The 57671-nt window shown below is 42.8% G+C and carries 45 protein-coding genes, 2 pseudogenes, 1 CRISPR repeat array and 1 riboswitch (2 of these 49 running past the window's edge); of the genes and pseudogenes, 34 read left to right on the top strand and 13 right to left on the bottom strand.

Translation table 11 applies throughout. The annotated features are described in order from the left end of the window. The 9 genes and pseudogenes from AC6I1H_RS03995 to AC6I1H_RS03955 all read left to right on the top strand — a co-directional run. Window positions 1-172: pseudogene (locus AC6I1H_RS03995) on the top strand (aldo/keto reductase); it begins 814 nt to the left of the window's first position. A gap of 197 nt (window positions 173-369) precedes the next feature. Beyond that, entirely contained in the window at window positions 370-1671 is a 1302-nt protein-coding gene (locus AC6I1H_RS03990; RefSeq protein ID WP_497739715.1) for a type I restriction enzyme endonuclease domain-containing protein, read from the top strand. 77 nt (window positions 1672-1748) lie between these two features. Further along, window positions 1749-2318 carry a hypothetical protein gene (locus AC6I1H_RS03985; RefSeq protein ID WP_497739714.1) on the top strand — a complete coding sequence of 190 codons (570 nt, stop codon included), beginning with the start codon at window positions 1749-1751 and terminating at the stop codon, window positions 2316-2318. A 131-nt stretch (window positions 2319-2449) separates the two neighbouring features. Further along, window positions 2450-3871: a DUF6884 domain-containing protein gene (locus AC6I1H_RS03980; RefSeq protein WP_497739713.1), complete on the top strand. Its 1422-nt coding sequence runs from the start codon at window positions 2450-2452 to the stop codon at window positions 3869-3871. A gap of 150 nt (window positions 3872-4021) precedes the next feature. Next, window positions 4022-4201, top strand: coding sequence for a hypothetical protein (locus AC6I1H_RS03975; protein WP_497739712.1), 180 nt, complete (start codon window positions 4022-4024; stop codon window positions 4199-4201). 114 nt (window positions 4202-4315) lie between these two features. Further along, window positions 4316-4603: a hypothetical protein gene (locus AC6I1H_RS03970; protein WP_497739711.1), complete on the top strand. Its 288-nt coding sequence runs from the start codon at window positions 4316-4318 to the stop codon at window positions 4601-4603. A 386-nt stretch (window positions 4604-4989) separates the two neighbouring features. Continuing rightward, entirely contained in the window at window positions 4990-5265 is a 276-nt protein-coding gene (locus AC6I1H_RS03965; RefSeq protein ID WP_497739710.1) for a hypothetical protein, read from the top strand. Between the two features lie 113 nt (window positions 5266-5378). Further along, complete coding sequence (locus tag AC6I1H_RS03960) at window positions 5379-6563, top strand: PAS domain S-box protein (protein WP_497739709.1); 1185 nt, start codon at window positions 5379-5381, stop codon at window positions 6561-6563. Next, window positions 6539-7480 carry a diguanylate cyclase gene (locus AC6I1H_RS03955; RefSeq protein WP_497739708.1) on the top strand — a complete coding sequence of 314 codons (942 nt, stop codon included), beginning with the start codon at window positions 6539-6541 and terminating at the stop codon, window positions 7478-7480. The genes AC6I1H_RS03960 and AC6I1H_RS03955 overlap by 25 nt, the downstream gene beginning before the upstream one ends. Before the next feature lie 66 nt (window positions 7481-7546). On the opposite strand, the gene AC6I1H_RS03950 is transcribed toward AC6I1H_RS03955, so the two are convergent. Continuing rightward, window positions 7547-7756 carry a hypothetical protein gene (locus tag AC6I1H_RS03950; RefSeq protein ID WP_497739707.1) on the bottom strand — a complete coding sequence of 70 codons (210 nt, stop codon included), beginning with the start codon at window positions 7754-7756 and terminating at the stop codon, window positions 7547-7549. Window positions 7757-8189: 433 nt separating this feature from the next. Here AC6I1H_RS03950 and AC6I1H_RS03945 point away from each other — a divergent pair, with 433 nt between their 5' ends. Continuing rightward, complete coding sequence (locus AC6I1H_RS03945) at window positions 8190-8279, top strand: hypothetical protein (protein WP_497739706.1); 90 nt, start codon at window positions 8190-8192, stop codon at window positions 8277-8279. A 171-nt stretch (window positions 8280-8450) separates the two neighbouring features. Here AC6I1H_RS03945 and AC6I1H_RS03940 read toward each other — a convergent pair whose 3' ends face one another. The 3 genes from AC6I1H_RS03940 to AC6I1H_RS03930 form a co-directional block, all read right to left on the bottom strand. Beyond that, window positions 8451-8870 (bottom strand): PIN domain-containing protein, encoded by a 420-nt coding sequence (locus AC6I1H_RS03940; protein WP_497739705.1) that lies wholly within the window; start codon window positions 8868-8870, stop codon window positions 8451-8453. Further along, the gene (locus tag AC6I1H_RS03935; protein ID WP_497739704.1) at window positions 8854-9081 is read right to left on the bottom strand and encodes a type II toxin-antitoxin system Phd/YefM family antitoxin; all 228 of its coding nucleotides are present in this window, start codon (window positions 9079-9081) and stop codon (window positions 8854-8856) included. The genes AC6I1H_RS03940 and AC6I1H_RS03935 overlap by 17 nt, the downstream gene beginning before the upstream one ends. A 104-nt stretch (window positions 9082-9185) precedes the next feature. After that, a complete protein-coding gene (locus tag AC6I1H_RS03930) occupies window positions 9186-9377 on the bottom strand; it encodes a DUF6485 family protein (RefSeq protein ID WP_497739703.1) in 192 nt (63 codons plus the stop codon). Between the two features lie 198 nt (window positions 9378-9575). Here AC6I1H_RS03930 and AC6I1H_RS03925 point away from each other — a divergent pair, with 198 nt between their 5' ends. From AC6I1H_RS03925 to AC6I1H_RS03885, 9 genes are all read left to right on the top strand, one after another. Then, window positions 9576-12473, top strand: coding sequence for a sigma-54-dependent transcriptional regulator (locus tag AC6I1H_RS03925; protein ID WP_497739702.1), 2898 nt, complete (start codon window positions 9576-9578; stop codon window positions 12471-12473). A 92-nt stretch (window positions 12474-12565) separates the two neighbouring features. Further along, window positions 12566-13852: a neutral/alkaline non-lysosomal ceramidase N-terminal domain-containing protein gene (locus AC6I1H_RS03920; protein ID WP_497739701.1), complete on the top strand. Its 1287-nt coding sequence runs from the start codon at window positions 12566-12568 to the stop codon at window positions 13850-13852. Between the two features lie 21 nt (window positions 13853-13873). Further along, window positions 13874-14287: a PTS sugar transporter subunit IIA gene (locus tag AC6I1H_RS03915; protein WP_497739700.1), complete on the top strand. Its 414-nt coding sequence runs from the start codon at window positions 13874-13876 to the stop codon at window positions 14285-14287. A gap of 135 nt (window positions 14288-14422) precedes the next feature. Then, a complete protein-coding gene (locus tag AC6I1H_RS03910) occupies window positions 14423-15193 on the top strand; it encodes a PTS mannose/fructose/sorbose/N-acetylgalactosamine transporter subunit IIC (protein WP_497739699.1) in 771 nt (256 codons plus the stop codon). After that, window positions 15186-15986, top strand: a complete 801-nt coding sequence (locus AC6I1H_RS03905) for a PTS system mannose/fructose/sorbose family transporter subunit IID (protein WP_497739698.1) — start codon at window positions 15186-15188, stop codon at window positions 15984-15986. The genes AC6I1H_RS03910 and AC6I1H_RS03905 overlap by 8 nt, the downstream gene beginning before the upstream one ends. A 136-nt stretch (window positions 15987-16122) precedes the next feature. Next, entirely contained in the window at window positions 16123-16608 is a 486-nt protein-coding gene (locus AC6I1H_RS03900) for a PTS sugar transporter subunit IIB (protein ID WP_497739697.1), read from the top strand. Between the two features lie 18 nt (window positions 16609-16626). Continuing rightward, window positions 16627-17334, top strand: a complete 708-nt coding sequence (locus tag AC6I1H_RS03895; RefSeq protein WP_497739696.1) for an SIS domain-containing protein — start codon at window positions 16627-16629, stop codon at window positions 17332-17334. A gap of 24 nt (window positions 17335-17358) precedes the next feature. Further along, window positions 17359-18096 (top strand): sugar isomerase domain-containing protein, encoded by a 738-nt coding sequence (locus AC6I1H_RS03890; protein ID WP_497739695.1) that lies wholly within the window; start codon window positions 17359-17361, stop codon window positions 18094-18096. 64 nt (window positions 18097-18160) lie between these two features. After that, on the top strand, window positions 18161-19264 hold the full coding sequence (locus tag AC6I1H_RS03885; RefSeq protein ID WP_497739694.1) for a Gfo/Idh/MocA family protein: 1104 nt from the start codon (window positions 18161-18163) through the stop codon (window positions 19262-19264). Between the two features lie 51 nt (window positions 19265-19315). Here the strand turns inward: AC6I1H_RS03885 and AC6I1H_RS03880 are convergent, their stop codons facing one another. Beyond that, on the bottom strand, window positions 19316-20497 hold the full coding sequence (locus AC6I1H_RS03880; RefSeq protein WP_497739693.1) for an ATP-binding protein: 1182 nt from the start codon (window positions 20495-20497) through the stop codon (window positions 19316-19318). A gap of 373 nt (window positions 20498-20870) precedes the next feature. On the opposite strand from AC6I1H_RS03880, the gene AC6I1H_RS03875 reads away from it, so the two are divergent. The 5 genes from AC6I1H_RS03875 to AC6I1H_RS03855 all read left to right on the top strand — a co-directional run bounded on the left by AC6I1H_RS03875 (window position 20871) and on the right by AC6I1H_RS03855 (window position 26859). After that, window positions 20871-21431 (top strand): TetR/AcrR family transcriptional regulator, encoded by a 561-nt coding sequence (locus AC6I1H_RS03875; protein ID WP_497739692.1) that lies wholly within the window; start codon window positions 20871-20873, stop codon window positions 21429-21431. A gap of 100 nt (window positions 21432-21531) precedes the next feature. Beyond that, window positions 21532-22236 carry an ABC transporter ATP-binding protein gene (locus tag AC6I1H_RS03870; RefSeq protein WP_497739691.1) on the top strand — a complete coding sequence of 235 codons (705 nt, stop codon included), beginning with the start codon at window positions 21532-21534 and terminating at the stop codon, window positions 22234-22236. Next, the gene (locus AC6I1H_RS03865; RefSeq protein ID WP_497739690.1) at window positions 22230-24596 is read left to right on the top strand and encodes an ABC transporter permease; all 2367 of its coding nucleotides are present in this window, start codon (window positions 22230-22232) and stop codon (window positions 24594-24596) included. The genes AC6I1H_RS03870 and AC6I1H_RS03865 overlap by 7 nt, the downstream gene beginning before the upstream one ends. A 19-nt stretch (window positions 24597-24615) precedes the next feature. After that, window positions 24616-25917, top strand: a complete 1302-nt coding sequence (locus AC6I1H_RS03860; protein WP_497739689.1) for an efflux RND transporter periplasmic adaptor subunit — start codon at window positions 24616-24618, stop codon at window positions 25915-25917. Window positions 25918-25932: 15 nt separating this feature from the next. Beyond that, entirely contained in the window at window positions 25933-26859 is a 927-nt protein-coding gene (locus AC6I1H_RS03855) for a DMT family transporter (protein WP_497739688.1), read from the top strand. Between the two features lie 49 nt (window positions 26860-26908). Here the strand turns inward: AC6I1H_RS03855 and yfcE are convergent, their stop codons facing one another. After that, window positions 26909-27457: a phosphodiesterase gene (yfcE, locus tag AC6I1H_RS03850; RefSeq protein WP_497739687.1), complete on the bottom strand. Its 549-nt coding sequence runs from the start codon at window positions 27455-27457 to the stop codon at window positions 26909-26911. 271 nt (window positions 27458-27728) lie between these two features. Here yfcE and cas2 point away from each other — a divergent pair, with 271 nt between their 5' ends. Together cas2 and AC6I1H_RS03840 are read left to right on the top strand one after the other, a co-directional pair. Then, entirely contained in the window at window positions 27729-27992 is a 264-nt protein-coding gene (gene cas2, locus AC6I1H_RS03845) for a CRISPR-associated endonuclease Cas2 (RefSeq protein WP_497739686.1), read from the top strand. A 197-nt stretch (window positions 27993-28189) separates the two neighbouring features. Continuing rightward, window positions 28190-42147: direct repeats of the CRISPR family, unit length 30 nt; unit sequence GTTTTTAGCCTCCCTACGAGGAATTGAAAC. Window positions 42148-42236: 89 nt separating this feature from the next. After that, the gene (locus AC6I1H_RS03840; protein WP_497739685.1) at window positions 42237-42461 is read left to right on the top strand and encodes a hypothetical protein; all 225 of its coding nucleotides are present in this window, start codon (window positions 42237-42239) and stop codon (window positions 42459-42461) included. A 159-nt stretch (window positions 42462-42620) separates the two neighbouring features. Here AC6I1H_RS03840 and mntR read toward each other — a convergent pair whose 3' ends face one another. Continuing rightward, entirely contained in the window at window positions 42621-43124 is a 504-nt protein-coding gene (gene mntR / locus AC6I1H_RS03835) for a transcriptional regulator MntR (protein WP_497739684.1), read from the bottom strand. 143 nt (window positions 43125-43267) lie between these two features. Here mntR and AC6I1H_RS03830 point away from each other — a divergent pair, with 143 nt between their 5' ends. Together AC6I1H_RS03830 and feoB are read left to right on the top strand one after the other, a co-directional pair. Next, window positions 43268-43504 (top strand): FeoA family protein, encoded by a 237-nt coding sequence (locus tag AC6I1H_RS03830; RefSeq protein WP_497739683.1) that lies wholly within the window; start codon window positions 43268-43270, stop codon window positions 43502-43504. Between the two features lie 23 nt (window positions 43505-43527). After that, the gene (feoB, locus tag AC6I1H_RS03825; RefSeq protein WP_497739682.1) at window positions 43528-45690 is read left to right on the top strand and encodes a ferrous iron transport protein B; all 2163 of its coding nucleotides are present in this window, start codon (window positions 43528-43530) and stop codon (window positions 45688-45690) included. Window positions 45691-45732: 42 nt separating this feature from the next. Here the strand turns inward: feoB and AC6I1H_RS03820 are convergent, their stop codons facing one another. The 6 genes and pseudogenes from AC6I1H_RS03820 to AC6I1H_RS03795 all read right to left on the bottom strand — a co-directional run bounded on the left by AC6I1H_RS03820 (window position 45733) and on the right by AC6I1H_RS03795 (window position 50419). Further along, window positions 45733-46410 (bottom strand): alkaline phosphatase, encoded by a 678-nt coding sequence (locus tag AC6I1H_RS03820; RefSeq protein ID WP_497739681.1) that lies wholly within the window; start codon window positions 46408-46410, stop codon window positions 45733-45735. A gap of 7 nt (window positions 46411-46417) precedes the next feature. Then, complete coding sequence (locus AC6I1H_RS03815; protein ID WP_497739680.1) at window positions 46418-47455, bottom strand: ABC transporter ATP-binding protein; 1038 nt, start codon at window positions 47453-47455, stop codon at window positions 46418-46420. Beyond that, window positions 47442-48308 carry an ABC transporter permease gene (locus AC6I1H_RS03810; RefSeq protein WP_497739679.1) on the bottom strand — a complete coding sequence of 289 codons (867 nt, stop codon included), beginning with the start codon at window positions 48306-48308 and terminating at the stop codon, window positions 47442-47444. Before AC6I1H_RS03810 ends, AC6I1H_RS03815 begins: the two co-directional genes overlap by 14 nt. Further along, window positions 48305-49138, bottom strand: a complete 834-nt coding sequence (locus tag AC6I1H_RS03805) for an ABC transporter permease (RefSeq protein WP_497739678.1) — start codon at window positions 49136-49138, stop codon at window positions 48305-48307. Before AC6I1H_RS03805 ends, AC6I1H_RS03810 begins: the two co-directional genes overlap by 4 nt. An 11-nt stretch (window positions 49139-49149) precedes the next feature. After that, window positions 49150-50052, bottom strand: a pseudogene (locus AC6I1H_RS03800) (ABC transporter substrate-binding protein); the annotation flags it as partial. Further along, on the bottom strand, window positions 50009-50419 hold the full coding sequence (locus AC6I1H_RS03795; RefSeq protein WP_497740706.1) for an alkaline phosphatase family protein: 411 nt from the start codon (window positions 50417-50419) through the stop codon (window positions 50009-50011). The gene AC6I1H_RS03795 and the pseudogene AC6I1H_RS03800, both read right to left, overlap by 44 nt. A gap of 320 nt (window positions 50420-50739) precedes the next feature. Then, window positions 50740-50933: riboswitch (cobalamin riboswitch) on the top strand. Window positions 50934-51048: 115 nt separating this feature from the next. Here AC6I1H_RS03795 and AC6I1H_RS03790 point away from each other — a divergent pair. The 6 genes from AC6I1H_RS03790 to AC6I1H_RS03765 all read left to right on the top strand — a co-directional run. Continuing rightward, entirely contained in the window at window positions 51049-51219 is a 171-nt protein-coding gene (locus AC6I1H_RS03790) for a DUF2292 domain-containing protein (RefSeq protein WP_497739677.1), read from the top strand. Window positions 51220-51292: 73 nt separating this feature from the next. After that, window positions 51293-52654 carry a DUF4430 domain-containing protein gene (locus AC6I1H_RS03785; RefSeq protein ID WP_497739676.1) on the top strand — a complete coding sequence of 454 codons (1362 nt, stop codon included), beginning with the start codon at window positions 51293-51295 and terminating at the stop codon, window positions 52652-52654. Then, window positions 52644-54725 carry a DUF8725 domain-containing protein gene (locus tag AC6I1H_RS03780; RefSeq protein WP_497739675.1) on the top strand — a complete coding sequence of 694 codons (2082 nt, stop codon included), beginning with the start codon at window positions 52644-52646 and terminating at the stop codon, window positions 54723-54725. Before AC6I1H_RS03785 ends, AC6I1H_RS03780 begins: the two co-directional genes overlap by 11 nt. Next, window positions 54712-55446, top strand: coding sequence for a hypothetical protein (locus tag AC6I1H_RS03775; protein WP_497739674.1), 735 nt, complete (start codon window positions 54712-54714; stop codon window positions 55444-55446). Before AC6I1H_RS03780 ends, AC6I1H_RS03775 begins: the two co-directional genes overlap by 14 nt. 5 nt (window positions 55447-55451) lie before the next feature. Further along, entirely contained in the window at window positions 55452-57083 is a 1632-nt protein-coding gene (locus tag AC6I1H_RS03770; protein WP_497739673.1) for a hypothetical protein, read from the top strand. Next, window positions 57084-57671, top strand: the 5' portion of a protein-coding gene (locus AC6I1H_RS03765) for an AAA family ATPase (protein ID WP_497739672.1). Its footprint extends 384 nt past the window's final position; 588 of the gene's 972 nt are visible here — the first part of the coding sequence; it begins with the start codon at window positions 57084-57086; its stop codon lies off the right edge, out of view.

Raw genomic sequence — 57671 nt, 5'->3', positions numbered from 1 at the left:
TCCGATTCCAGGAACGCGCAAATTGGAACGTCTGGAAGAAAACCTTGGCGCAGCAGATATTGAGCTGACTCCTGAGGAACTAAGAGATTTGAACGACGCCCTCTCGAAAATTGAGATTTCGGGAGATCGATATCCTGCAGGTTCTGATTACGCAAATAGAACGGGCAAATAACGGGTAACAATTTCAAATGTTGCATAAAAGCCTTGCACAGCAAGGCTTTTATGTTCAGGGGAAGAATTGAACATGTTTCCGTGGGCGGGAGAGAAGACACCTAAATTATACATATATAAATGATTTATGCAGGATTTGGTAGAAAAAAGGAGAAATTATTAATTGTAATCAAGTCGAATCGATGAGAGGTGCATACAATGCCGTCAATCAACAATGAAATAGAGAAAAAACTCTGGAATGCCGCCGACCAACTGAGAGCCAACTCAAAGCTCAAAGCTTCCGAGTATTCGGTGCCCGTTCTCGGGCTTATCTTCCTCAGATTTGCCGACCAAAGATTCAGTGTGGCTGAAAAGGAGCTGGCTGAAAAAGCAAGGGCGGCAGGTTCCAGGCGTGCCATCGGCAAGGCCGATTATCAGGCCAGAGGGGTCATGTACCTGCCAGAACAGGCCAGGTATTCCTATCTCCTGAAGTTACCGGAAGGTGAGAGTATCGGCAAGGCCGTCAACGAGGCCATGAAAGCCATTGAAGCCGAAAACGAAGACCTGAAAGACGTTCTGCCCAAGAACTATACCCGGCTGGACAATGATACGCTGACTGCGGGGCTTGAACTTGTTGGTCTTTTGGATGATGCCGTGGAGCACCTGGTGGTCAATGATGAAACCAAACGGCGGTTTCAGTCCTTGGCGGGAAATATAGTTAAGCTCTATAAAGCTATTTTACCTGATCCTAAAGCCTCAGAATTTGCCAAACAGAAGAACCTTTTCACCTGTATTTCCGATAAAATCCGGGCGTTGACTCCGCCGGCTGACATATCCGGCATTATGGGTGAAATAGAGGAAGTTCTTGACCAGTCCATTGCCAGTGAAGGGTATATCATCTACGAAGCCCCTACCGGGTACAATACAAAAATAGATTTGAGTCAGATTGATTTTGAAGCCTTGCGCAAGTTCTTCGACAAGTCTAGGAAGCATACGGAAGTCGAAAAACTAAAAGGGTTGATCAATGCTAAACTGAACAAGCTTCTGCGTCTTAACAAGAGCAGGGTTGATTTTGCCGAGAGGTTTCAGAAGCTGATTGACGAGTACAACAGCGGCGCTCTTAATGTGGAATTGATGTTAGACAAGCTGCTGGCCTTCGCCAAGGAGCTCAATGAAGAAGAAAAGCGCAGCATGGCGGAACAGCTTACGGAGGAGGAACTGGCTCTGTTCGATATCCTTACCAAGCCTGAACCCAAATTAACCGCCAAAGAGAGGGCCCAGGTTAAGAAGGTTGTCAGGGAACTCTTAGATACTCTCAAAAGGGAGAAACTAGTTCTCGATTTGAGAAAGCGCCAGCAGACCAGGGCAGTAGTTCTGATAACGATACAGGATTTCCTTGACCGGGAACTGCCGAGAGCATACACCCCAGAAATATTCAACCGGAAGTGCGATATGGTGTACCAGCACATTTATGATTGCTATTATGGTGCAGGGCAGAGTATATACAGCCGGGCCGGGTAGAATAGTGAAAAATGCATGTATTGGACTTAGAAGTAGATAAGGAAAAGTTAAAGGGCTGCTTGTCGAGGTGAAGTATAATGTCTAGTTTATTGATAGATAGCGAAAAAAAGCTGTATGAGTGTTATTTAAATAGTTCAGATGAACTAATTAAGCATTACAAATTTTTGAGGGAAAAAGTTGATTTAAATTTAACAGAAAAAGAAATAAGTACAGCAATTTTATTGAGATTAAAAGCATATTATGATTCTCAAGTGAAAATAAAAGAATTTTTAGGTAAAAGATATATTGCAGCGGGAGCTGACTTTTTTGTTGAAACTATACTTTTTTATTTAAAGCTTATTCTGGAAAAGACTGCCCCTGATTTTCAGGTGTTTTCTGAAAAATCTATTAAACAGAGACGGGGTTCTTTAAGACCTGATATATCTATATGGAAAGGTAATGAAGTAAAAGCAATTATTGAGTGTAAAACGCAACTTGGATGGAATAGGGATAAATGGGAAGAAGATTTTAAAAAGAGGGAAGACCAACTTAGAAAAAGTTATCCGAATGCTAAGGCATATTTATTGGTTATGACATTAGCAAATTGGGCAGGATTTGGAATAAATTGTAACGTTGGTAAAAAGTATTTTGTTCTTTCTAAATGTTAATGAGAATATAAAAGATGTTATTGTAAATCCCTTTGAAGTACTTGCAAACGACTTGTTATGTCATTTAGGCGTAAAGACAGGACTCTGATATTTAACATAAACAAATGAGGAAAATAAAGGTGAGGATGTTTATGGCAAGGATTGCTTTGATTTCATGCACAAGCAATAAAAAAGCATATAAATGTCCGGCAAAAGAATTATATTCGGAAAGCCCGCGGTTTCGACTGGCATACGCTTTTGCAAAGCTTGTTGTAGATAAAATATTTATTCTTTCGGCAAAGTATGGTTTAGTGCATGAGGACATGATTATTGAACCTTATAACGAAACATTGAAAGAGAAAAGTACCCAAGAGCGGCGAGGATGGGGAGACATAGTACTAAATGAACTAAACAAGGTTTGCGATATGGAGCGCGATGAGTTTATTGTTTTGGCAGGCAAAGTTTACCATGAAAACCTACTACCCCATCTGAACCATTTCTGGCTTCCTCTTAAAGGTAAGAGGCAAGGTGAATGGATCCCGGAGTTGAAGAGGCTGATTAGTTTAGAAAAAGAAACAGAAAAAGTAGACGTTCTTCACATGATCTTTAATAGTCTGCCTCGATTGGATTGGACGATGATAGACCGGATTCCCTATCAAAATGGCATATATATTATGTTTGAAAAAGGTGAAAGCTACCATGGCATGGACAGGATAGTTCGCGTAGGTACCCACCGAGGTCAAGACCGTTTGAAGAAAAGGTTAAGAGACCATTTTGTGAAGGAAGACGCTGATGGCAGTATCTTTCGTAAAAACATTGGTCGTGCTTTTTTGAATATGACTTCGGATCCATATTTACAAGTGTGGGAAATTGATATGCACAATTCTGAAAATGAAAGAAACTATGGACACTTAATAAATGAAGAGCTTGAAACTGAACTTGAGGCAAAAATCAGTCAATATTTAAGGGACAACATCACTTTTGTTTGTTTTCCGGTTGATGAAGAAGCAGAACGGTTGAGATTGGAAGAAGGTATTATTACAACACTTAACAGACATCCGTTATTTGGCCCGAGTAACAATTGGCTGGGCCTGAATAGCCCTGTGCCGGAGATTGCGAGTAGCGGCCTTTGGAATAGACAGGGTTTGGAAGGGCGACCATTATCAGATGAGGAATTAGAGCGAGTTAAGTGGCTTGCCAGATTTGGAAACGATAGCTATAGAAACAATATGGGTTATAGGGCACAAGTACAAAGAGCGGTGAATCGTGTCAGAACGGCTGGAGAACCTCCTGATTCTGGGCGGAAAACGGCTGATGATGTAAGGCAGTACATAGAAAAATTGTTGCAGGAAGCAAAGATGAGAGGCGAAGATTATATTGATTTGGTTTCAGGGGATATTCATAAGCAGTTGGGTATGGAAAACAGGATGCCACAGGTATGCAGAATTATGTATGAGAAAATGATGCCAGGTGATGAAGTTTTACATACAACCCCGAGTGGTAAAAGTTCTACTATAAAAATCAGGTATAACTTAAGCAGAGGGGAGTGGTTATGTGAAACAAATAATGAATGATATCAATGATTTTTTATCTGGTAATAAAATGCCTGAATTTTATAATGCTTACAATTAGGGAAATGACAATAGTGGCATTATTTGCTTATAGTTCAGGCATTTTAAAACAAGGGTAGTTATTAAATTGTTAAATGCATTGAAGGTGGTTGTGTGGATTTTAGATTTATTACGGCAGATGAAAGAGAAACATTATATAATGAAGTATGGGCTGAGCCTGTAACTGTTGTCGCTAAAAGATATGGTATGTCCGACAACGGGCTCCGGAAACATTGTAAGAGGCTTGGTATTCCGTTGCCGCCCAGTGGCTATTGGGCGAGAGTTAAAGCCTGACAAAAGATTCCAAAGCCTGCTTTGCCAAAAGTAACCGGAGAACTTAAAAAGTACGTCCGCAATTATGCCATAAAGTACAGGACAGATCTTGAGCAGTTAACGGACGCTGAGTTGATGGCTGATGAAGAGCTTAGCTTACTAAGAGAAGAAACAAAAACGTTTATTAGGGAAACATGCTCGCGAATCCAAGTAAAAGACAAGCTTAGAAACCCACACCATTTAATTACCGAGCATAAGGAAGAAGTGATTTACAGAAAAAAGAGGGATAAGGCATTAAAAGAGGCCAGCTTCAGTTCAAGCTATTATGCAAGTGTAAAAAAGACAGCGGCGTTTAGAACAAATGAGAAAAGGAGAATTAGAAAAGGTAAGGCTGTTGGAACAGGCTGCTTCGGATTGGGATAAGGCAGAGAAAATTAGAAGGTTTGCTGACTGTATGGCTTAAAACTCGGTATGTGGAAACATATCAAGTGTTTTCTTTTAATAGCTTTTCACCGCTCGAAGCATTGTGAAGCAGTCGCAAGGATTGAGAGGGTGAAAGGCTAATGAATAGAGGGGTGCAGGCGATTGGCAAAGTAATTAACTTTGGATAACCCTTCATAAATTCTTTTTGGTTTATGTCATTGATATAAGGAAAAAGCCAATATTTTAAAATAAGTAAAATATTCTTTAAATATAAAGAGAAAAGTTAACCGGAAACAAAAAGTAGCATTAAATAGAGCCTTTGGCTCAACAGAATTTTTTAGCTGAACTCCAAAAAAAGAAATAGTGAATGAATGGAGGTATGTTGTATGGAATTTAAACCTATAGGCCATGAATATAAAATCATTCCGCAGGATGACGGAAGTTACCAGGTAGTTATGATAATTTCAGAGCATGATAACGAAGAAGAAGCTATTAAAGCAATGCTTGAAGTGATGGATAAGGAATCTGATGAAATCATGAAAAGGGAAGTAGAGGAACTAAAGAAACAGGGCATAAATGTGGTGGAGCAGATACGGGTAAAGTCGCTGGTGGAGGTGGTGTTTGTGTTGAAGGCGGGGATTGAGGTCAGGGAGATATTATAATTACAATGAATCAATTTGCATGAAAATATGGTATAATACTGGTGCGCTTAGTCGATTTTTGGCACACCGTTTTTTTATGAAAGTTTATTTTTGAGCTAAAAAGGGAGAGAAAGATGAAAACATCCCAAGAGCATATCAAAATAAATACAGGACTTTTTTTGAAATCCCGTATAGTATTTATCATTTGTGTAATTGCCATGCTTTGTGTTGGGTCGATTTACATTTACAACACATGGATACACTATTTGAAAGAGGCTAACGATCACGCAATCAGGCTGGCTGAATCTGTAGCAGCTTTTCTTTCAAGTGATCAGGTCAGCAAGCTGGAAGCCAACCCAAATGATATTGAAAAACCGGAATATAAGCAAATAAAAAATAGCCTTGTTAAGTTCAAAGACCGCAACAATGAAATTTCTTTTGCTTACCTATACACTCTAAAAGATGAAAAGATATACTTTATGGTCGATTCCGAAACACCCGATTCAGAAGGCTATTCCCCTCCGGGACAGGAATATACAGAAGCCACACAAATGGATAAGCAACCTTTTATAGATGGCAAATCTGTAATAACAAAACCAACGACCGACCGCTGGGGCACATGGGTGAGTGCACTTGTTCCCATAAAGGATCAACAGACGGGTAAGGTTATCGCTGTATTTGGTGTTGATTACCCCGCAAAACAGTGGTATGGAGAAGCGGTTAATCATGTAGTGCTAACTGCTCTTGTCGTTATGAGTATATTTCTTCTTATATTGGCTTTTTATAGGGCAGTAATGAGAAATAAGGTTCTCTCAACAATGAGCAAGAAACTGAAGGAAAGTGAAGAACTTTTCAGAACAGTATTTGAACAAGCACCAATCGGGATAGCAATTGTAAACAATTATAAATCAGTATCTATAAACCCGATGTTTGAGAGAATTTTAGGCAGATCGCAAGAAGAACTGGAATCCTTAAGCTGGACTGAGTACACACATCCGGATGATCTGCAAGAGGATCTCAATAATTTTGCGAAAGTTTATTCGGGTGCCATTGACGGCTATTCCATGATAAAAAGATATATTCGACCCGACAACTCAATTGTTTGGGTAAACATGAAAATTGCGCCTATAAACGCGGGAAAACAAACAGACAAGAATCATTTGTGTTTAGTTGAAGATGTCACTGAAGCAATCGAGAAGGAACAAACTTTACTAGAAAGTGAACGGAGCAAGGCCATGCTGCTTTCCAACGCAGGTTTTATGAGGCGGAAAAGGCAAGGCTCGATGCGAAGGGGGTGCTGCCCATTTCGATTATTATAGGAGATATCAACGGTCTGAAGCTAATAAACGACGCCTTTGGTCACGCTGAAGGGGACAGACTTATCACCGAAACAGCTAAAATTATAAGCAGCTGTTGCAGGGAAGGGGATGTTTTGGCAAGAATCGGGGGCGATGAATTCGGCATACTGTTGCCGAACACAGACAACGAGACGGCTTATGAAATATTAAAAAAGATAGAAAATGCATGTGAGAATGAAATTTCAACAAGCGAGATATACAGTATCAATTTGTCTCTTGGATATGGAACGAAAAAAAACAGGGATGAAAACATCAACCACGCTGAAAAGATAGCAGAAGACTATATGTACAAGCGTAAGCTTTTAAACCGTAAAAGTTACCATAGCTCTGTTCTAACATCGATCATGGCTACGCTGTATGAAAGAAGCCAAGAGACAAAGGAACATGCAGAGAGACTTGCTTTTTTGACCAAGAAGATAGCTGAAAAAATGAATCTTCCGCAAAAAATTATGGCTGAGTTGGAACTGTTTGCCATGCTGCATGATATTGGAAAAGTTGGAATTGATGACCGGATTCTAAATAAACCGGCCAAACTGACTGCTGAAGAATGGGTTGTCATGAAAAAGCATCCGGAAATCGGCTACAGGATTGCCATGTCGTCTCCGGAATTAGAATCGGTTGCAGAATACATCCTATGTCATCACGAACGATGGGATGGAAAAGGATATCCCCAGGGGCTCAAAGGAGAAGAGATTCCTCTGCTTTCACGTATTCTCGCAGTGGCTGATACGTACGATGCCATGACGGAGGACAGGCCATATAGAAGAGCCAGAACGAAAGAAGATGCGATAATGGAATTAAAGAAAAACGCCGGTACCCAGTTCGATCCCAATGTCGTGGATATATTCGTGAATCAGGTATTACCATATATTGATTAAAGTCGCTGGTTCTATGCATATAATTGAATAATGAATGAGTTAATAAATAAAGCAATGATAACCTTATTAGTCCTCCGTACCAAAAACATCTTCGTATGTGGAAAATCTAGCTTTACCGGCCGCAGCAAGGCGAGCTTCGTCAAGCAGGTGTTCAACGGCGGGGCGGACCTTGCGCCGCATTTCCTTAAACGTTTCGAGAAGCTCAGTCCCGGAAAGGCCTTGAGATATTAAATCAGCAAGGATTTGTTCATCAAACTCGCCTGTGTTCTCGCACACAGGGTGGATAACAATGGAATTATTTTGGAGGTAGCACTCAACTTCTTTTTCAATACCGAATAATGATATAAGCCGCAGAACGAAGGGGGATATGGCAAGCCTCTCGGCAACAGGAACAGCCTGAAACTTTCGGGATACCTTAAAATCAAGCTGAAAAGGCTTGGTTTAAGGGTGGTGTACAAGCTGGTAAGGGAAAAGGATGTTATGAAGATTATTGTTGTATCTGCAAGGGCAGATGACGAAGTTTACATAATGGCACAAAAAAGAACAGATAAATAGCAGAAAGTAAATGATGAAACGTCCGGAAAAGCCGGGCGTTTTTGCTTTGTGAAGCCATGACAGAGGCTTTCGGCACAAAAAACGCCAAGGGGGAGGCAGCGGAGCGGGAGAAGACTGGGACTGGGGCAGGCTCTTAAGCGCCGCTGTTGACCCTTTGGGATTAAAGCCTTGGGAATTCTGGGAACTGACGCCGCATGAGTCAACCTTATATGTTCTTTTTTTATCCCATCGTCCGACATTTTAAGATTGTTTACGCCGCAATCTTCCTGAAGCTTCATTAAGGCCTTTACAAAGGACATGGGACAGTCCCGAACCATAATGAAGCTCTGGATGATAAGCAATAAGAGCATATTCCATAGAGTGTGAGGAAAGACGGGTGCTGAGGAAAATAAAAGGCCGGCATTGGCAGCGGTGCTTATTCCAGGGAGAAGCGCTTCAGGAAATCCTCCGGCGTGATAGCTTCTACTGGAGAGCCGGCAAAATCCTTAACATTACGCGTGATAATGTAATCAGCTTTAACGCGTTTTGCGCAATGAGCGAGGAGAGCATCTTCAAAATCATTGATTGGCAAATCAAAGGCTTTGATACAATCTGCTTTCGTAACGTCAACAACTTCTAAAATGTCCATCAGATTTAGCAGGGCTTTTTTGACAGTCGCATGGTCTTGAAGATGCTTTTTTGACAGATAATAAATGTCTATTACAGTGTTTGCAGTCATAGAAGCGTAGAGCTTGCCCTTTGCGGCAAGCATTAAAACCGGAGCAGAATTCTGGACGAACGGTTCGCGTTTGCCGAGCACGTCCAAAATAACATTGGTATCAAGCATTACGTTCATGTTTCGACAGCCGCTCCTCTCTTGCTTCGCTTTCAGATATAGTGCCTGGCAGTATTCCAATAAGCGATTTTACAATATCGGTTTTATCTTCAGAAGCATCAGAAAGCTTTGCAATGCGCTTGCCGTTTTTTGTAATGATGATATCTTCTTTCGCAGCAAGCTTTAGATATTTGCCTATATTGGTCTTAAATTCGGTAGCGGTTATGATCATTTGAAAACCTCCTTTTTAAAAAGTTTGTGCTATATTCATTTATATTATACTACAAATCGAACAAAATATCCAAACAAAAATCGAACATTTTAAAGCATCTATATTTAAATGTTTCTTTTATAGTCTGTGTAAAAATATTCAATGGACCTGTCATATGTTTTTTCTCCTGCCTCAGAGAAAAAGCATCCCGGAATTTCACCGTTTTTTCTGTGATACGCTACACATTCACAGCATTTGCCATGATGGGAACAGGAAATATACGTGCAAGTGCATTTAATCTTATTATTGCAAGCCATGTTTAAGACCCCCATTATAAAGATTTAAAACTATTATAATAGAAAAAGTGATGTATTTCAATTTGAGCATTCAAAACAAGAGGATTTGCCGAAGAAATATAGAAATAATATATGTGGGAATAGATTTTGTCCTGGAGAGGAAAGAAGCAAAAATAGCCATTGAGATTGACGGGAATGGGAATACTGGAGAGTGGCAATATGACCAACAAGCAAAAAGTTGCCGCATTGCTGGCAAGCATTACAAAAGAAGTTGATATTATTGAAGGCGTAAACTTAAAAGATGCCACTGCAAAAAAGATATCTCAGCTTTCCGGCCTGCAGCGCAATGTGGCAAGCAAGTTTCTAAATGAACTGGTTAAAGAAAAAGGAGCAATAAAAGTTAATACAAGGCCGGTACTTTTCTTTGATAAAAATATTCTGGAGGAAAAATACGGAGTTAAATTAACGTACAATACTGTTTTTCCGGATTTATCGAAATTGCAGCATGCTTTAGATAAAACCAGCAATACAGATTGTCCAATCATGGAAGTGAATTCCCGGAAAGCTTGCAGCGATGTCTTTTCGCAAATGGTGGGCTATGACGGTAGCCTAAAATTTCAGATTGAGCAGTGCAAAGCCGCAATTCGATATCCTCCCAACGGTCTTCCCATTTTGATAACCGGGCCTACGGGGTCCGGGAAAAGTTTTCTGGCTCAACTGATGTATGATTATGCCAGAGAAAAGAATATTATAGAAAACGAATCTCCTTTTGTCATATTTAATTGCGCCGAATATGCTGACAATCCCGAACTTCTCTCGGCGAATCTTTTCGGTTACCAGAAAGGGGCCTTTACAGGAGCCGACCATGATCACAGGGGCATTATTGAAGAAGCTGATACCGGCTTTTTGTTTCTGGATGAGATCCACCGGCTAACTCCTGAAGGGCAGGAAAAGCTTTTTCTGTTTCTGGATAAAGGAATCTTTCGGCGGATGGGTGAAAACAAAGGCTGGCGGCAGGCCCGCGTGAGATTCATTTTTGCCACCACGGAAAAACCTCAAGACTTTTTGATATCAACCTTCCTGCGGCGCATACCGATTGTAATCAATTTACCCTCTTTAAAAGAGAGGCCGCTGGGGGAGAAGTACAAACTCATCTATAATTTCTTCAGAGAAGAAGCAATATCGATGCGGCGGGATCTTATTATCACCGGCCAGGCGTTTGATATCTTTGCGCAGGCGGATTTTAAAGGCAATGTGGGCCAATTGAGGAACGATATAAAGCTTACCTGCGCCAGGGCGTATAATGATTACTGCAACAGTGAGAGACGGGATGGATGTATAGAAGTTCATTTGATGATGATTCCCGAAAGACAAACTTACAGCGTAATTTCCAATAATTTTAACAGCAGACTCGACGGTTTGGCACCCGCTAGATTCCGTAATAAAAGCATAAAGATAAACTGGAAAGATCCAAACCCCGTTGAACTTTTATTACAGATGGATAAGACGGATGCCCTGGCTCATAAGAAATTTTATGAAAGCCTGCTGGAGACTTTTAGAGGATTGGAGCCCGAGTTTTTCCGGCAGGAAGTGGGAACGGCGACAGATTTAATAGACGATTATTTCGATCAGCTCATATTGAATATGCATCACTCTGGCAAAGAAGACCTGAATAACGTTCGCTTCGAGACAATTCGAAACGTGGTACATGGCATCTTTGAAATTTACAAAAATAAATTTGATCTAAAATATCATGACAATATAGGTTACAGACTCGCCTGTTATTTGAATCAAACGATGGATATTCAATATTTCCTGAGATTGAGCCGTTATGATCACAAATTCACAAAATGCCTGGAAAAATTGAAACAAATTTTTCCCGAAGAGATTTCTTCTGTAGAAAAAATATTGGATCTCATTGACTCCAATCTGGATCTGTCGATAGGCACTACTGAAAAGCTTGTAATAATAATGTATTTGCTGGGCCTCAACATAAAGCGCGACGTTAACAGGACAAAAGCCGTCATTATTGCTCACGGCTATTCTACTGCCAGCAGCATCGCCAGTGTGGCCAATCATCTGCTGGGTGAAAAAATTTTCGAGTCTTTTGATATGCCTATTGAAGTTAAAACAGAAGAGATTATAAAGAAAATAGTTAATTTTATGAGAGAGGTCAATACCTCGAAAGGTGTAATATTTTTGGTGGATATGGGTTCTCTGGAAGAAATATACAAAGGCCTGGAACCTATGAGTAAGGGGATTATAGGAGTAATCAACAACATTAATACTCAGCTTGCTCTAGAAATAGGAAGTGGCATCATACAGGGGCTCCCGATAGATGAAATCCTTGAAAAAGCTGTGATTAACAATAAAACAAGGTTTAAACTGATAAAGCCGACAATAAATCTGCGAAAAACCATCATCACGACTTGCATAACCGGCATAGGGACAGCTATCAGGATAAGAGATCTTATACAGAAAAGTATGGGGGATTATGTGAAGACCATCGATGTCTTGGCTTACGATTATTTTAAATTAAAAAATCAAGGGCTCAGGGATGATATCTTGAAAGATAGCGATATCATCGCCATTATCGGAACTAAAGACCCCTGTATTTCCGAGGTGCCGTTTTTTTCGCTGGAAGATATAATTTCCGGCAAAAAAGAAGCCCAATTTGAACAGCTTTTGAAAAATGTTATTCCCGAAGAAGGGATAGAGCAGATCAACAGGTCAATAATCAAATATTTTTCGCTGGAAAGCGTCTTAAACTATATAACGATATTGAATCCTGACAAAATTATCGATCAAATAGAAATGGCCGTGGACACCCTGCAATATGAATTAAAAATCAGGTTCAGCAACGATGTGAAAATCGGTTTATATATCCATTTAAGCTGTTTAATAGAGCGTCTGGTCACAAAGACCCAGATCGACGATTATAATACCGATGTATTATCGGATTTTTTCAACCGCCATCAAAATTTCATCAACACTGTCAAAAAAAGTTTTAGTGTCATTGAAAAAATGTATAGTGTAACTATTCCACTGGCGGAGATATACTTTATCTTTGAAATTTTAAATTCCAAAATCCCCGAATTGATGCCCGATGCCGGGTAGTGTTACACTGCCTGGCATATTTTTTGCTTAATATATTTAGAGGATGGCGGCAGGCACTAGCCCAGACTGAAATCTTTGAAAGAAGGTAAAAAATGATAAACTTGCGAGCAGGTGTTGCGAAAAACAAATTTGATATTCCGCCCGGATTCAGAATGGGAGGGTACGATAACAGAGAATCCGGCAATACCGGTACTCATGATAACCTTTATACCAAATCTCTGGCACTGGACGACGGAAAAAATACCCTTGTCATCATAACAAATGATCTTCTTGCCATTGACGGAGAAATGACCGCAATTATTCGAAGAAAAATCAGACATCAAACGGGTATTCCTGAATATAATATACTGGTTTGTGCTTCTCATACTCATTCGGGGCCGGATTTATATATGGACGGTTTTATAAGCATCGCTTTCGATCAAGCTACAAGAGAGTTGAGGACGGCTTTAACCCATACAATTTTGGAAAATGCCCTGAATTCTCTGGAGCATATGTGCCCGGCCGGATTATATATTGGGAAATCATTTTGCAGCAAAATCGCCGCCAACAGGATCGATCCGGCTTTACCATCAGATCCGTCAATCAATGTGCTGCAGGTTGTAAATGAAGCAGGCGAAACAATCGCTGTTTTAATAAATTACACATGTCATCCGACGGTCCTGGGAGCCGATAATTTGCTAATATCAGCTGACTTCCCCGGTGCGGCTGAGCGGATACTGGAAGAGCATTTCATGGGCAAAGCTGTCGCATTGTTTTCGAATGGCGCATGCGGCAATCAGAGCACCAGATTTACGCGAAGAAGCCAGGACTTTGAAGAAGTTGAACGAATGGGCAAACTGCTTGCAAAAAGCGCTATTGAAGCGATGGAAAATGCCGTTTCATGCGGTGATGTGGAATTGCGAGCCGCAAGCCGGGTGGTGGAACTGCCCATAAGAAAATTACCTCCGATAGAGGAAGCTCTGGAACATTTAAAAGAAGCTAAGGAATTAAAGGACAAAGCGATTGCAGAAAAAAGACCTTTCAGCGAAACTCGATTGGCATTCACACGTTATCAGGGGGCTTATATAACGGTCAAAATGATAGAATCAGGAAAACTTTGTAAAAATTTATCAGGAGAAATTCAAATATTAAAGATAGGCGATGTCGAATTGATCGGCCTCCCGGTAGAATTATTTGTGGAATACGGTCTTTCAATAAAACAAAAGTCCCGTAGCAAAAACCCTATTATCATCGGATATGCCAACGATTATCTGGGTTATGTCTATACACCGGAAGAGGCGAAAAGGGGAGGATACGAAGCCTGGGCCTCGCCGTTTGCATCGGAAGCCGGAACTGTCCTTGTAGAACAGGTCTTGAGTATCGAAGAAAAAATATATTAAAAATATTGGGAGGCACAGCAATTGGTAAGCATCATACTAATTTCTCACGGAAAATTGGCTGAAGAACTGCTGAATACAAGCAAACTCATTATGGGAGAACAAAAAAATGTTGTTGCTCTGGGGCTGGAACCGGATGAAAGCCTGGAGTGCCTGAAAAAAAGGATAAGATCGGTTTGTGCCAGACTGTATCAGGAAGACGGAATCTTGATTCTGGCCGATCTTTTTGGCGGCACACCTACCAATGCCGCAATTTTAGGAGTCCTTGGCTGTTATGAAAAAATAGAGATTCTGAGTGGAGTAAATTTGCCGATGCTTTTAGACGCGTTTATTAACAGGCATATTCCTTTGAAAGAATTGACAGACAGATTAAAACAGGTGGGGAAGAATAGCATTATCAGTATAAATGATATTGAGACTTCCGTTGCGGAGGAATAAAACTCGGCCTTTCCGCCTGAGTTTTGTAATAAATAAACAATCTAAGAATTCAGGATTTTGACAAGGAGGTGAAATTTACAAATTTTATTGTCGTTATAATTCAATCATTTTTTACAAAAGGAGGGAAATTTTTAAATGGAAATCAGCGCCTGGCAAATCATTGTGTTGACTTTGTACGCATTTTTTTCTATTCTCGACATGCTGGGACCGGACATTGGATTGGGAAGACCGATTCAAGCGGGGTTTGTTGCCGGTTTGGTTCTGGGTGATGTTAAATTGGGACTACTTGTTGGCGCCACACTACAGTTGATGATTCTTGGTGTGGGAACTTACGGTGGTGCATCGATTCCGGATTTTACAACAGGTGCTATTTTGGGAACGGCTTTTGGGGTTATATCGGGGAAGGGTCTGGAATTTGCCCTGGGATTGGCGGTGCCTATCGGATTGTTCCTTGTCCAGCTCGATGTTTTAGCAAGGTTCTCTAACACATATTTTCAACACCGTGCGGACAAATATGCCGAAGAAGGAAATACCAGAGGTATCGAAATAATGAACCTGTTAGGGGCGCTGCCATGGGGGTTATCCCGTGCTATCCCCGTATTCCTGGCATTGATATTTGGATCTACAATAGTGCAGAACCTTCTAAAAGTATTCCCGGACTGGTTGATGGGTGGATTGAAAGTAGCAGGAGGCATACTTCCTGCCCTCGGTGTGGCAATATTGTTAAGATATCTGCCTTCGAAAACGTACATTCCTTATCTGCTGATCGGTTTTATCCTGGCTGCATATTTGAAAGTATCAATGGTTGGCGTAGCACTGGCGGGTTTTGCACTGGCCCTTATCAACTTTCAGTATAAAAGTGCTGGGGCGACAATTGCCGGAGGGGGTGTGAGCGGAGATGAGTGAGACTAAAAAATTGACAAAGAAAGATTTGTGGAGGATAAACTGGCGCTGGCTGATTGCCGGTCAGTACGGATGGAACTATGAAAGAATGCAGGGCTTGCCTTACTGTTATGTTTTGATGCCGGCATTAAAGAAATTTTATACTGAAAAGGAAGAATTGATAAAAGCTTTAAAGCTACATCTTCAATTTTTTAACACCGAACCGGATATGGCGCATCTGATAATTGGTGCCGACCTGGCTATTGAAGAAGAAAAGGGGATAGAAGCGGAAGATGCCATAACGGGTATTAAAACCGGTTTGATGGGACCTTTTGCCGGTGTCGGCGATACCATCTATGGCGTTATTGCCGGTACAGTTTTCGGTTCCATTGCGGCTTACATGGCCTTAAACGGAAACACTCTGGGTATCTGGATTTGGACTTTATGGATGATTTTTAGATGGGTTATCCGCTGGTGGTTTATAAATCTTGGATACCAGCAGGGAGCCAAGATGGTGACTTCTTTTGGCGGTGCGATTCAAAAAATTACCGAAGGTGCCGCAATACTGGGCCTGACTGTCATCGGCGCATTGATTCCCACGGTTATTCGAGCGGATGTGCCTTATGTATTTAAATCTGGCGAGGTTACTATGAAACTCCAGGATATTTTGAATCAAATAATGCCCGCTCTGATTCCTGTAGGATTGGTCGCATTTGTATACTGGCTGCTTGGGAGGAAAGGCATGAATTCGACTAAAGCCATATTTTTACTGATACTTTTAGCCATAATATGCTATAACTTCAAAATATTAGGCTGAATATATCGATACTTTGCATCCGAAGCGATTCGGATGCAACATTTTTCTTATAAAGGAAAGGGGACACACCTCCTTTTTCATGGCATTCAGCTGGGGGAGGCGGAGGAATGTCCCCAATTAGTGGAGGGATTGCATAATGGGAATTGTTCATGTCAGAATAGACGACCGTTTGATTCATGGTCAGGTCGCCGCATTCTGGTGCAACAGCATGAAAATCAACAGAATAATGGTAGCCAATGATGAAGTGGCCAACAACGAACTGCAAAAAAGTGCTCTCAGGATGGTAGCTCCACCCGGTGTAAATACTTCTATCATCACAAAAGAGAAAGCGGCGGCAAATATTAAGGCAGGCAAATATGATGCGGAAAGAGTGTTTTTAATCTTGAAAGGGCCAAAAGACGCCATAGATTTAATCAAACTTGGAGTAAATATCAAGATGATAAATGTAGGAAATATGGCGCATCGCGAGGGAACCGTGCAGATAAAAAGATCGATTAATGTGACTCAGGATGAGATTGAAGCTTTCAAGGAGCTGAATGCTATGGGTGTTGAGTTGACCGCCATCATGGTACCTGATGAACCAAAAACGGATTTAATGGCATTAATTAACAAACTTCAATAAAACGAGAGGGGAATACTTATGAGCTTTTTAAAATATTTCGATGTAATAGAAAAACTGATTAAAGAACTTAAAGAGACACAACAGGACAGCATTAAAAAAGCTGGACACATCATTGCCGAATCCATCATCAATGGGGGCATTTTGCACGCATTCGGCAGCGGTCATTCTTATGCCGCAGCGATAGAAGTAGCGGGAAGAGCGGGAGGTTTGATTCCGGCCAAAGCTGTAGAAGAGCCGTCCCGCGGATTATATGAAACCGTTGAAGGCGTCGGGGCAAAGTTGATGGAAAATTACGATTTGCGCCCGAATGATTGTTTTATTATTATTTCCAATTCGGGAAGAAATCCTTTAGTAATAGAAGTTGCGGATTTTGTGAAAAAAAACGGGAATAAACTTATAGCCGTCACATCTCTAGATGTATCCAGGAAACTGAAATCCAGACATTCATCCGGAAAGAACCTTTACCAGTTTGCCGACGTTATACTGGATAACCGCGGAGTGGAGGGGGACTCCGCCATCCAGCTGGAAGGCATGCCGGTTAAGATCGGCCCTACTTCTTCAGTGGCAGCCGCCGTACTGCTTCAAGCCACCATTGTAGAAGCCGTAGAGATCATGCTGGCGAAGGGATATACACCGCCGGTATATATGAGCGCCAATGTGGATGGAGGTCCGGAATTTAATCAGAAATTGGTAGAAAAATATGCAGATAGGCTCTTTAGAAAATAACCTAAAAGATTTGGAGGGACAATCATGGATTTTACGGTAGTCTTTTTTGACAATGTAAAGAGGATTTTAAATAAGGTGGAGGCCACCCAGAAAGAAAAAATTCAGATGGGAGCTCAAGTGGTAGCAGATACTATTAAAAATGACGGTATAGTGTATACCTTCGGCACTGGCCACTCCCATTGTGTGGCGGAAGAAGTGACATATCGAGCCGGAAGTCTGGCTCCCATCGATGCTATTTTAGAACCTTCTTTAACGGGAACTACGGATGTGGTAAAGAGCGAGCAGCTTGAAAGGATAGAAGGGATTTCCAGAGTAATTTTGGAGCATAGAAGGGTTACTTCAAGGGATTGTATGATTATAATCTCCAATTCCGGAAGGAATGGAGCTCCGATCGAAATGGCTATAGAATGCAAGAAGAAAGGAATCCCAACGATTGCCATTACCTCGCTGGAATATGCGAAAAATGTTGCTTCCAGGCATTCTTCGGGGAAAAAACTCTATGAAGTAGCTGATATTGTAATAGACAATTGTGGAGTCTTCGGGGATGCAACTGTATATCTTGAAGGATCAAAAGTGCCTATGGGTTCCACATCTAACATAATTGGAAATTGTATTATACACGCCATCACAATAGAGGCTGCTCAAATCCTTATAAAAAATGGGATCGAGCCTCCTGTGTTTTTATCCGGGAACCTGGACAACTGTAAAGAAGTAAATCAGAAGCTTCTAGACAAATACTGGGGGAGGATCAAGATGTGGTAAAGGAGCCAGAATACGGCTCTTTTGCCATATAAGAGATGTAAATCTTAGAAAATGAGGTAGCAAGATGAATAAAATAAATTATTCCGTTGCAGGTTTTGGCTATATGGGGAAGCTGCATACCGTTGCCGTGAGGAGTATGCCTTTATGCTATGACGATTTTCCATTTTATATTATCTTTGATAAACTAATAACTTCCAGAGAATTAAATACGGATTATACCGGATATAAGACTCATGTTAAAACTCTGGAGAATTTGCATACTGATGTTATAGACATCTGTACACCGAACTTTATGCATCGCGAACAGATAGAAAAAGCAATTGCCTGTGATATAAAGAATATATATTGCGAAAAGCCGTTGACAGGTATTTATGAAGAAGAAAAACTACTGGTCGAATTGGTCAGTGTTAAGGAAGTCAATAATCAGGTCGGCCTGGTTTTAAGATTCTTACCTGCAGTAGTCCGGGCAAAAAGGATGCTCCAGGATGGTTTGATAGGAGAAATCATTAATTTTAATTGCCATATGTACCATCAAAGTTATTTAAACCCTGACAGACCGATATCATGGCGGCTGCAAAAAGAGAAAAGCGGGGGCGGGGCTATAGTAGATTTGGGAATTCATTTGATTGATTTGGTCCAATATTTGTTGGGACCCATAAAAAAAGTGAGAGGTGTTACCAAAACAGTAATCAATAAGAGGCGTTCCGACAGAGGAATATCGCCGGTCGACGTGGATGATTTTGCACATCTTGATTTAACGCTTGATAGAGGGATATACGGGGTTTTGGAAGTTTCCAGGCTGGCGGCGGGCAAAGATGAAGATACATCATTTGAGATTTTTGGCACTGAGGGTTCCATAAAAATAGATATAAAAAATCCTGAATGGCCGGAAGTTTGCCTGTGGAGAGAAAATACCAGGAAGCAGGGTGGCTTTGTAACATATAAAGAAGTTGAAGGAGATCTGAAAAAAATCTGGCCCTCCGGGAAGTTCTCTCTGGGCTGGATGGTCAATTGCCACATGGCTTCGCTTTACAGCTTTTTATTAAAAATCAACGGCCAACAGTTCCAGTATATTGATCCACCGGACTTCGAAGATGCGGCTTTGGCATGTAAGATTCTAAATACGGCTTACAAGTCGGCAACAATCGGAAGTATTGTCTCTGTGTGAGTCAGACCAGCTAAAAAAGGTCAAGTAGCAAATTGTTAAAGGCTGGGTTTGTCAAACCACAGCCTTTTTATATATGGTAACAATAAATTCGTCTCCATCTTCTTTAAAAATTGGTTCCGGTTGGTTGTTTTTTCGGACTTCTTCGATAACCATAGGTATCCCCCTGCCTAACCTCTCCACATATCTTGCATCGTATAAAAACTGCAGAATAACGGGGTTTCTATGGTAGCTCAATCCTTGTTTCATTTTATCTATGGTCAAAGTGTTGGGTATTTTTCCGGGACTTTTTATCTCTATTCGGTCTTCATAGATTATCATAGATATTTGAGAACCTGATATGGTATAATCCCTGTGAGCCACCGCATTTACTATAAGTTCCCTAATTGCTCTTGCGGGGTACTCTACTATATCGGTCCTCTGCAAATCCGTAACCTCAAACCCGTGTCTTGTATTGTTCTTGAAAAAAATCATTGTGTCTTCTATGTTTTCAAAAATGTTTCGTTCAAAGAATTTATGATCTATTACCGGATCGGTGAATTTATTGCCATTTATCTTTATAGCTTTGATGCCGCACCCCTGATAAAATTTTTTGGGGTTTTTCCCGAATAAAAGGAGGCCCGCCAGGGTGGCTGCAGATTGTTCTCCATATTCTACCATTATATCAGTGTTTTTTAATAGGTTTAAAAGCTCAAATTGCTCGAGATCACTTATATTGATTTTTCGATAATTATAAAAGTAATCTTTTAATTTATCATAATCAAGATCTTCAAAGGATGCAGCGGGTACCGGATTTATTTCATAATGAAGCATACCTGAGGTCTGAAAAAGCCTTAATAGTTGTTCCCTGGTAGCTTCTCTATTGGTACTTCCGAAACGGATATAATATTCCTTTCGTCCGTCATTTTTAACACAGTATGGCTTATTGATGCCCTTTTCGATCTCAACAACCGCTATGGTCTTATCATTAACGGTGAGTTCATAATATAGTGGAATTAAAGGCGGTTCAATGATATTATAGCAAATGTTCATTATCCGTTCTTCCAGTTTATTTTCAGAAATACCAACGATATTTTTATCATCATCCACGCCGATTATCAATAATCCTCCTGAAACATTGGCAAAACTTGCTATTTCTCTTGCGAGCCTTATATTATGTGCATCTTCGAGCTTGAATTCAACAAAAGAATTTTCTCCGTTTCTGATGATCTCTATTATTTCATCCTTCCTGTACATTTTTCACACCATCCCGGATTTATTTCAAATATCATGATATCATTTTACCAATATTTTGTAAATATGCTTCTTAGCCGACTGCGGCGAAGCCGCACGAAGGCGCATCACAGTCAACCTTATAATTAAGGATATGCAAAAATCAAAGACTGAGATTAGCTGACTGCGGCGAAGCCGCACAAAGGCGCATCACAGTCAACCTTATAATTAAGGATATGCAAAAATCAAAGACTGTGATATAATTTATCCCAAACACATACCGACCGGTAGGTATGTCCGAAATGTTTGCCGTGAACTGACATTAATTGCAAGAAGGCATCAAATATGAAAATAATTTGGAGGGATTTATATTAATACTCGGGAAAAGATTTTAAAGGTGGCGCTGGAGTTTTTTTTAAATAACACATACAGGGATGTATCCATAAATGACATCGTAAAAGAGGTGGGTATTACAAAAGGAGGTTTTTACCACTATTTCCGCAGCAAAGAGGAACTGTTTTCGCAGGTTGTGGAGGATTTTATAGTCAGATACACACAGATGTTCCTGGCTTTTTTCAATAATGATATGGATCTTAAACAAAAGCTGGATTTCATCGCGAAAAAGATGGTTGAGATATATAAGAGCGAAGAAGTGAAAAAAATTTCGTTAAACTATGATATATTTTGGAATGAGTTGAAAAAGCACAACAATCGACTCTTTGACAAAGCCATATCCATGGGCAGAAAATGTTTGGAAGCGGTAAAAGGGATGTTCGAGGAAGAAAAGCGAAAAGGTATACTGCGGAATGACCTTGATTGTGAAGGGACGGCCATTATGTTCATTGCATCTCTGAAAGGTGTTGCTCTGTATTCAATATATATTGAAGAAGAAAGGCTGGAAAAAAATATAAATACTTTAATGGAGAACTTCTGGCGTGGGATTCAAGCGACGGAATAGATAAATAAGGGGAAAACCATCCCCGACTGACGGCTTAATTCAGGGCAAATCAAGGCAGGGCCGCTTGCTGGAATTCCAACTCAGAGAGAGGAGGAGAGCCGTGGATATTATTCTAAAAGCCAGGAACCTCACAAAATATTATCAGATGGGCGAAATAAAGGTGGAGGCATTGAAAGGGGTGGATTTCGATATATATGCCGGTGAATTTGTGGTGGTGCTGGGGCCTAGCGGTTCCGGAAAAAGCACTATGCTGAACCTTATAGGCGGCATGGATGTGGCAAGTTCCGGAGAGATCTACTACAGGGATAAACCCCTCCACGGTGCATCGGAAAAAGTCCTTACGGAGTACAGGAGGGATGTGGTGGGTTTTGTGTTTCAGTTTTACAACCTCATGCCAAATTTAACCGCCTATGAAAATGTGATGCTATCGGTGGAAATCGCGAAAAATCCTTTAAAAACGGAAGATGTCATGGAGCAGGTGGGCCTTGCCGACAGGGCAGACCATTTCCCGGTGCAGCTGTCGGGCGGAGAGCAGCAGAGAGTGGCCATCGCCAGAGCTGTTGCCAAAAACCCGGAAATACTCTTATGTGACGAACCTACGGGAGCCCTGGATTCATCAACAGGGATACAGGTGCTGAGAGTTCTTAAGAATTTTAATGAGAAATATAAAAGAACGGTGATCGTTATCACGCATAATGCGTCCATCGCCCGGATGGCAGACCGGGTTTTTTACCTGAAAGATGGGAAACTTGTACGTGTTGAGAGCGTGGCAAATCCCGTATCGCCGGAGGAGGTATCATGGTGATATTGAGGAGAAAGATGCTGAGAGATATCGGCGAGAATAAAATGTCTTATATAGCGTGCGTCATCGTGGTAATCATCGGATTGATGACTTACACTTCGATGCAGATGGCCAGGGACAACCTTTTTTTAGCCAGGGAGAGCTTCTACAGGCAGTATCACCTGGCCGACGGTTTTGCAAAGGTAAAGTCAATGCCTTACTCTCAAGTGGGGAAATTGAAGGATATTCAGGGCATAGACCAGGTTCAGGGGCGGCTGGTGGAAGATGTAAGAGTGCTGGGCCTTGATGAAAGTAAGAATATATATTTAAGGTTAATATCATTAAAGCAAGAAAGGCCTTACAATTTAAACGGAGTAAAACTGTTGAAGGGCTCTTTTCCGAAAGGAAATGATAGATCGATTCTTCTGGCTGATAAGTTCTATGAAGCTCATGGTATTTACCTGGGCAAACCTCTTACTGTGATCATCGAAGGGAAAAAGGTCGAGCTTAAAATATCGGGAACCGGTCAAAGCCCGGAGTTTGTTTATGCCATGAGGGACGGGCAGAATATATTTCCGGACCCCGAGGCTTTTGAAGTAGCGTATATGCCCTATGAAGTAATGGAGAGTCTGTTTGCCAAAAAGGGGACGGTCAATGACATAACATTTACTTTAAAACCCGGTTTCAAGTTCGAGGATGTAGAACAGGCGCTGAAGACAGAGCTGGAGAAGTACGGCATGGAAAGCCTTGTGGCCCAAAAAGACCAGTCCAGCAATGCCATGCTAACCGAAGAATTAAAGCAGCTGGAAAAAACATCCCGTAGCATTCCCATCATGTTCCTGACCATTGCGGCCATCATCTTATATATCATGTTAAAGAGGATGGTGGAGTCGCAGAGGGGGCAGATAGGCACCTTAAAGGCCTGTGGGTACAGGAATAATGAGATCCTTTTACACTATCTTTCCTATGGCCTGATGGTGGGGCTGGCGGGTGGAGTCCTTGGAGGAGTTTCGGGCACGGCTCTTTCCATATCATTTACTAAAATATACCAGCAGTATTACAGTTTGCCCGATCTTGTTGGAAGGTTTTCATGGCGGTATTTTTTATCAGGAATAATTTTATCGGCGGCATTCAGCCTGATTGCATCTTTTCAGGGAGCCAAATCCGTCTTGAGATTAAAGCCTGTAGAAGCCATGCGCCCGCCGGCGCCTGCGGTCCACAGAAGGTTCTGGCTGGAAAAGATTCCGGGCTTCTGGGCATTTTTTACGGTTCAGGGCCGCATGGCCATAAGAAATATGTGGAGAAACAAAAGCCGGAGCTTTTTTACTTTTATCGGCATTGTATTTACGTTCAGCATGATGGCGGCTCTATGGTCCATGTATGACATAATGGATATTATGGTGTTGGACCAGTTTACCAGAATGCAGAAATACGATATTAAAGTAAGTTTTGCAAGACCCCTTCCTTTGAGCGGAGCGGTAGGGGAATTTCAGAACATCAAGGGAGCAAAGCGCGTTGAGCCTTTGGTGGAAGTGCCGGTAACTTTGCAAAAAGAGCATCGCAAAAAGGATGTTGTGGCCTTGGGATTGATTCCGGATTCAGAACTATATACTCCTATTGACAAGCAGGGTAACCGGGTGCGAATACCCAAGGATGGGATGTTGCTTTCCGAACAGGTTGCCGGCAGCCTGAAAGCCGGAATAGGAGACAGGTTGCAGGTTGAAAGCATATGGGCCAGGGAATCGCCGGTCTATGTGGATGTGGTGGGAATCATTCCACAGTATCTGGGTTCCAGTGTGTATATGAACCAGGACGCGCTGCAGACCCTGCTGGGGCAGGGCGATATCGCCACTTCAGCGCTTATATCAATGGATAAGGCACATATACCAGCATTAAAGCAAAAATATTATGATTCAAAATATATCGGCAACCTGGAAGAAAGGCAGCAAAGCATAGATCTGTATAATGAGCTGATGGGCTCCTCGAGATACGTCATGTGGATCATGGCTGCAATGGCAGTTGTCACGGGCTTTGCCATTGTTTACAATTCAAGCATCATAACGCTGGCGGAAAGAGAAAGGGAACTGGCTTCGCTCCGGGTGCTGGGGATGAGGCCTCAGGAGGTAATGGAAGTCATCTCGGTGGAACAGTGGTTTATAGGCGCAGTGGGTATTCTGGCGGGCATTCCCCTGACCTTTGCCATGAACAAGGCTCTTTCCAGCAGCATGAGCAGCGACCTTTATTCAATACCCTCGTTGACGACGCCGTCGGCTTTGCTATTAGCTCTTGTCGGGACGATAGTTGCCATCAGTACTGCCCAGTGGTGGGTCTTTCGCAAGGTGGCAAAACTTAATATCGTGAGCGTGTTGAAGGAAAGAGAGTAATTTCGAAGGAGTGGAGAACGTGAAAAGGACCGTGAAGTTAGTATTGACGATTATCATCATTGCGGTGGTGGCGGTATATGCCGTGTTCAACGCAAAAAAGCCCCTTAAAGCAGAGCTCATAGAAGTAAAACCGCAAACGGTGTCACTGGTTTTTAAAGAAGAAGGAATTGTGGAAACTACATTGGATCGCCCTGTATATGCCACGGTCAGCGGCGAAATAGTAAACCTTGCAGTGAAGGAAGGCCAGCGTGTATCCAGAGGCGACTTACTTGTGCAGATTGACACGAAGGATATGGAATATCAGCTGGCTCAATTAAAGGCACAACGAAAAAGCCTTGAAGGGCAGGAAAAAAAATCATTCCAGGAAATCGGGCAGCAGATAAAACAGCAGCAGCTGGCAATAGAAGAGATAAACCGTCAGTTGGAAAAGAGCCGGGAAGATTATGCTAAGGCAAAGTCGCTCTATGAAGCCGGTGCGATTTCAAAGACAGAGCTCGATGATGCCGAAAGCGCGGTAAAACAGCTTGAAAGCGAACTGTCGCAGCAGCAGACAAGGCTCGAGCTGCTGCTGGAGCAGGCCGGTTCCGCAGGGATCGAAATTTCCGGAAGCGGCTCTACAACCAGCACAACGATCAATACCGCCACAGAACAGTATTTTCAGGGCATGATTGAAGCGGTAGATGCGCAGATAAAACAGTTGGAACACCAGATTGAAAGAGCCCGCATCACTGCTCTCATTGAAGGAGTGGTGGAGGAAATTTATGTTAAAGAAAAAGCGATGGTTTCACCGCAGACGGAGCTAATGAAAATTATCGGAAACGAAGGGTTGGAGGTAAATGCGTACCTTCTCACAGAAGACGTGATTTATATCAAGGAGGGTATGAAGGTTGCGCTCATTCAGAAAAGAAAGGACCGGGATTATAAGTTCTACGGTACCGTGACGTCCGTCGCTCCTTCAGCCGTCGAAAAAGTGTCAGCGCTGGGGATCGCAGAGCGCAGAGTAAAAGTAACAATCCAGCCCGAGGGGAATATACCGGAACTTCGACCGGGATATGCCCTGGATGTGGAGTTTTCCGTGCTTTCGCAGGAAAATAAACTGGCGGTGCCCAAAACATGCCTCTTTCCTTACGAAGACGGGGACGCCCTTTGGGTGGTAAAGAACGGCCGTGCTCAAATCCAGAAGGTAAAGAAGGGAATGGAAACCGACGAAGTGGTCGTCATTGAACAGGGCCTCGCGCCCGGCGACAGAGTAATAAAAAACCCCCAGCTCGAAGGCCTGGAGCAGGGGAAAAAAGTAAAAAACCACGACAGATATGTGTAAAATGGGAGGAAAATTATGGCTAAATATTCAGCATATTTTGCCGGCTTGGGAATAGCGGTTATATTCGGATTCTCTTTTCTTTTTACAAAGGAAGGCCTGGATGTGCTTGACCCTTTTCACCTGCTGGGACTCCGTTTCGGCCTGGCAGCGGCTATATTCGTGATATTGCGTATGATGGGTTTTGTAAAAATTGATTTAAGAGGGAAAAACCTCAGCATGGTACTTCTGCTTTCCGCCATCGAGCCTGTGATTTATTTCATATGTGAAACCATCGGTATACAAATGACTTCCTCGTCGGAAACGGGCATGATGATAGCCATGGTACCAATAGTAACCACGTTGCTTGGAATAGCTATTTTGAATGAGAAACCTTCACCGCCGCAGATGGCATTTATACTGCTTTCTGTAGCAGGTGTCGTCTTTATGGTCGCCATGAAAGGCAGAGTAGAGATAGGCAAAAACCTGGCAGGCACTTTTGTGGTGCTGGGCGCAGTGGTCTGTGCGGGAATTTTCAATGTGATTTCCAGGAAGATATCCTCGGAATTTAACCCTGTCGAAATAACCTATGTGATGATGTGTGTCGGCGCCGTAGTTTTCAACGGTATTTCTATAGTGCAACATGTGAACCGTGGCAACCTGCAGCAATATTTCGCGCCTCTGGCGAATATGAAGGCTGTGGCTTCCATTGTATATCTGGGCTTTCTTTCTTCCGTGGTGGCCTATTTCATGCTAAATTTCATGCTTTCAAAGCTGGAAGCTGCAAGATCCTCAGTGTTTACCAATCTCGTCACGGTGTTTTCCATCATTGCGGGGGTGACTCTGGCGCATGAGCCGTTTTACTGGTATAATGCGGTGGGAGGTATCATGATATTGTTTGGAGTCTGGGGGACAAACCGTTACAGCAGAATACAGAAGTCAATGGAGAGCCTGGATATGGGATAAAAAAGATTGACAATAAGCTGCCACACAATAAATAACAGGCATAATATTACTATCTTAACACAATCCTTGAAACGACATTTTCGTCCTTGATATTTACTAACCTTATTTCATTATCCTCCATCACCGCTGCCGAAGATATACCATCTTTTGGCAGGGAACAGGAACCAGGGTTCACCAGTATGATGTGGTTTATTTTCTCCAGCCGTTTTATATGGGTATGGCCCGTAACCAGAATATCTATACGCCATTTTACCGCCAAATCCATAAGTTCATCCTTGGATTTCTCATGCCCATGATTTACCAATATTCGGAACTTATCCATGCAAATCAGCGCATAGGGAGATTGAATGGGTACAGAAATCAGCATTGAATCTATGGGGGCGTCACAGTTGCCCGATGCGGCTACAAAAGGTATTTCCAACCTATTTATAGCCTCCGCCAGTTCCCAGGGATTGTAACCTTCCGGAAGGGGATTTCTTGGCCCGTGATAAAGTATATCCCCTGCGTGCAAAATAAAATCACATGGGCCCAGAACTTCCAGAACTTTTTTAAACGCCGTTAAACTTCCATGAGTGTCGCTCATGATTCCAATTTTCATTCGCCAAACCTCCGAAATAAATTAATAAAGATTGCTGTTGAAAATAATATATCATCTGATAAGCCGAAATTCAACTAAAAATGAAGAAGGAAATCTTTCTAAAAAATTGACTTTTTGCTAAACAATTGATAGATTTACTATGTATTATTTATATGTGCATTATTTGTATGTTCAAATAAAAAAGTTTTATACAAGCTACACAAGCTAAAAAATTTAACAGAAACAAAGTGCGTTGAGCAGATATCAAAGAATATTTCGTGGAGATAATATAATGTTTATAATTTTGGTATACGATGTAGGGGAAAAAAGAGTCGGAAAAGTCCTGAAGATATGTAGAAAATATCTAAACTGGGTTCAGAATTCCGTCCTCGAAGGCGAAATATCCGATGCCGGATTCAAAAAATTGAAGCAGGAACTAAAGCGAGCAATCAACGATAAGGAGGATTCGATTATTTTCTACATACTTCGAACTACAAAATACTCTTCAAGAGAGACTATGGGTATCAAAAAAGGCGGAGATGAAATGATAATTTAAAAAAATACAGTCGTCGACCTCAGATAATGTAAAAACTACGGGAGGTCGACGACTGTATTTTTTTCAGCGCTAATTCTTCCCAAACCTTTATTTTTATGGAAAGAAATGATATAATTTACACAAAGAACAACTTTATATATTTGCTCCAAAACTGATTAATACTATACGTATCCCTTATATATTGCCCATTTAGATTGGTTTTTAGCCTCCCTATAAGGAATTGAAACTTGATATTGTGGCTTCTATTTGGAATTACATTGCTTCGTTTTTAGCCTCCCTATAAGGAATTGAAACAAGAATCGGCAGCATTACCAAGTATATTTTTAAAATGTTTTTAGCCTCCCTATAAGGAATTGAAACATGCTTCAGTAATTCTTCTTTTCAATTCAGGTAACACGTTTTTAGCCTCCCTATAAGGAATTGAAACCCGGAGAGTGTCGAAGCCTTGTTTCAGCAGGGATTCAGGGTTTTTAGCCTCCCTATAAGGAATTGAAACTTCATAAAAACCTCCTTCCCCGGCAGGCACCGCCCGGTTTTTAGCCTCCCTATAAGGAATTGAAACTTTCAAAGAGCGACACGAAGGCGGGTTCAGAGCGGAAGGTTTTTAGCCTCCCTATAAGGAATTGAAACTTCCGGGTATATTCACAAGTGCAGTGAGTGTGGTCAAGGTTTTTAGCCTCCCTATAAGGAATTGAAACCGGGCGAAGAAGTTTCGCCCGAGTTTATCGACGACGGTTTTTAGCCTCCCTATAAGGAATTGAAACCCGTCCCAGAATTGCTCCTGGGTGTGAGCGTAGTTGGTTTTTAGCCTCCCTATAAGGAATTGAAACTAAAGCCCCGGTGAGTATTCTTGCGGCTTTTTCTTCGGTTTTTAGCCTCCCTATAAGGAATTGAAACTCAGGATAGTTAAGTAAACTAAACCAAGCGCTAAATAGTTTTTAGCCTCCCTATAAGGAATTGAAACTAATCTCTTTCGTATCATATCTATCAGCTATTTTTTTATGTTTTTAGCCTCCCTATAAGGAATTGAAACTTGCTATATCTTTGATCTGCTCCAATGCATCAACTAAAGTTTTTAGCCTCCCTATAAGGAATTGAAACTATTATACTATAAATATCTGTAAAAAAAAGTAAAATGTTTTTAGCCTCCCTATAAGGAATTGAAACTGCAACCCGGTACCACTATCCGTGCTCACCGTACTGGGTTTTTAGCCTCCCTATAAGGAATTGAAACTTTCTCCACTGGCCAATACCTTTGAACATGCCGTAAGTTTTTAGCCTCCCTATAAGGAATTGAAACAAAATCTTCTTCCATTTTTGATATTTCGTGAGTTCCGTTTTTAGCCTCCCTATAAGGAATTGAAACGAATCGAGGAGGGGAGAAAAGATGAACATAAAATTCGTTTTTAGCCTCCCTATAAGGAATTGAAACCCCTGCCGGCCGTACCGGTCGCGGGGGAATACATCTGTGTTTTTAGCCTCCCTATAAGGAATTGAAACGCGTTCAGGAATTTTTGGAGCTTATCCTCGGTTCCTTGTTTTTAGCCTCCCTATAAGGAATTGAAACAACTGCTGTTTGACCAGATAAAAAACGCCCCGACCGGTTTTTAGCCTCCCTATAAGGAATTGAAACTGTCTTTCAATCAGTTTTTTAATCCGATTATCAATTGGTTTTTAGCCTCCCTATAAGGAATTGAAACAACCTTCCTCCAGCTTCATCAATTGCTACCAAACACTGGTTTTTAGCCTCCCTATAAGGAATTGAAACTTTCGACGGCCAGCTTGGTGAGCTTCCCACCATGAGTTTTTAGCCTCCCTATAAGGAATTGAAACGATATGCAAGCGTTGTTTTTGCAAAACGCTTTCCGAGTTTTTAGCCTCCCTATAAGGAATTGAAACTCCGTTTCCTTGTATTTTCAGCTACCGTTCTATTATGTTTTTAGCCTCCCTATAAGGAATTGAAACTTCCTCCTTTCGTTTTCATACTTCCGGAATATATTGTTTTTAGCCTCCCTATAAGGAATTGAAACTTTTGTAATGGAATTTCATTAGATAAAACAAAATAACGTTTTTAGCCTCCCTATAAGGAATTGAAACTACTATACAACCTCTTTTATAAAAAATTTATCTGTTATGTTTTTAGCCTCCCTATAAGGAATTGAAACGTTGTTTTTCGCGCTTAACTTCTTTAAGTGGTCCAGGGTTTTTAGCCTCCCTATAAGGAATTGAAACCCCTTGTACTGCTGCCAGCTCTCCAGCGCTGCTTTCCAGTTTTTAGCCTCCCTATAAGGAATTGAAACACAATGATTTTTACTTCCTTATATTCCATAGCCTTCGTTTTTAGCCTCCCTATAAGGAATTGAAACAGCCAAAGCTTTAGCTTTATCCGATACTGCCTTTAAGTTTTTAGCCTCCCTATAAGGAATTGAAACGCGTATAAATAGCGATTCTCCATCAGGCGTCCCAAAGTTTTTAGCCTCCCTATAAGGAATTGAAACCATTTTTTTTATTTCTTGCGAGATACTCGGATATTGTTTTTAGCCTCCCTATAAGGAATTGAAACTGATTATCAGCTTGTTTTTGACCGGGTCCTCGTATTCGGTTTTTAGCCTCCCTATAAGGAATTGAAACTCTAAAAAGCTTTTCTGTTCGGCATACCAAGTATCAAGTTTTTAGCCTCCCTATAAGGAATTGAAACAATATATGGCCAAAAAGGCTACGAAAGCCGCAGATAAGTTTTTAGCCTCCCTATAAGGAATTGAAACTCAGCAGAAGCCGACGCCAGCTGCTCCAGGAAGTATTCGTTTTTAGCCTCCCTATAAGGAATTGAAACTGCTGTCCTTGTAGATGATGGGCCTTTTGTAGATGTGTTTTTAGCCTCCCTATAAGGAATTGAAACCTTATATTTCTCATCCTCATTCCTCCCTAAAAACTAGTTTTTAGCCTCCCTATAAGGAATTGAAACCCTCCCCGGAAAACAGGCCGCTCTTGATGGCATTCTCCGTTTTTAGCCTCCCTATAAGGAATTGAAACGCTCAACCAGCAAGGCAGCATGAGAATGACGGAGATCGTTTTTAGCCTCCCTATAAGGAATTGAAACCGATATATCCAATATACCTACAGGTTTTATAAAGGAGTTTTTAGCCTCCCTATAAGGAATTGAAACGGGATGATAGTATGACTTCAGAAGAATTATTATCAAGTTTTTAGCCTCCCTATAAGGAATTGAAACTCATCACCGATATAAAGCTCAAAATCACTTGTTGAAGTTTTTAGCCTCCCTATAAGGAATTGAAACGGAGTTAATGAAAGCTTGTAAAAATCTTTTTGATGAAGTTTTTAGCCTCCCTATAAGGAATTGAAACCTAGATAACTTGAATGTCTTTTACACTCTATTATAAGTTTTTAGCCTCCCTATAAGGAATTGAAACTGCCATATTCCTTGTATAAGATAAAGGCAATTGCACAGTTTTTAGCCTCCCTATAAGGAATTGAAACTCGACATTTGGTTATAAGAAAGCAAAGGAAAATATATCGTTTTTAGCCTCCCTATAAGGAATTGAAACAGGAATTAGGGATTTGATAAGAAAAACTATAAACCAGTTTTTAGCCTCCCTATAAGGAATTGAAACCCGATATACTTCTTCCTTGGCGTCTGCGGCGATATTGTTTTTAGCCTCCCTATAAGGAATTGAAACCCGTATCCGCATCCAGCCCGCTCCCCGGGCCGTCGTTGTTTTTAGCCTCCCTATAAGGAATTGAAACGCAACGATGATGTCGCCTGCTTCCTTATCGGGGAGATATGTTTTTAGCCTCCCTATAAGGAATTGAAACCCTATATAGAAGTTACCGTTCCCAACATATTGTTTCAGTTTTTAGCCTCCCTATAAGGAATTGAAACCAGTGAACGGAAACACAATTTGGCACGCAGGCAACGACGGTTTTTAGCCTCCCTATAAGGAATTGAAACCAATCAGACACCAGTGATAAATGCAGTCGCAAGCATGTTTTTAGCCTCCCTATAAGGAATTGAAACTTATGTTGTTACGTTTAGTAGCGGGATAGTACGGATTTGTTTTTAGCCTCCCTATAAGGAATTGAAACTAGCAGGCATAGGCGAAAGAGATATGGTGATCGAGTTTTTAGCCTCCCTATAAGGAATTGAAACGAGAAGTTACTGGCGTAACAGACTAAGACTATGCAAGTTTTTAGCCTCCCTATAAGGAATTGAAACAGGCTTTCAGGTATCGCTTAAAGTTCTAATATTCTGAAGTTTTTAGCCTCCCTATAAGGAATTGAAACGAGTTTAAGCAAAAAGAAGATCCTGACACAAAATATCCGTTTTTAGCCTCCCTATAAGGAATTGAAACGGAGCAGCGGCGGCTAAGTTGCGCCTCGCCGTAGGGTTTTTAGCCTCCCTATAAGGAATTGAAACAAACAAGAAGCTTTTTTCGATATTGCGCAAAATGCAGTTTTTAGCCTCCCTATAAGGAATTGAAACTTGATATGCCCTGTCCGGAGGTTCCAAGAGTTTATATCGTTTTTAGCCTCCCTATAAGGAATTGAAACTCTTTTTAGCGGCCATAAATATCTGTCTGCGAATTCCGTTTTTAGCCTCCCTATAAGGAATTGAAACCAACAGCGACGGCAGATTAATAGTGCGTTATATTTAGTTTTTAGCCTCCCTATAAGGAATTGAAACGCAAAAACCTTTCAAAGAGAGTTAATTTGCTTACATCGTTTTTAGCCTCCCTATAAGGAATTGAAACACGGACAATCCGGCCTACGTGAATCATTTTCACATTTCTGTTTTTAGCCTCCCTATAAGGAATTGAAACGCATATTTCTAACTATATGTATTAAAGTACCTCTTGAGTTTTTAGCCTCCCTATAAGGAATTGAAACTTATAAAGGTGATGAATTTAAAAGGCATGATTTTAAAGTTTTTAGCCTCCCTATAAGGAATTGAAACATTCTTCGTTATAAATTCCGTTGTCCGGTTCCATCAAGTTTTTAGCCTCCCTATAAGGAATTGAAACTATGACAGAAATGCCCCGTCCGTGAGCTTTGCAAGCCGTTTTTAGCCTCCCTATAAGGAATTGAAACCAACATCCAGCGCAAAGGATATCTTCCTGTTTTCCTTCGTTTTTAGCCTCCCTATAAGGAATTGAAACTAGTTTATGGAAATACTCACAGGCTCATTTGTGAGCGTTTTTAGCCTCCCTATAAGGAATTGAAACCCGAAAACAGCTTTATGTCCCCGCCGCCAATTCCAGTTTTTAGCCTCCCTATAAGGAATTGAAACATATGAAAGTGATAGATATGACAGCGTTTCAGGAGAGTTTTTAGCCTCCCTATAAGGAATTGAAACAAAGGTATTGACATTATAAATACATTTGAAGTATAAGTTTTTAGCCTCCCTATAAGGAATTGAAACCTGCAATTTCCTTCTCTAATCCGAATCCCGTATCTGTTTTTAGCCTCCCTATAAGGAATTGAAACCTACACGTGCAGGATGTTGCGCAGTATACCAAAGGTTTTTAGCCTCCCTATAAGGAATTGAAACTTCCCATTTGTAATTTTTACTTTTAACGGCAAGCGGTTTTTAGCCTCCCTATAAGGAATTGAAACCCGGCAGATGTGGCTCTGACATATCTCTTGAAGCATAGTTTTTAGCCTCCCTATAAGGAATTGAAACTGCCTTTCAAACGAAGTATCCGCACCCATTGCCGGTTTTTAGCCTCCCTATAAGGAATTGAAACATACCAAATACACATTTATGATTTTCAAGTTTATTGAGTTTTTAGCCTCCCTATAAGGAATTGAAACACCTTTCAGAATACCGTTGTGATACCGTTGCAGTGTGTTTTTAGCCTCCCTATAAGGAATTGAAACAAAACTGGCCCCGGATCACCGATAGTTCCTCACTAAGTTTTTAGCCTCCCTATAAGGAATTGAAACACATATCCTGTATCCTTCCAGACATACCTGCTCAAGTTTTTAGCCTCCCTATAAGGAATTGAAACATGGAATTTACTTTGAAGTTGAACTGAAGGCTTCCAAGTTTTTAGCCTCCCTATAAGGAATTGAAACCTTCCTTTCCGTATAGGTTGAAGTGTAGGGAAATTGGGGGTTTTTAGCCTCCCTATAAGGAATTGAAACAGCGAGCACTGTGCATGGATTGTCAGGCAGAAATGAGAAGTTTTTAGCCTCCCTATAAGGAATTGAAACTAGGTATACCGGCGTTTTCTTGCCCTGGTGGATAAGTTTTTAGCCTCCCTATAAGGAATTGAAACTTATTGCCGGAGCCTATGAACACCACCCTTGCCTTTAGTTTTTAGCCTCCCTATAAGGAATTGAAACTTGTGGCCATAATGATGAATACGTATCTAGACCAGAGTTTTTAGCCTCCCTATAAGGAATTGAAACTTTAGAGAGCATCATTACCGATTCCTTCTCCAGAGCAAGTTTTTAGCCTCCCTATAAGGAATTGAAACTGGAATATAAAACAAGTATTCAAACAGCTTGTGCGTTTTTAGCCTCCCTATAAGGAATTGAAACCTCTTGCAGGATTCTGTGCACTATACCACAAGTCAAGGTTTTTAGCCTCCCTATAAGGAATTGAAACTTACGAGACCGGCATCAATTGGTGAATCACTAACAGCAGTTTTTAGCCTCCCTATAAGGAATTGAAACCTCCTGAAATATAGGCTAGAAATAAAGTTTGAATTTCGGTTTTTAGCCTCCCTATAAGGAATTGAAACAGCCTCTTCTCGATGCCGTCAATTTCAGTCTGTAGGTTTTTAGCCTCCCTATAAGGAATTGAAACAAGCGGAATAATTCGATATAATCCGCACTGAACAAAGTTTTTAGCCTCCCTATAAGGAATTGAAACGATGACAGTCAAACTTCCTGCAAATCGTAAAATTGAGTTTTTAGCCTCCCTATAAGGAATTGAAACCCGACGTCCAATTTGGTTTTATCCCGCTTTTCCATACTGGTTTTTAGCCTCCCTATAAGGAATTGAAACAGCCTCTTCTCGATGCCGTCAATTTCAGTCTGTAGGTTTTTAGCCTCCCTATAAGGAATTGAAACAAGCGGAATAATTCGATATAATCCGCACTGAACAAAGTTTTTAGCCTCCCTATAAGGAATTGAAACTGGCACAATTTTAAGGGGGTGAACGAAAATGACTGCGTTTTTAGCCTCCCTATAAGGAATTGAAACTCGGGTCGCAAAGATGGTCTGGGATAATTGGGATGGGTTTTTAGCCTCCCTATAAGGAATTGAAACATTGAAATAAGATATTGCTTTAATAGCGTCGTATATTCGTTTTTAGCCTCCCTATAAGGAATTGAAACAAGTTAGAAGAGATGATATTAGAGTGGTACAAATATGTTTTTAGCCTCCCTATAAGGAATTGAAACCCAGGAATTTTTTAATTGTCTTTGTGGTTATATTAGTTTTTAGCCTCCCTATAAGGAATTGAAACACTGCAATTGACTGACGAACAAAGGAAGGAGGTTGAGTTTTTAGCCTCCCTATAAGGAATTGAAACCGTCGTGGACGACCTGGCGTATGTCAAACACGATGGGTTTTTAGCCTCCCTATAAGGAATTGAAACGTTATAAACTAAGTTTACAGCCCATGAGATCCAATCGTTTTTAGCCTCCCTATAAGGAATTGAAACTCCTTCCTTCTGTATTTTTCTAATTCTTCCGGGGTCAAAGTTTTTAGCCTCCCTATAAGGAATTGAAACTTATAATAAAACTATGCTTACAAAGAAAACTGACCCTCTCGTTTTTAGCCTCCCTATAAGGAATTGAAACCGGCACTCTGCAATTTCTTCGTCCCCGGTCCGTTGTGGTTTTTAGCCTCCCTATAAGGAATTGAAACTACAGCAACCAGCGATGCGTCTTGGGATGGACCGGCAGTTTTTAGCCTCCCTATAAGGAATTGAAACAACAAAATGAGTAAACAATATAGTATTACAGAGCAAGTTTTTAGCCTCCCTATAAGGAATTGAAACTCCATATCATCAAAGTTCAGAAGAATTTTGTTTCCTCGTTTTTAGCCTCCCTATAAGGAATTGAAACCCGTACCGTATACATAGCTTTCAGCCACGTTCTTAACGTTTTTAGCCTCCCTATAAGGAATTGAAACCCGGTAAAGCTTTTTAATCCAAGCATTTGTTCCCACAGTTTTTAGCCTCCCTATAAGGAATTGAAACAGGCATCGATAGCGCCCTGGAAATACACCTTGCCTTCGTTTTTAGCCTCCCTATAAGGAATTGAAACGGAGATCCTGAATGTGAGGAAGTGAATTGTAGTAAAGTTTTTAGCCTCCCTATAAGGAATTGAAACACACATCCTTTCTTATTTTGAATTCAATTAACCAAGTTTTTAGCCTCCCTATAAGGAATTGAAACACTTACCGAGGTGTGGAAAGTGCCCTGTGGGCATCGTTTTTAGCCTCCCTATAAGGAATTGAAACCTTAAACACCGTTTTATTCACCTGCAGGTAACCGGTGCGTTTTTAGCCTCCCTATAAGGAATTGAAACGCTGGAGAGCTTTTGCTTTCTCAGCTCACGTCCGAACGTTTTTAGCCTCCCTATAAGGAATTGAAACTAGTCATCTTCGTATACGCCGTATAAATCGGCGGTAGTTTTTAGCCTCCCTATAAGGAATTGAAACCCGAAAAAATCAAATTGCTTAAAGAGGAAAAAGCCGAGGTTTTTAGCCTCCCTATAAGGAATTGAAACAATTGCCAAATTCCTCACACATCTTGTCGTGTTCCGCAGTTTTTAGCCTCCCTATAAGGAATTGAAACCCAATTCAGGTGCGTCGATTTTGATATTGATATCCAGTTTTTAGCCTCCCTATAAGGAATTGAAACGATTTTGGAAGTAGGATTGTTACGCTGTATCTAGGTTCGTTTTTAGCCTCCCTATAAGGAATTGAAACAAAGGTAAGCTTGCTTTTGATGAATTTGCCAACAGAGTTTTTAGCCTCCCTATAAGGAATTGAAACCCGCCACCCGGGGCGGATACAAATGCCGGGCAATAGGTTTTTAGCCTCCCTATAAGGAATTGAAACCAGTTGCCCGTATAATACTTCCAGCAGTCATCAAAGTTTTTAGCCTCCCTATAAGGAATTGAAACACTTTAAGTCACTATCCGCTATCATCTTCCAGGTGCAGTTTTTAGCCTCCCTATAAGGAATTGAAACTTAAGCTGCTTCAGTTTCTCAACGAGCGCCTTGCCATCTAGTTTTTAGCCTCCCTATAAGGAATTGAAACTGTCAATCACATAAGGTTCTCCATCTATCGTCCTGTAAGTTTTTAGCCTCCCTATAAGGAATTGAAACTTAAGTGCATCGGTGATAATCTTCCCAACATTGTCCGTTTTTAGCCTCCCTATAAGGAATTGAAACTGATTTTGTTTTAAGGTCTTTTGGACTATTGTCTGAAAGTTTTTAGCCTCCCTATAAGGAATTGAAACCCGCTGAAAACCAGGAGCAGGCCGACAAGCGAATACCGTTTTTAGCCTCCCTATAAGGAATTGAAACAACCTGCTCCACTTACCAACGAGGAAGCGGAACAATGTTTTTAGCCTCCCTATAAGGAATTGAAACTATTCAGACATATATAGCCCACAGTCATGGCATTGAGGTTTTTAGCCTCCCTATAAGGAATTGAAACCTGTAAATTAAAATAATACTAAAATACTTATAATTGAGTTTTTAGCCTCCCTATAAGGAATTGAAACCGACAAAATTTGTACGGAAATAGAACAAAAGGCAGGTGTTTTTAGCCTCCCTATAAGGAATTGAAACCTGGATCTTTGTTGTTTTACATATTCCCTATATTTCTTGTTTTTAGCCTCCCTATAAGGAATTGAAACCGGTCGGTGCTGTGCCTTTAAGGTATGGGAAGTGTCGTTTTTAGCCTCCCTATAAGGAATTGAAACTGGTGAAGGTCTTCTGCTCTTTGACTGTCTGCTCGAGTTTTTAGCCTCCCTATAAGGAATTGAAACAAAGCAATTTCCCACTCCAGATATTTTGTAACCGCAAAGTTTTTAGCCTCCCTATAAGGAATTGAAACAAAGCAATTTCCCACTCCAGATATTTTGTAACCGCAAAGTTTTTAGCCTCCCTATAAGGAATTGAAACTGAGCACAGAAAACCGGAATGCCGTCCGGTGTTACTGGTTTTTAGCCTCCCTATAAGGAATTGAAACTCGGATAAACCCATGATGAAATCGGCGGAGACGTCAGTTTTTAGCCTCCCTATAAGGAATTGAAACCCATGCCATATCACTTCACCCGCTTTCGCTTTTCAGGGTTTTTAGCCTCCCTATAAGGAATTGGAACTGCGCTTGTAAGAGGCAGCAGAAAAGCTACGAGAAGTTTTTAGCCTCCCTATAAGGAATTGAAACTATGTTTCTTTGAATATATCGGGCTTAATCGGATATGTTTTTAGCCTCCCTATAAGGAATTGAAACCCAGCCATTGAAGCGTCAGCAGTAATCTTAAAAGGTTTTTAGCCTCCCTATAAGGAATTGAAACTCCGGCTGCGGTGATATTCTTCAAGCAGACCTTCAAGTTTTTAGCCTCCCTATAAGGAATTGAAACATCGAGATGGATGTCAATAGAACGCTTTCTGAAATGTTTTTAGCCTCCCTATAAGGAATTGAAACTTCACATTGAGGTCTGGGTTTATTTTTTTGCCGTATAGTTTTTAGCCTCCCTATAAGGAATTGAAACTTCCCTCCCCAGGAGGATACAGAAGATTGGCGGGCCAGTTTTTAGCCTCCCTATAAGGAATTGAAACCTGGGGGCTTGGAGCGACAAAATACTTTTTCGTTCTAGTTTTTAGCCTCCCTATAAGGAATTGAAACCCATGAGCATAAAATCAGAACTCCTGCGGAGTTGCAACGGTTTTTAGCCTCCCTATAAGGAATTGAAACCTGAGTACCAGAGCCCTTACTTGTTGTTCAAGAGTCGTTTTTAGCCTCCCTATAAGGAATTGAAACTATTATAATTGCAAACAGAAAATCACCGCCGCCCGGGTTTTTAGTCTCCCTATAAGGAATTGAAACTCCGCCAGCTGCCAAAGACCCTGGTAAAACATTCTACGTTTTTAGCCTCCCTATAAGGAATTGAAACTTGTAAAATTCTCGATACTGATCGAGCATGGCAGCAGTGTTTTTAGCCTCCCTATAAGGAATTGAAACTTGCAGACTTTGCAATGATACACACCGGTCTTGGCGTGTTTTTAGCCTCCCTATAAGGAATTGAAACCAGGGCTGCCTTCGGGGCCGGATATTTCTGTATCTTGGTTTTTAGCCTCCCTATAAGGAATTGAAACAAATGGCAGTACCGAAGTGCTTAGAGTGTGAGCATTGTTTTTAGCCTCCCTATAAGGAATTGAAACCCTTATTGCTATGGGGCCTATGACTCCCGAAGAGGGTTTTTAGCCTCCCTATAAGGAATTGAAACCACTTGCTGCATATTAAATAATACTCTCTACTTTTTGTTTTTAGCCTCCCTATAAGGAATTGAAACAACGACATTAGATGGAATGCGCTGATAGTAGACGAGTTTTTAGCCTCCCTATAAGGAATTGAAACAGATTGGCTGATGACATATTTGACATATAGGAGTCAAGTTTTTAGCCTCCCTATAAGGAATTGAAACCTGGGAGGCGGCTGGGATACACCATTAGAGGTATTAGTTTTTAGCCTCCCTATAAGGAATTGAAACACTACATTGAACCACCTCTCTATCATTTAATACACCTGTTTTTAGCCTCCCTATAAGGAATTGAAACTCGGTCTAAACTTTTTCCCACATCTTTTGCATGTTTTTGTTTTTAGCCTCCCTATAAGGAATTGAAACAAATAATTACATCTAGGTTTTTCTTCAGAAGGAAAAAGTTTTTAGCCTCCCTATAAGGAATTGAAACTATATACTGCCATACTTCTATGGCCATCTAATTTTTTGTTTTTAGCCTCCCTATAAGGAATTGAAACTATTCAATCATATCTTCAGTCCACTGCAGTCCAGCAGTTTTTAGCCTCCCTATAAGGAATTGAAACAAAGTCCTCCTTTCTATGAATTATTGCGGGGGCTGAGTTTTTAGCCTCCCTATAAGGAATTGAAACATCTCATCCTCGGTAATGGTGACGCTTATCAGATATAGTTTTTAGCCTCCCTATAAGGAATTGAAACTTCTATTGTTGTAGCGAATGCCAAAAATGCTGCTGCCGTTTTTAGCCTCCCTATAAGGAATTGAAACACCTGTCGCAGCCTTGCGCTGTGCAGGTCACACCGGATTTTTAGCCTCCCTATAAGGAATTGAAACGGATTCCAGTAGGCTCGCCAGAACCAGAGCCGTTCAAAGTTTTTAGCCTCCCTATAAGGAATTGAAACACCTTCAGGAGGTTCAAACTCACACAAACGCTCAATGTTTTTAGCCTCCCTATAAGGAATTGAAACAAAGCCTGGAAAGAATGCAGGAATGCGTTCTTCAAAAAGTTTTTAGCCTCCCTATAAGGAATTGAAACTGGACACTCGGGGGTGCAATTGTAGGGCCAGGGACGTTTTTAGCCTCCCTATAAGGAATTGAAACAATCCACATACAATACGGTATATACTTGAAATCCACAGTTTTTAGCCTCCCTATAAGGAATTGAAACGAACCTATTGTAAACGTTCCCAGAAGAACAATTGGTAGTTTTTAGCCTCCCTATAAGGAATTGAAACGTGGATAGAGCTGGGCTGCGTCGAGCTCCCACGGGGTTTTTAGCCTCCCTATAAGGAATTGAAACCAACAGCAACCGCAAATAAGATTTTAAAACTCGATGGTTTTTAGCCTCCCTATAAGGAATTGAAACGCATTCATTATGCCGTTTTGCCGCATAAGCTGGTAGAAGTTTTTAGCCTCCCTATAAGGAATTGAAACATACGCCAGCGACGGAACAAAACTGTATACAAAAAGGTTTTTAGCCTCCCTATAAGGAATTGAAACTCCCGACTCATAAATTCTACTGTGGCCCCAAGTGCATGTTTTTAGCCTCCCTATAAGGAATTGAAACGCAGCAAGACGGCCGGAAACCAACACGGCCAGAGGGTTTTTAGCCTCCCTATAAGGAATTGAAACAGAAATAATAAAGGCGGCATACAAGTTTAAAAGCAGTTTTTAGCCTCCCTATAAGGAATTGAAACGTGTTGTTTGCATCAAAAAATCCAAAAAGTCCACACATTGTTTTTAGCCTCCCTATAAGGAATTGAAACCCGCCCTTCTATTTAATACAATTAAACGCACTGGCAAGTTTTTAGCCTCCCTATAAGGAATTGAAACATTTTCTTTCCGTCTTTGCGTACTGCCACACCGAAGTTTTTAGCCTCCCTATAAGGAATTGAAACCAGTAACCTTTTCCGGCACAGCCACTACTGAACAGTGTTTTTAGCCTCCCTACGAGGAATTGAAACCTGAAAAGATATGCGTCGATTTTTGTCCGTTATGCGTTTTTAGCCTCCCTACGAGGAATTGAAACACAATATGATGCTATATCGATATTGTATACCTAAAAGTTTTTAGCCTCCCTACGAGGAATTGAAACGAAAAACAAACAACATCCAATTCAGGACCTCTGCTGGGTTTTTAGCCTCCCTACGAGGAATTGAAACAAACCAGCTTGCCCATCCTGCCCTTCTTGTATTTCTGTTTTTAGCCTCCCTACGAGGAATTGAAACTTATATCCTCCCCTTTTCAAGGAAATTTGTTATTTGAGTTTTTAGCTTCCTACGAGGAATTGAAACAGTATGTTGATGTCCCAGCCGTCCTCGAGAGACTTTAGTTTTTAGCCTCCCTACAAGGAATTGAAACTCCATACAGTCACTGCAAACGTAGCCGTCCCGGGTCGTTTTTAGCCTCCCTACGAGGAATTGAAACTCTGGTCGCATTGTTAAAGCACTTGCCTTACAATCGGTTTTTAGCCTCCTTATAAGGAATTGAAACCGCCTGCAGGGTGGGGTACGGGACCCACCGGGCGGCGATTTTTAGCCTCCCTATAATGAATTGAAACATGGAACTACAACTGCCGACAAACTTGTAGCAGATAGTTTTTAGCCTCCCTATAAGGAATTAAAACAACGGCGGACAAGCTCAACCCAACCCTTGGCCGTTCTTAGCTTTCCTGTAAAGCATTTTTCTACGATGGATTATGATGCAAAGGAGGTGATGAGTATAGTGGATAGGCAGCTTGCAATTTTCGGGCATATTTGTATAATAGGAGGATGTTATCTGGTATCATGGGGAATTTATCTGCTGCCTGTGAGCGAACCATCACTAATAGGAATATTAACTAAGCCATTATTCTGGGGTTTGTTTTCCATCTTTGGCGGGATTTGCGCTAATATGCATTCTTCATGCAAATGCATTCAAATGAAGAAAATTAAAAAATGACTCATTAATGCAGATATAAACTTTACATTATAAGTTATTGCTGGCTTCATATCATGGAATCCATACCAAAGGCTTCCACGATAAAATGTCTCTTCGCTATACATATATTTATAGCGAAGAGACATTTATTTTTTTTTGTCATAAACTTTCCTAAACCATTTATATTTTTTTATAATTATTATCATCGTTATTGCAATTCTTATCAAACTGACGAAGTTTTTCAGCTATCTCAGGATTTTCATTTAAGAAATCATTCAATCTTTCTATTTTTTCGAGGGTATCCATGCTGATATGATGTTCGATCATTTCAGTATCGGCCAAGACTGTATCTTTGACTCCGAGATTTGTTAAGAACTTTTCTACGGTCTTATGCCTCTTCAGCAGAAAACTGCCCAAAGTCTTGCCTTTTTGCGTCATCTGAATTATGCCGTATTTTTCATAGGCGAGATATCCTATTTGGGCAAGTTTTTGGACAACTTTTGATGCGGAAGAAGCCTTGACGTTGAGTTGTTCTGCCAGTTGGTTGATGCGCGCATAACCCTCTGTAGAACAACTTCTGTATATCATCTCGAGATAGTCTTCCATGCTGGGCGTAAGATTTTTTTTGCTTTTTTTGAGGATTTCATATCCTCTGACCGTGTGAAATTCATTATTGCTCTCCATTATAAACTCCTGCCTTTCATGCCGAGTCCGGCAGGTGTAACAAATAGAATAGATTCATCATAAGTTAGGAGTGAGAAAAAATTTTTCTCACTCCTAATTTATTTTATGAATCCGAGAAATATGACTTTTCAGAGGTGAGCATTATGGAAAACTTGATTCCTTTGAATAACCTGCCGATCGGCAGCTTCGGGAAAGTCCGTAAACTGACTGCCTGCGGCAATATCAGGAGAAGAATGATGGACTTGGGGCTTGTCTGCGATACAAAAGTCAAAGCGTTGAAGAAAAGCCCTGCCGGGGACCCGGTGGCTTATGAAATTCGGGGCGCAGTGATAGCACTTCGCTCCGAGGAAGCGTCAAAAATATTGGTCGAGTTTCCATAAGCATGGAGAAGGGAGATTTTGCGATGGGTCTGACTCATCAGTCCACAGGGCTTGAGTTGATGAAAGAAATATTGCTGGATCAGATTAAATCGCCTGATAATTTTGTAATTGTACTGGCAGGCAATCCGAATACTGGCAAAAGCACAGTTTTCAACAGCCTTACAGGCTTGAACCAGCACACTGGAAACTGGCCTGGCAAGACAGTAACGAATGCCCGAGGCAGATTTACTCACAACAATAGCAATTTCACATTGGTAGACCTGCCCGGAACTTATTCTCTTTGTGCCAATTCTTCGGAAGAAGAGGTGGCAAGAGATTTTATCTGCTTTGGCATGCCTGATGCAGTGGTGGCAGTTGTGGATGCGACGTGCCTTGAGAGGAATTTGAACCTGGTCTTGCAAATACTGGAAATTACAGGCGATGTCATAGTTTGTGTAAACCTTTTGGATGAAGCCGAAAGAAAAAAAATTCATATTGATTTAAACAAATTGTCAGAATTGCTCGGCGTGCCTGTGGTAGGTACAAATGCGAGGGATGGGCGCGGTATGGGACAGCTGAAGGATGCAATTTACAAAATGGCTGCCGGTTTAACGAAAGTCAATCCCATAAAAGTTGTTTATGATGATGTTGTGGAAGGCGCTGTCAAGCTAATTCAACCCTATATAGAAAAGAATATAATGCTAGATATTAACAGTAGATGGCTTGCTTTGAGGTTGATTGAAAAAGATAAAACCGTTCTTGGTTCGATCAAAAAATATATGGGGCAAAGTCTTGAAGAAAATCAGAACATTTGCTTTGCCATAGAAAAAACAGAACAATACTTAAAACAAAATGGTATTGAAGAAGATGTTCTGGACAGAATTGTGGCGAGCATTGTAAAAAAGGCTGAAGAAATTTGCAGAGCATCTGTAGTGTTTGAAGATGTGCAGTATAATCATTTTGATCGCAAAATAGACAATATCCTTACTTCCAGCACCTTTGGCATTCCCGTCATGATTCTTTTGCTCGGATGTATTTTCTGGATTACTCTTCAAGGAGCCAATTATCCTTCGGAGGTATTGGCCTCATGGCTCTTCTGGATAGAATCCCGACTGACGGAATTTTTTTTATGGGCGGGCCTGCCAGAATGGCTTCATGGGGCACTGATCCTTGGCATGTATCGCACAACAGCCTGGGTAGTTTCGGTGATGTTACCGCCGATGGCAATATTTTTTCCTCTTTTTACTGTGCTGGAAGATTTGGGTTATCTCCCCAGGGTGGCTTTTAATCTTGACAAATTTTTTAAAAGAGCCTGCGCTCATGGAAAGCAGGCACTTACCATGTGCATGGGATTCGGATGCAATGCTGCAGGAGTAATTGCCTGCAGGATAATCGATTCCCCGCGCGAACGGCTCATTGCAATTTTAACTAATAACTATGTGCCCTGCAACGGGCGTTTCCCAACTCTCATAGCCCTGGCGATGATTTTTATTGCAGGTGATGTAGAAAAATACAAGTCAGTGGTTGCAGCCATATCGATCATAGGGGTAATTATCCTGGGGATAATAATTACTCTTATGGTGTCAAAGATTTTGTCCGTGACCATGCTGAAAGGTTTGCCTTCGACTTTTGCCTTGGAATTGCCTCCTTACCGAAAACCTCAAATAGGAAGGATTATTGTTCGCTCCATTTATGATAGGACTATATTCGTCCTGGGCAGGGCTGTAATGGTTGCTGCACCGGCAGGGCTGATAACATGGATTCTGGCCAATACTTATGCGGGCAACGCCAGTCTGCTGCATCATTGCGCCACTTTTCTGGACCCGTTTGCCCGCATGCTTGGCCTCGACGGTTTTATCCTTACAGCCTTTATCCTGGGCTTTCCTGCAAATGAAATAGTGATTCCCATCCTCATTATGAGTTACATGTCTTACGGCCACATGGTTGAACTGCACAGCTTAAATTCCATGCGCCAATTGTTTGTGGCCAACGGATGGACCTGGATTACTGCTGTGTGCACCATGCTTTTTTGCCTAAATCATTTCCCATGCGGCACCACGCTCCTCACTATTTATAAAGAAACCCAGAGCATAAAATGGCCTCTAATTGCTTTTTTCATAAATACAGCTTCTGGAATTGTATTGTGCTTCACATTAAATTTAATATTCAGATTGCCGGTTGTCATGGCAGCGCTTCTTGCTGAGTAGATAAATGACTTAACACTTTCCTGCCCAGATTATTCTTGATTTTTACAGCATATTTTCCGAGTCCAAGACTTCTATTCCTTTTCTGACGAAATCGGACAGACTGAGTTCGCCGGCCTTCCTGTCTATTTCGTAAGGCATGGCCGCATCGTGGTCGAGTTCGGGGTTTATGGCGATAACTTTGCCGGATTTGGAATTCAGGTTCAGGATATCCTGCTTTGTGTTCACAATTTTATAACCGTTCCTTATGGCTGCATCGAGAATGTTTTCCGGATTTTGGAGTTTGCTGTTTTTTCCGTCCGGGTCTTTGAAGCCTCCGCCGCCGAAAAAGTCAAAGCCGCTGTTTGCAAGCTGAAGGGCGATATCGTAATAATTATTGCGGCTTTCCTGATTTGCATAAAAGACAGCAGGCGTTGCGTGTTCCAGGGATACGGTAGTTATAATTCCTATTTTGTAGCCTTTTGCTTTGAGAGGCCGCGTTATGGGGTCGTATTTTATTTTCTTTGCGGGGTCCATGTTGATTATGCCGTCGGCAGTCTTGAAGCCGGAAGCGATAGACGTGCCTGTCGAGGCGGAATCAGGGATGAATGAATCGCTTTCATAGGTGGATGCAACGCCGGATACGGGAAATCCGGTAAAATCAAGCGGATTTGTCTTGACTTCGGAGGGGTTGGCGAGCACCCCAGTGTACATCTCAGCTGCGCTGATTTGAGGAAAGCTCATGCCATCTTTAATTCCTCTCGATGCCTTTGAGGGCATCCCGAGAAAAGCATATCAACACCCGCTCGCCTCTTGAATATCTGGCGCAATCCTCTCGGTAAAGCGTATCGACGGCAAGATTGACGGGCCCGGCTTTTACGAGATAGTGCACGATGTTGCCTGACATATGACTGCTTTCAATTATGCCTTCGCTATGGATCAGATTTTTATCGCCGCTTTTCAAAATGTTCAGATGATCCAGAGAAAATAGTGATATTGCTTCGGGCCGCAGCGCATAGTTCCTTCCGCCGGGGATGTCTTCTGCAAAAAAGGAGGCTTCATCACCGCTTAAAAGATTATAGTTGCCGATGAAACTTGCTACAAACCGGTTTTGCGGCGAGACATATATTTCTTCTGCAGACCCTTTTTGCTCAAATCTTCCCATGTTCATCACAAAAATTCGGTCGGATATGAACATGGCTTCTTCCTGGTCGTGCGTGACAAATATGGCTGTTGCGCCGGCGCATTTTAATATGCTTCTGAGCTCCGCGCGCAATGCTTTGCGTATCTTTGCGTCCAGAGCGCTGAGCGGCTCATCCAGCAGAACTATTTTCGGAGAGGGCGCCAGGGTCCGGGCCAGCGCCACCCGCTGCTGTTCGCCTCCGGAAAGCTGATGGGGGTAATGCGAAGCCCTGTTTTTGAGGTTTACGAGTTCGAGCATTTCGCGAATGCGTTTATCTCGCATGTCTTTTTTCATGCCCCTCATGCGAAGCCCGAAACCGATGTTGTCAGATACATTCATGTTGGGGAAAAGGGCGTAAGATTGAAAGACCATGCCGATGTTTCTGAATTGCGGCTCGACGTGTGTGATATCCCTGCCGTCTATGCATACGGTGCCCCTTTGGGGTTCCAGAAGCCCGGCTATTGTGCGAAGAAGGGTGCTTTTGCCGCAGCCGCTTGGTCCCAGGATCGATATTACTTCCCCTTTTTCAACGCTCATGGATACTCCGCGGAGGATTTCATTTCGTCCCAGTTTTACCCAGAGATCGTTTGCTTCAAGGTAACTCAACAGCTTCCCTCCTCTGAATTTGAACGGCATTGCTTTTGGAATGCCCTGTTTCAAATGCATTTTGCGAAAGTTTATTCCTGCCGGTGCTGAGGACAATCGAAGCAATGACACCCGTCATCACAAAATATGAGCTTACGATGGCGCTGGCTATATGCCCGTTTTCGCTCAATTTTTTATAGAGATAAACCTGAACGGTCTCATAGCCCCCGCCAGCCAAGAGATTTGCCAGGACGAATTCTCCCATCAATACGGAAAAGGACATCAGAGCGGAAAGAGCGATTCCCGGGAATATATTTGGCAATATTACGTTTATAAATGCATTGAGCGGGCTTGCGCCCAGAACTATGGCCGCATTAAAAAGTTCTTGGGCATTTATGGTGTGCAGGCTGTTTGAAATGCCCTGATAGAAAAATGGTATGATTGAGATGAAATAAGCTCCGAGCAAAAGCCAGAACGAGCCTGCCAGAGGAACGGGCCCCTGAGAATATATCCGTAACAGGCCCACGGAAAGCATGACGCCCGGGAATACGAAGGGAAGCATCACAACAGATTGCATATGGCGCTGCGCGCGGGGGAAATATGCCGCAATAATGAAAACCGATGGAGTGATTAATATGGTTCCCAATAATACGGCGGCAAAAGAGACTGTGAATGAACGGCCCAGCGCGCTCAGAAAACGGGCGTCTGACAGCAGGCCGGCGTACCATTTCAGGGTCAATCCGTCAGGGAGAAGGGAATTTTGCCATGAGATGGCAACGGAATATAATAATGTAGCAATTACCGGAAGCAGCAAAAACGCCATGAAAGCCGCTGCTGTGATGTAATGCCATATCGAGCTTTTTTTGCCCGTCATACGGCATCCCTCCCCGTTTCCGGCATGGTCTTGTGATAAAACCATATTGAAAGCCACAGGATACTTCCGAGCAAAACCGCCATAGCGCCGGCCAGCTCGGGCTTCAGGAATATATCTCCTGCGATGAGCTGCGCAATGCGGATGGTAACGAGGTTGAAACTGCTTCCGGCCAGAGCGTATGCGGTTGCATAAGCACCCATGGCATTGGCAAACAGCAGGCTGAAGGTACCCAAAAAACACGGCATAAGCACGGGCAGTCCAATATAACGCCAAAACTGGAAGGGACTTGCGCCCAAAAGCGCGGCAGCCTCTTTCCATTCATCGCGAACGGCCGAAAAAGCCGGAAACATAACGAGCACTGCCAGAGGAAGCTGGAAATAGGTATAAACAGCGGCCAAACCCTTCCATGAATAAAGGTCGAATGAAAAAGGAAATTCAAGGTTTCTGAGCAAAATGGTGAAGACGCCGTTGTTTCCCAAAAGGATTATAAAGGCAAATGCGAGGGGAACACCGGCAAAATTCGATGTCATGTTTGAAAATGCCAGCAGCTTTTCCCGCAGCTTTGGCGAAAAGGCGTGCAGGGCGCAGCAAATAAAGAAGGATGCGACCAGCGCAAAAAGACTGGAGAATAAAGACACAAGAAAACTGTTCCGGAAAGCCTGAAGATAATACGGGTTCTTTATCACAGCGATATAATTCGCCAGTCCCCAGCTCCGGCTTTCTGAATCCTTAAAACTGTAAACAATGGTGATTGCGAGGGGAGCAAGGAGAAAGGCTGCAATCATAGCGAAAAAGATAAGGACAATCGGCAGCATGGATTTTTGCTTCATGGCGACCTCCGTCATTTGAGATTTGACAGCACTTGCTGCTGCCAGAGTTCAGGTAGCCTCTTTGCAGTTTCATCCCATTTTGCAAAATCCCCGATCGGTTTTGCGCTTTTGTATTCATCCTGAGAAAGCAGCATCGCCTGAACGTCATCGGGCAGTTTAACGCTGCTCCTGATAGGGCGAGCATAACCCTTTGCAAGATTTATCTGGCCTTCATCGCTCAGGATGTACTCCCTCGCGAGTTTTGCGGCGTTTGGATGCGGTGCATATCGGTTTATAATTGTGGCATAGCCGCTGACGATGCTTCCGTCTTTGGGTATGACCACTTCATAGCTGCTGCGGTCTATCCTGTCGCGGTATCCAAGCGCATTAAAGTCCCAGAGCAGAGCGATTTCCACTTCGCCTTTTTCTATATTGGTGAGAGAAACATCAGCCTTTGACAATTTTCCCTGTTTTGCGAGGTTTGCAAAAAAATCGATGCCGGGCTGTATATTGCCCTCATCCCCGCCGAAAGCGACAGCGGCTGCCAATACCGCATGCTGGGCCTGTGCGGCTTTCATAACATCGCCGACGGAAACCATGTAATCTCCTTCCAGCAGCTCTTTCCAGGACTCGGGCACTTTATCCACAAGCTTTTTGTTCACAAGAAAAGACATGGTCCCCTGATATCCCACTATCCAGTGGCCTTCGTCGTCTTTGGCCCAGTCGGGGATTTCATCCCAATAAGATGTTTTATATGCCTGCGTTACCCCTTTTTCAACAGCAATCGGTGCAAAACCGACTCCCACGTCGCCTATATCGGCAGTGGGATTGTTTTTCTCCGCCTCAAATTTGGCGATTTCTTCGGCGCTGGACATGTCGGTATCCATGTGCTTAAGACCGTATTTTTCTTCGAGGTCCTTCCGTGTATCCTTCCAAATAAAAGCGGCCGTACTGAATCGGAAGTTTGGAATCTTCCTGCTCCCTGTCCACAAAAGGATCGAAGGGGGCACGGTTGTAAAGCTCGCTTATCCAGGCGTAAGCAGCCGCGGCGGTAGTCAAGCCATTTTCCCGGGCCATGTGAAAAACGCTGCGCCGGCTGGAAAGCCTGACTGTGCCGTTTGAAACGATTCCGTTTTTAAACGGGGGAGTTCCCGTAAGCAGAACTTCGTAGAGCGGCCTTGAAAGCGTGGGGGTTTCCGCCACCACCCGGTAAAACGAAGCCCTGTGGTTTTGTACGAGGTGGTTCATAAATCCCATTGAACAATATGCCGCATCGTATCTCAAACCGTCCAGAATTACCATTATCAGCTTTTCCATAACTTTTTGTCATACCACCGCCTTTTGGCTTTGATTGACATTCCTATTCTCCTTTCAATGAGTGATTGACCGGGATTTGATGCAAAAACCGATGGTGAAAAAAGCCGGCATGAATGGCAAGCAGTGCTTAGCATACAAATTCCCAGCGCTAATCATAATTTTAAAGGCGATATATTATAAAAATATTAAAGCGTTGTTAATGTTTGTAAAATTTAGTTAAAATTTATTTAACATGGTTTCCATTATGATACGTTTTGCAAATCAGATTAAATGTTGACAATAAAAAATGGTTGGTATATCATATATTTGAAATTAAGAAAACAGGTGCCGGCGTGGGTATTTGGGCCATGGCCGGTGAAAAGGGAAGTCGGGTGAAAATCCCGCGCGGTCCCGCCGCTGTGTGAGAGGAGCCCTTTCCTAAAACGCCACTGGGTAACCGGGAAGGCGGAAAGGGCGATGAAGCTCGAGCCAGAAGACCTGCCTGTTTTTTGCACCTCAAAACTCTACGGATGATAGGGAGGGGGTTTTATTATGTTTTCACGTGTTGAATCAGTTGCCGGGCAACGCACAATTCGACGTCATGGAGTCCGATGGAGCAGGCAAGAAGGGATTCCATGAATGATAAGGACGAAGATAAGGACGAATTGGCCAAGGGTGCGCTGACCGAGAAGGAAAAAAGGCTGCTGAGCTTTCTCCGGGAGATAAATTACGGCGAGATCAAGATATTTATACAGGACAAGCAGCCTGTGCGGATCGAGGAAATAAAAAAATCGATAAAACTTTGACAAAGGCTGACCGAACAACGGAAGCACTGTCTGAAACAGACGGTGCTTTATTTTTTAAGGAGGGGTGGATGGCATGAAGCTTCGCAGATTTTTGAAATTATCGATGGTTTTGATAATATTTCTTGCGATTTTGATGTCGATTTCTGCCTGTGGACCGGATAGGCCCAGGGTGGTCACGAACATAAGCGAAAATGAACAGGTCGCGACTTCTGAAGCCGGGGGTGCTGCTGAACCCGGCCGAACAGCTTTAAGGGACTCGGACAAAAAAGAAGTTGAGGAATTGGGCGGTGTGAAAGAGTCCGATGTGAAAGACTCCCCAGAACAAAAATCGCCCGAAAAACAGGATATCTCAAAAAATTCAGCTACGCAGCAAAATAAAGAGCAGCCCTCGGATAAAAAATTGGATAATAAAGTAAGTTCGATAGCAAAAACTGAAACTCAGCCTGATGCCGCAACAATATATAAAGGCTACAAGGGCCCGGTGCAGGGAGAGGTGAAATATAAGGAGGGTACCCCTGCGTCTGAAAATTCCCGGGAATACAAAGCGACGGGCGATATAGAAAGCCCGTATAAAGTGGACTTAATCGTCACCCGGGATTTTGGCCATAAAAAAATTTTTGCCAAAAATGTGGGGCTGGTAAGAGACGAAGTGGGAATGGAAGTTATGTTCCGGAACCTGGACATACAGACCGCCTATGGAGGAGGGTTTGTAAACGCCATCAACGGCCTGGAGTCCCATTACACTTTTTACACCGGCAAGGATAGAAAAAAGCTGGACTGGTTTTACTGGGTGAACGGCATACTCGCTCCGGTAGGCATTGCAGAATACAGGCCTCAGCCGGGCGATGTCATATGGTGGGATTATCACGACTGGAGCGTGACAATGTTCATTCCGGCGATCATAGGTTCGTACCCGCAGCCGTTTAAAGGCGGATACGGTGGCAAAAATCCGGGTACAGTGATTATGTATACCGAAGGTTGCAAAGAAGATGCAGAAAAATTAAAGAAAAGTCTTGAAGATAAGGGAGTAAAGCAGGTGGATATTGCTGAGTTCGATGCTTCTGTAATTCAGACGCCCAAAAAATACTACATTTTGCTGGGCAAATGGGACAGCCTCGTTCAGGGGAACGATTATCTCAAGGATATCAATACCAAAAACAAGCTGGTGGGAGTTTACGCCAAATTTGAAGACGGCAAGCTCCAGGCTTTAAACTTCAAAGGCAAAGCGGTGAGCAGCCATGACAAGGCCGGGGCCATTTATGCCTACGGCGCTACCATAGGCAGCTTGAACCCCATATGGCTTGTCACCGGCACGGATGACAAAGGGTATAAAATGGCTTTTGACACTATCCTCAACCATCCCGAATCTATTAGCGGCTGTTTTGGGGCGGTGATTACAGAAAACGGGGTGATACATATTCCTTATGGCGAATAATATTGCAAGAAGGCCAGGCTTTTCCTCATGCACGGCGCTCCTGCTGGCGGCGCTGGTGTTTTTCTGGCCTGCGCTGCAAACATGCGCCAGGGCAATGCCGGCCATGAGCGTATCCGTGGAAGCCGGTTTTGAAGGAAAATGCAAAATGGGCTGCACAAACCCTGTAGCCGTGGAAGTTGAGGCAGGCGAAGGCGGCGCGGATGGCGTGTTAAAGGTAGAGGCGGGTGGGAACTCGTATGCATATTCATTGCAAATACCGGAAAACAGCAGGAAAACAGTCCGCTTTTTCGTGCCGGTCTATAAACCGGACATTCAGGTTTCAGCCCGCTTTGAAAAAGACGGGCAGATTCTTGGACAGGTAGCGGCTAAACCTGAAGTTTTGCCGGAAAACAGCGTTTTCATCGGTGTGCTCAGCGATGAGCCCGAAAAGTACAAATATCTGAGCTCTACAGATTTTTCTTTTATCGGCGGGCAGAAGACATTCCTGTCAGCGCTGGACGAAGAGAAGGATTTGACCGATGAAGCCCTGGACAGCTTCAACATAATAATCATAGACGATTTCGACGCATCCCGGCTCGATGACGGGATGCAGAATGCTTTGAAGCGATGGGTTTCAAAGGGAAATTGCATTTTGATAGGCGCAAAAAAGTACGCCTATAAAAATTTGAAAGGGCTTTTTGAGTATTCGGAAATGCCTACCATCACCTGGGGAAAGGGCGCAGTGATTTTCGTTCAGCAGGATTTGGAAGAAGCTGACCCGCAGTACGTGGCGAGCCTTGTGCGAAAGCATTTAACAACTCCCATGATAAAAAGAATATGGGGTAAAAGCAGCATTTCAAAAAAACTCGCCGGAGCAGAGGGCATATATTTTGTGGTGGATGAAAGCCTGAGACCGTCGCGCAGAATGTTTTATTTAATGCTGTTATTGATGCTTTTGTATCTTGCAGTGGGGTGTTTTTCGATTTATTTGTCAAAAAGGAGCAAGTGGGTTTTTTCCGCAGCAGTGGCAGGCTTTTGCGCCGTTTTTTACATCGCGGCGCTGGGGGCGGGGCTGCGGGATACCTCCGCAGCATCGGCTGCCGTAAAGCTTTGGGGGAGTAAAAATACCGCTGAATCATACGTTTTGATCGGCGTATATCCCGCCCGCGGGAAAACCTGTGCCGTCAGCATGCCGTCGGGGGAGGCTATGTGTCCGCCGGACGCTTCGTGCGAATACATGCCCGGCGAGGGCAGAGTGGTTTTTTCAGGAGACGGTCCCCATTATGTTTTCAGCGCTTCAGCGGAAAACTCGGATTTGGAAGAATTTGAACTGAAGCTTACCGGGCAGGAGGTTGTATCCGGGGTCATAAAAAATCCGTTTCCATACAGATTGAACAAATGTTTCCTGGTGCTGGGCGATACCTTTATCAACCTGGGAGACATCGACGGCAGGGAAGAAGTGGAGGTAAAGTACCGGCTCGATTATGGATTGAGGGGGATGGGAGATTTCAACTTTCTGCAGGAGGTTGAAAGACTTTCGGGCCTGGGCAGCACTGAGAGAGCGCTATTGGAATACTATTTTGGCAATCTGGAGGACGGGGCTTCTGGAGGCAGGCTTTTCGGTTTTGGGCAGGAACAGGTCAAGGCCGAAGTGGGCGGAAGAAAAAGAAAGCTCAAGTCCTGCACCCTGCATGTTTTTAATGTGAATCTGATATGGGATGGCGGTAAAATATCTTTCCCGTGGGGCTACATAAAACCCGCGGCTTTGGGCAGAGGCGAGGCCTGGTCTATGGGCCAGAGGGAGTTCGTGCCGCAGAATACCGGACAGGTTTTGCTGTATTATCCGCTTCCGCCGGAATTTCGCGCCGAAGAGATTGATTTTTACGTCGAGCCGTCGGAGCATAATAGCATTCAGATATTCAATTGGAGCGATTCCGCATGGGAAGCCTTCGACGGCGGCACGCTTCGGGACGAAAGGCTGGTGCACTGCACGTCGGAAGGGCCTCTGCTTCTGAAAATTCAATGCGATTCAAGGGTGATTTTTCCGGAGATTTATGTGAAGGGTGCAAACAACAGCCATGGAGAAAAATAAGTGCCTTGCTTTCATAAAAGACTTGCTGAATATCGAAAGGGAAAATCAAATAATAATGCTCGTTTACCTGGGCATGATTTCAGCGGCAGCGGCGCTGTACATTTCTGCTGTGCCCCTGCGCATGGAAGGGTATCATCCCGAGCTTTACAGCCGCGGGTACATGTATTTTGCCCTCTTTTCCTTCCTCCTATTTTCAGTTCTGCTGCCCTTCTGGGAAACAGAGGGCGGGCGGGAAGGCATGAAAGGCGTGAAACTGTGTTTTCAGGCCGCGATATTCACTTTTTCCCAGCTGCCGTTCATGCTGGCCATTTTTGCGATGGGAAAGCTTGAAGGGGTGAATTTCGCCATACCGCTGGCCATTCAAACATCGTGGGGCATGGCTTTGCTTGCGGTCAAAGATTTATTGAAGGCGCTGAAAATTGATGAGAGATGGCGGGGGCTGACTCTGACGGTTTTCATTTTCACAGTGCTCATAGTCGTTCCCGTTTTGACCTACCTTTACATTGAATATAATCAGACGGTGATAACCACAGTTTTTGACAGAAGGATACCATGGCAGTTTTTCCTTTCGCCGGCTCTGGCCCAGGCCGGAATTTTGAATGCTCAGAGCGGCGGCTCCGTGCAGCAGGGATACATGCCTTTCATGCAGTGCATTGTATTCTGGGCAGCGGTATCCTCGGTTGCTTTCATATGGGCTGCCAAAAAACGACAAAAGGAGTAGCTAAAATGCAACGTATTGTGGGTGCCAGCGGAAAACCCTTTTCTGTGAAAGATCCGGTCATATATGCCATAGAGAAAATAAGGTTTAAGATGTGGTTTTGCGCCATCGCCGACAGCCTTATCGGCTCTGCGGTGCTGTGGGCATGGTATGTGTTTATCTTGGCGGCAGCCTCACACCTCGTCGCTATCACGTATTTCCTGCAAAAAGTCAAAGCCGGAGCAGCCGTATTTGCTTTTGCGGGCCTTTGCGCCGGTGTATTGCGCCGACCGGGCATGAAGGATGCAGCCCTGGTGGCAGATGCCATGGGTTTTCATGACAGGCTGTCCGCATATCTGGAATGCATTGGCAAAAGCGGTCATGTGCTGGAAGCTTTCAGGGAAGAAGTGCTGGAAGTGGTGGAAAAATTCAATCCAGCAAAAAAATACAGGCCGTCAGTTTGCTGGAAAAGACTTTGGCACTGTTTTTGGATTTTGATGGTTTCAGCCGGCATATTATTGATTCCATCCCCCCGGATAGAGCAGGCTGCCCAGATGCAGAGCGTGCGCGAGGATTTGAAGGCCGAGGCTGAAAACCTGAAAGAGCTGGCAGAAAGGATAGAAAAAACTTCTGATGATGAGAATCGAGACAGCGCCGGGCAGCCCGACCAAAAATTGTCTCGCCTTCTGTACGACCTGGCGGAGAAGATGGAAAAAAGCACGAGCTTTGAACAGGCGGCGTATGATGTTTCGCAGACCCAGAAAAAGCTTGGGTCGCATGAATACGGCGGGGATGCAAATGGCGCGAAGGGTCTTGCCGGTATATTCGACGGAGCGGGGAATGACTTTGATGAGGCAAAGCAGCTTCTGGAGCAAGGCGATGCCGAGGGTGCGGCCCGGGTTGTGGAGAATAAGGCGCTCAGCCGTCAAGCGCAGCAAAAAGTGCTGGAAAATATAGATAAATTCCGGGGCAGGATTAAACTGCAAGAAGGCGGCGATGCAGAAAGGCTGCTCGAAAAAATAAAAACAGCAGCTGAAAAAGGCGAACTGGACGGAAAACTGCTGGCTTCTTTCTTAAAACAGTTCACCCGTCCGGCATCGGGCGCAAGCCAAAAGTCTTACGCCGAAAACGTGGAGACAAAACTGCAGAGCTTGAAGGAGAGGCTGCTGGCAAAGGCGGGCAGCGGTTTTGAAGGTTATGGAGACCAGAATAAGAGCAGCGCCTTTACCGAAGGGGGAAATAATGAGGGAATGAAAAATGGAGAGCCCGGCAGCCCAGGCGTTTCTTCGGTGGCATCCGGAGGAGAGGGCATGATGGCTTCGGACAGCCGGGAGGCGGTGGGAGGCAGCGCCGTGCCGGAGAGAGCGGTCGACGGCAGGCAGGGGCATATGGGGAAAGTGCAGAAAGAAGCAGCCTCGTCGCTTTCCGATGCCGGAGAAGCATATTCGGAGGAGGTAAAAGGCCAGTGGCAGAGCGGGGGGAGAATACAAGAAAAAAAGTCTGACAGAACAATTGAGATAAATGGGGAATTTACAGACGCAAAGACCCTTTACCGGCAATTTCTGGCCGAAGGCATGAAATACGTGGATAAATACGAAATTCCGGCGGCAGAAAGGCCGCTAGTGCTGGAATACTTTAGCAGACTGAACGGGGGCCTTTGAATGGAAAGCAGCGATGTGAGAAATTTCAGAAATTTTTTTGAAGGGGTGGAAAAAGAGGTACAGAAACAGGTGGTAGGGCAGGACGAAATCATAAGAAATATTCTTATTGCCATTATCGCAGGCGGCAGCGTACTGATGGAAGGGGCGCCTGGCCTGGGCAAAACCGTCATGGTGAAGACTTTCGCAAGGGTGCTGGACCTGCCCTTTTCCAGGATACAGTTCACGCCCGATCTCATGCCCGTGGACATCACCGGCACGTACATAGTGAATAAGAGCGAAAGCGGCCTGACCTTTGAATTTCAGGAAGGCCCCATATTCAGTTCAATGATTCTGGCCGATGAAATCAACCGGGCTACGCCCAAAACCCAGAGCGCCATGCTGGAGGCCATGCAGGAAAAGACCGTCACCGTAGGCCGAAACACCTTCAGGCTGCCCGAACCCTTTTTTGTTCTGGCCACTCAGAATCCCCTGGAGATGGAGGGAACCTATCGCCTTCCGGAAGCGCAGTTGGACCGTTTCATGTTCAAGTTGAAAATAAGCCTGCCCTCCGAGAAGGATATATACCGCATACTGGATGTGACGGTCGAC

Source organism: Biomaibacter sp. TOL (assembly GCF_059717795.1).
This window is presented reverse-complemented; position numbering and strand designations above follow the sequence as displayed.

Excerpts from the sequence above, each read along its gene's own strand:
- AC6I1H_RS03965 (WP_497739710.1), top strand. The coding sequence starts at position 4,990 with ATGGAATTTAAACCTATAGGCCATGAATATAAAATCATTCCGCAGGAT.
- feoB (WP_497739682.1), top strand. The coding sequence starts at position 43,528 with ATGGGTCTGACTCATCAGTCCACAGGGCTTGAGTTGATGAAAGAAATA.
- AC6I1H_RS03920 (WP_497739701.1), top strand. The coding sequence starts at position 12,566 with ATGATAAACTTGCGAGCAGGTGTTGCGAAAAACAAATTTGATATTCCG.
- AC6I1H_RS03935 (WP_497739704.1), bottom strand. The coding sequence starts at position 9,081 with ATGATCATAACCGCTACCGAATTTAAGACCAATATAGGCAAATATCTA.
- AC6I1H_RS03770 (WP_497739673.1), top strand. The coding sequence starts at position 55,452 with ATGCAACGTATTGTGGGTGCCAGCGGAAAACCCTTTTCTGTGAAAGAT.
- AC6I1H_RS03790 (WP_497739677.1), top strand. The coding sequence starts at position 51,049 with ATGAATGATAAGGACGAAGATAAGGACGAATTGGCCAAGGGTGCGCTG.
- AC6I1H_RS03940 (WP_497739705.1), bottom strand. The coding sequence starts at position 8,870 with ATGAACGTAATGCTTGATACCAATGTTATTTTGGACGTGCTCGGCAAA.
- AC6I1H_RS03785 (WP_497739676.1), top strand. The coding sequence starts at position 51,293 with ATGAAGCTTCGCAGATTTTTGAAATTATCGATGGTTTTGATAATATTT.
- AC6I1H_RS03775 (WP_497739674.1), top strand. The coding sequence starts at position 54,712 with ATGGAGAAAAATAAGTGCCTTGCTTTCATAAAAGACTTGCTGAATATC.
- AC6I1H_RS03830 (WP_497739683.1), top strand. The coding sequence starts at position 43,268 with ATGGAAAACTTGATTCCTTTGAATAACCTGCCGATCGGCAGCTTCGGG.
- AC6I1H_RS03910 (WP_497739699.1), top strand. The coding sequence starts at position 14,423 with ATGGAAATCAGCGCCTGGCAAATCATTGTGTTGACTTTGTACGCATTT.
- AC6I1H_RS03795 (WP_497740706.1), bottom strand. The coding sequence starts at position 50,419 with ATGGTAATTCTGGACGGTTTGAGATACGATGCGGCATATTGTTCAATG.
- AC6I1H_RS03970 (WP_497739711.1), top strand. The coding sequence starts at position 4,316 with ATGGCTGATGAAGAGCTTAGCTTACTAAGAGAAGAAACAAAAACGTTT.
- AC6I1H_RS03885 (WP_497739694.1), top strand. The coding sequence starts at position 18,161 with ATGAATAAAATAAATTATTCCGTTGCAGGTTTTGGCTATATGGGGAAG.
- AC6I1H_RS03890 (WP_497739695.1), top strand. The coding sequence starts at position 17,359 with ATGGATTTTACGGTAGTCTTTTTTGACAATGTAAAGAGGATTTTAAAT.
- AC6I1H_RS03990 (WP_497739715.1), top strand. The coding sequence starts at position 370 with ATGCCGTCAATCAACAATGAAATAGAGAAAAAACTCTGGAATGCCGCC.
- cas2 (WP_497739686.1), top strand. The coding sequence starts at position 27,729 with ATGTTTATAATTTTGGTATACGATGTAGGGGAAAAAAGAGTCGGAAAA.
- AC6I1H_RS03805 (WP_497739678.1), bottom strand. The coding sequence starts at position 49,138 with ATGAAGCAAAAATCCATGCTGCCGATTGTCCTTATCTTTTTCGCTATG.
- AC6I1H_RS03840 (WP_497739685.1), top strand. The coding sequence starts at position 42,237 with ATGAGTATAGTGGATAGGCAGCTTGCAATTTTCGGGCATATTTGTATA.
- AC6I1H_RS03900 (WP_497739697.1), top strand. The coding sequence starts at position 16,123 with ATGGGAATTGTTCATGTCAGAATAGACGACCGTTTGATTCATGGTCAG.
- AC6I1H_RS03855 (WP_497739688.1), top strand. The coding sequence starts at position 25,933 with ATGGCTAAATATTCAGCATATTTTGCCGGCTTGGGAATAGCGGTTATA.
- AC6I1H_RS03880 (WP_497739693.1), bottom strand. The coding sequence starts at position 20,497 with ATGTACAGGAAGGATGAAATAATAGAGATCATCAGAAACGGAGAAAAT.
- AC6I1H_RS03980 (WP_497739713.1), top strand. The coding sequence starts at position 2,450 with ATGGCAAGGATTGCTTTGATTTCATGCACAAGCAATAAAAAAGCATAT.
- AC6I1H_RS03925 (WP_497739702.1), top strand. The coding sequence starts at position 9,576 with ATGACCAACAAGCAAAAAGTTGCCGCATTGCTGGCAAGCATTACAAAA.
- AC6I1H_RS03820 (WP_497739681.1), bottom strand. The coding sequence starts at position 46,410 with ATGAGCTTTCCTCAAATCAGCGCAGCTGAGATGTACACTGGGGTGCTC.
- yfcE (WP_497739687.1), bottom strand. The coding sequence starts at position 27,457 with ATGAAAATTGGAATCATGAGCGACACTCATGGAAGTTTAACGGCGTTT.
- AC6I1H_RS03960 (WP_497739709.1), top strand. The coding sequence starts at position 5,379 with ATGAAAACATCCCAAGAGCATATCAAAATAAATACAGGACTTTTTTTG.
- mntR (WP_497739684.1), bottom strand. The coding sequence starts at position 43,124 with ATGGAGAGCAATAATGAATTTCACACGGTCAGAGGATATGAAATCCTC.
- AC6I1H_RS03865 (WP_497739690.1), top strand. The coding sequence starts at position 22,230 with ATGGTGATATTGAGGAGAAAGATGCTGAGAGATATCGGCGAGAATAAA.
- AC6I1H_RS03810 (WP_497739679.1), bottom strand. The coding sequence starts at position 48,308 with ATGACGGGCAAAAAAAGCTCGATATGGCATTACATCACAGCAGCGGCT.
- AC6I1H_RS03895 (WP_497739696.1), top strand. The coding sequence starts at position 16,627 with ATGAGCTTTTTAAAATATTTCGATGTAATAGAAAAACTGATTAAAGAA.
- AC6I1H_RS03780 (WP_497739675.1), top strand. The coding sequence starts at position 52,644 with ATGGCGAATAATATTGCAAGAAGGCCAGGCTTTTCCTCATGCACGGCG.
- AC6I1H_RS03985 (WP_497739714.1), top strand. The coding sequence starts at position 1,749 with ATGTCTAGTTTATTGATAGATAGCGAAAAAAAGCTGTATGAGTGTTAT.
- AC6I1H_RS03930 (WP_497739703.1), bottom strand. The coding sequence starts at position 9,377 with ATGGCTTGCAATAATAAGATTAAATGCACTTGCACGTATATTTCCTGT.
- AC6I1H_RS03905 (WP_497739698.1), top strand. The coding sequence starts at position 15,186 with ATGAGTGAGACTAAAAAATTGACAAAGAAAGATTTGTGGAGGATAAAC.